Below are 55,250 nucleotides of genomic sequence, written 5' to 3'. Positions count from 1 at the left end.
TGTAGCGCCACTTCGCCGTGACCGACGTCGCCAGGATGCGGTCGGTGGTCTCCGGAAGCGTCGTGTACCTGTCCTTCGGGTAGCCGACGAAGCCGCTCTCGGTGGACTTCAGGACCTTGAGGTCCTGCAGTCCCGCGATGATCGTGGTGTCGTCGCCGTCGATCTGCACGACGGCGGTGCGGGTCTCCGTGCCGCCGGCCACGAAGGAGTGGTCGTGCGGGCCGCCCTCGGCCTCGATCCGCTGCCAGGTGTACTGCTCGGCCGCCCAACGCCCGCCGGTCACCCAGTCGAACTCGCCCGTGAAGTGCCGGCCGAGACGCAGCAGGTACTCTTCCGGGCTGCCGACACCGTCCTTCGCGAACGCGAAGACCGTGTTCTTCTGCGTGTCTGTCGCGACGACGTGCTCGTTGTTGCCGTCGAAGTGGGCGCTGTCGAAGTCGCCGCGCAGCTGCGAGGTGACGTTCAGGTCCTCGATCTCGTGGCGGTCGGTGTCGCGCGTGATGCGGACGACGCGCACCTCGGCCTTGCCGTACTGGTTCTTGCCCAGGATGATGTTGGTCATTCGGGATCCCTCTTAGCTTCCTCGGTAGGTGGAATACGCGAACGGACTGAGCAGCAGCGGCACGTGATAGTGCTCCTGCGCGGCGTCGACCAGGAAGGTCAGCACCACCTCCGGGAAGAAGGCGTCCGTGTCGATGCCGGCGAAGTAGGCCGCGGTGTCGAACCGGAGGCGGTAGGCACCGCTCTCCAGCCGCTCCGGGCCGAGCGCTTTCACCCGCCCGTCAGCATCGGTGAGGCCCGTACCGATCCCCGACCATCCGTCGCCGACTCGGGCCTCGAGTACGACGGCGACGCCGGGCGCGGGGCGCCCGATCGATGTGTCCAGGATGTGGGTGGTCACGTGGGAGACGCTCATGCGTGTGCTCCTTCAATCTCGATGGCCGCTTTCAGGCGGAGCGCTGCGATCTCGCGCAGCTGCTGGTCGACGACGGCGAGCTCCTGCTCGAGGGTGTGCCCGAGCCGCTCGTGCAGCAGGGCCAGGATCTCGTCGGCGCTGCGGCCGGCGGCGCGGACGAGGTAGACGCGGTCGAAGCGCTCCTCGTAGGCCCGGTTGCCGGCGGCGAGGGCGGCGGCCGCGACCTCGTCGACGCTCGGCTGCTCGCGGCGCGAGTGCGCGGCCTCGGCGCTGGTGCCGTCGACCTTCGCGCCGATCCGCGGGTGGTGCGCGAGCGCCGCGTCGAGCTCGGCCTCGGTCAGCGGCGCGGCGGCGGTGAGCGCGGCGGCGGAGAGCGCGGCGAGCGAGGCGTAGGGACGGCCGTCGAGGATCGCGTCGATCCAGCGGGGGATGTCCAGCGCGGGCTTCACGACGGACGCGGCAGCACCGCGACCTGCGGAGTTGAACTCCTCGAGCAACATCTTCGATCCTCAAGCCATGCTGGCATCCGGCGTGTAAGCGATACGGCGGATCCTACCGAAGGGATCCTCTTTCCGTATTCCGGAACTGTTATTTCAGCATGTGTAACCAGTCTGCGGAACGGATCCCCCGTTGTCAACCCCCACAAGCGAGTCGTCCCCGTCAGCGCACCCTGGGGGCTCCGCTGACGGGGACGACGCGAGGTGGCGGGGAGATCCGCCGGCGCTCAGACGCCGAGTTCGGCGCGCAGGCGGGCGACGTGGCCCGTGGCCTCGACGCCGTACTCCGCGCGCTGCACGACGCCGTCGCCGTCCAGCACGAAGGTGGAGCGGATGACGCCGTCGAAGGTGCGGTCGCCGACGGTCTTCTCGCCCCAGACGCCCCAGGCGCGTGCCGTGGCGGTGTCGGTGTCGGCGAGCAGCGGGAAGGTCAGCCCCTCCGCGTCGGAGAACGAGCGGATGTCGGCGACCTCGTCGGGCGAGATGCCGATCACCGCGTAGCCCGAGGCGGCCAGCGACGACAGGTTGTCGCGGAAGTCGCAGGCCTCGGTCGTGCACCCGGGCGTGGCCGCCTTCGGATAGAAGTACACCACGACGTTCTTGCCGCGGTAGTCGTCGAGGGTGGTGCGGACGCCGTCCGCATCCTCGAGCGCGAACTCGGGGGCGGTGTCTCCGGGGGCGAGGCGAGTGGTCATGATGTCTCCGTTTCGGATGGGAAGGGAAGTGTCAGCGCGGCGCGGGGAGCACGCCGAACGCCTCGGCGAGCTGCATGATCTTGCGCGCGCGGCCGAGGCGGGGCAGGTCGCTGCCGTCGCGCACGATGCGTCCGCGCGCATCGAAGTCCTCGAGGAACTCGTAGGCCCACTCGACGTCGGTGCGGGTGGGGCTGATGACCTCGTTCACGACGGGGGTCTGGTCGGCCTGCAGGCAGAGCTTGCCGGTCATGCCCATCGAGACCGTGATCGCGGACTGCTCCCGCAGGATCGGGTGACTGGATCCGACCGTCGGGCCGTCGATTGGACCCGGCAGGCCGCCCGCGCGGCTGGAGATCACCAGGCGCGCCCGCGGATAGGCCATGGCCTCGCGATCGGCGGACATGCCGGTGTCGCGGCGGAAGTCGCCGCTGCCGAAGGCGAGACGGAACGCCCCCTTGGCGCGGGCGATCTCGGTCGCGTTCTCGATGCCCACGGCGGACTCGACGAGCGCCACCACCGGCACCCTGGCGCCCAGGCGGTTGAACGTGTCCATGACCTGCCCGCCCCACTCGGTCTTCGCGAGCATCACGCCCTGCAGGCCGGGCGCATCGCGCAGCCCGTCGAGATCCGGGGACCAGTGCTCGCTCGTGGCGTCGTTGATGCGCACCCAGGCGCGGTGGGGCTCACCGTCCGGGCCGGCGCCGTGCAGCCAGCGCACGACGTCCTCGCGCGCGGAGTCCTTGTGGCTCGCGTCGACCGCATCCTCCACATCGAGCACCACGGCGTCGGCGTGCGAGCGCGCGGCCTCGTCGAACGTCTCCGGCCGCGTGGCCGCGACCAGCAGCCAGGAGCGCGCCAGCTCCGGCGCGATCTCGCGCGAGCCGGTGGTGGGCAGAGGAGCGTTCATTGTCTTCCATTCCGTGGAACTTGATTATTGCAATATGAAAAGTGTACTCCGCGCGGGTCGATGCCGTCCCGTCGGCGAGAGAGGGATCAGGGGCGCAGGCCCGCGACGGCGTCCCACACCGCGGCGGCGACGGCGCGCTTCGTACCGGAGACCGCGGCGAGCACCTCGCCGTCACGCCCGATCACCTCCACCGCGTTGTCGTGCTTCTCGAAGCCGTGCGCGGCGTCGGCCAGGTTCACCGCGAGCAGGTCGACGCCCTTGCGCTCGCGCTTGCGGCGGGCGCGCTCGCGCCGGCCCTCGACGGACGTCTCGGTCTCCGCCGCGAACCCGACCAGGACCTGCCCCTCCGGCGCGCGCCCCGCCGCACGGGCGGCGGCGAGCGCCGCCAGCACGTCCTCGTTCTCCACGAGCTCGATGCGCTCCAGGATCCCCTCCTCCTTGGTGAGCTTGTGCGCGGCGGCCTGCGCGGGCCGGTAGTCGGCGACGGCGGCGGCCATCACCACGACCTCGGCGGTGGCGGCGGACTCCTTCATCGCGGTGGCGAGCTCGGCGGCGGTCTCGACGGGACGGATCCGGATCCGCGGATGCCGCGCCTCCGCGCGCACCTCGCGGGAGACGTTGGCGACGACGAGGTCGACCTCGGCGCCACGCTCGGCGGCCTCGCGCGCGAGCGCCGCGCCCTGTCGCCCGCTGGAGCGGTTGCCGAGGTAGCGCACCGGATCGATCGGCTCGCGCGTGCCGCCGGCCGACACGGCGACGCGGATGCCGGCGAGGTCCTGGGGCGCGAGCAGACGCAGGGCCGCCTCGGCGATCGCCTCGGGTTCGCTCATCCGACCCGGGCCGCTGTCGCCGCCGGCGAGTTCGCCGTCGTCGGGGCCGATCAGATGCACGCGCCGCTCGGCGAGCGTGCGGATGTTCGCCTGGGTGGCCGGGTGCGCCCACATCTCCGCGTGCATGGCGGGGGCGATGAGCACCGGTGCGGTGGTGGCCAGCAGCGTGGTGCCGAGCAGGTTGTCGGCGATCCCCGCAGCCATCCGCGCGATCGTGTTCGCGGTGGCGGGCGCGACCACCACGAGATCCGCCCCCTGCCCGAGCGCGACGTGCCGCACGCGCGCCACGTCGTCGTGCACGCTCGTGGTGACCGGGTTGCGGCTGATCGCCTCCCAGGTCGGCGTCCCGACGAAGCGCAGCGCGTCGTCGGTGGGGACGACCGTGACGTCGTGTCCCGCCTTGATCAGGAGCCGCACCAGCTGCACCGACTTGTACGCCGCGATGCCGCCCGAGACCCCCACCACGATGTCCATCCCTCGATTCTGCCATTGGCAGCTCGACCGCAGCCCGCCCCGAGGCCGATGTGCAGGGACCCCGCGCCGTTCTGCAGGGCTGATGCCCGCGGTTGGCCCTGTTTCGGGCCCGAGACCGGCGCTGCGCGGTGGCGCGCCCTGCACAACGGCCGAGCCTCCCTGCACAACGGCGCGAACACGGACCCGCCACCATCCGGCGCGCTCCTAGACTGACCCTGTGTGCACGGTCGTGATCGAGGTGGGCGAGGCGGAGACACGGCTGCTCGCGGTCCGGGATGAGGATCCGCTGCGCGAGTGGGACGCGCTGGGCGAGTGGTGGCCGGATCGCCCGGGTGTCTCCGGGATCCGCGACCGTCGCGCGGGCGGGGCGTGGCTCGCAGCCGATCCGTCCTCACGGCGCCTGGCGGTGCTGCTCAACCGCGCCGACGTGCTCGACCTGCCCGAACAGAGCGTCGTCTCGCGCGGGTCGCTCGCGCTGGAGTCCGTGGCCGGGAGGCCGCCGTCCGCGCCGCTGCCCATGCACGGCTTCAATCTGCTGGAGGTGTCCCCCGGCCGCGCCCGCGTGCTCTCCTGGGACGGCGACGAGCTGCGCGAGCTGGATGTGCCGCCCGGCGTGCACATGATCGCGCACACCGATCTCGACGATCCCGGCACCGCACGTATCGCGCGCTGGCTGCCCGAGTTCCGCGCGCACCCGATGCAGGATGAGGACTGGCCGCAGTCCTGGATCCGGCTGCTCGCGACGACCGCGGAACTGGATCCGGCCGACGACCGCGCGATCATCCGCGACAACCGCCCGCACGGCTACCCGACGCAGTCGCTGCTCTACTGCACGGCCTCGGTCGGCGCGGAGGGCATCGACGTGCGCTACCACGGGCTCCCCTCACCCGCGCACTGGGCGTGACGAGAGTGACGATCCCGGCGGCTTCCTCCGATCGCCTCGTCCCGCTCCCCGGGGACGTGATCCGGCAGGCATCCCCCGGCGCGGACGACCTCGAGCGATCGGTCGCGCTGCTGCGTCAGGTCGCGTCCGGAGCGGGCCCTCAGCGGCTGCTTCGCCTGTACACGCCGGCGCCGACGCTCGCTCTGACCCGGCGGGAGAGCCTGATGCCGGGCTACGACGTCGCCGTGGCGACAGCGGAGCGCCTCGGGTTCACGCCCGCGACCCGCCCGACCGGCGGCCGCGCCGCCGCCTACGACGAGACCTGCCTCGTCTTCGACCTCGTCGAGCGCGAAGAGGCGCATGCCGACCCCACCGCCCTGTTCGCGCAGGCCGGCAGGACGATCGTCGACGCCCTGCGCGGGCTCGGCGTCGATGCGCGGCTGGGCGAGGTGCCGGGCGAGTACTGCCCCGGCGAGTACAGCATCAACGCCCGCGGCGCCGTGAAGCTCGTCGGCACCTCGCAGCGCGGTGTGCGCGGCGCGCGCCTGCTCAGCGGGATGGTCGCGTTCGGTCCCGTCGACCGTCTCGTCGCGGTGCTCACGGGAGCCAACGCCGCGCTGGGGCTGGAGTGGGATCCGCGGACGTTCGGATCCATGCGTACCGAGGCTCCGGCGGTCTCCCGCGGAGACGTCGAAGACGCGCTGGCGGCGGCGCTCATCGTCTGATTGACACGGGCAGCACGGCCCATGTCGATGCCCGCCGCGGGAACGGTCTACATCGCCTCGAGTCCCTCCAGGGCCCACGCGCCGCGCGGACGGACCCGCGTTCGCCCCGGCTCAGCCGGTGAGCGCCCGCTCGTAAACCTCGAGCATCGCCGCGGTGCGCGAGGACTGCCGGAAGTCGGCGGCGACCTGCGGATCCGGCTCGGGGGCACTCCCGGCCGCGATGTCGGCGGCGGCGATCCGCAGGGTCTCGGCGAGCGCCGCGATCCGGGTCTCGTCATCGGGCGCGGACGGCACCGCCCACAGCCCGCCGCGCAGCTCCGCGGCGATATCCGGGTCGCTCACGATCGTCGGCGTGCCGAGCGTGGCGGCCTCGAACGGCGTCATCCCCTGCGTCTCGAACCCGATCGAGGTCTGCACCACCGCGTCTGCGGCAGCGATCCTGGCCAGCACGTCAGCGTATCCGATCCGCCCGACGAAGTGGATGCCGGGCCGTCCCGCGCGCGCGGCGATGCGCTCGGCCGCGCGCTGCTCGGCCCCGCCGCCGACGATCTCCACGTCGGCGTCGACGTCGCTCGCCACGAGCGCCTCCAGGAACGGCAGCAGCCGCTTCTCCGGGCTCATCCGGCCCAGCCAGATGAAGCGCGGCCGGCCGGGCGGACGCGAGTCCGGGGCCGCCGCGAGCACCTCTGCGCGCACCTCGTCGTCGATGCCGTTCCAGATCACGTCGACGGATCCGAAGACGCCGTGCTCCTCGAGCCGGCGTGCGAAATGCCCCGACGGCGCGGTCACGGCGCGGGATTCCGCGGCGATGCCGGCCAGATATGCCCAGCCGTCGGCGCCGCGCGGCTGCTCCCCGACCTCGCGCAGCGCCGCACGCCGCCACAGGTTCAGCGCGCCGAGCACCGGGCGGTGCAACGGCGTGACCGCGGCGATCCCGACATCGACCCGATTGTGCATGGTGTGCACCGCGGGGATCCCGTGCCGGTGCGCGAAGCGGTGCCCGATGAAGGCGCCCCAGAAGTCGGCCTGCACATGCACCAGATCGACCGGCGGACGCCGGGTGAGCGCGCGGTCGAGGAAGCGGTCGGTGCGCCGGCCCGGCCAGGTCATCGAATATTCGCGATCGGCGGTGATCGGGATCGAGGGCAGGTCGAGGTAGCCGGGATCCGACGCGATCGAGTCAGCGGCATGGCCGCGATCCGAGTGCATCCGCGGCGCCACGATCGTGACCGTGTGCCCCGCCCGCTCCAGGTACTTGCGCTGCAGGCGCATCGAGACCTGCGCGCCGCCCAGCGATCCGGGGTGCTGATCGGCGAAGAAGACGATGTGCATCCGGGCTACTCGGGCAGGGGTTCGTCGCGGTACAGCGCCTCGAAGGTGTCGAGCGTGCGGTTGATGTCGTGCACGGCGACGCCGTCGAGCGAGGCGCGCTGCATCCGCTCGTATTCGGCAGGATCCGCCGTCAGCACGTCGGTGAGGCGCGCCGCGAGCTCGTTGACGTTGCCCGGCTCGAACAGGTAGCCGTTCTCGCCGTCGTGCACCAGGTGCGGCAGCGCCACGGCATCGGCGGCGACGATCGGCAGCGCCGAGGCCATCGCCTCCATCGTGGCGATGGACTGCAGCTCGGCGATCGACGCGATCACGAACAGCGACGCGCGGCTGAGGATCGCCCGAAGCTGCACGTCGGTCACCCGCCCGTGGAAGGTGACGCGATCCTGCAGCCCGAGCTCGTGCGAGAGGTTCTCCAGCTGCTTGCGCTGATCTCCGCCGCCGACGATGTCGAAGCTCACGTCGAGGGCGGGATCGAGCTTCGTCATCGCCCTGAGGATGACCTCGACCTGCTTCTCTGCCGTGAGCCGGCCCACGAACACGATGCGGTTGCGCTCGCGGGGCGCGATGACGGGCGTGTACTGGGTGCGGTCGATGCCGCAGCTGATCGGGATCACGTCCTCGACGTCGATGGTCCGTTCCAGGAAGTCGGCCGCACGCCGGGTCGGCGTCGTCACCGCCCGGGTGAGCGCGAGGGTGCGGCTCGCGTCGGCCCAGGCGAACTTCAGGACGATGTCGTCGATGAACTTCGGCATCGTGGTGTGATCGAGGATGTTCTCGGCCATCACGTGGTTCGTGGCGATCACCGGGATGCCGCGATCGTGGGCGATGCGGGCGAGGCCACGCCCGATGATGATGTGCGACTGGATGTGCACGACGTCGGGCTTCACCGCGTCGAGCACCTCGCGTGCGTAGTGCTTGGAGCGCCACGGCCACACGAACCGCAGCCAGTCGTGCGGGGCCCAGCGCACCGACGGCAGCCGGTGCAGCGTCATGGCCTCGCCCTCGATCACCTCGGTGCGCGGCTTCGCCCTGCGGTAGGCCTGGTTCGGGGCGACGACGTGCACGTCGTGCCCGCGCTGCACGAGCCCGGCGGCGAGCCGCTCGGTGAAGCGCGCGGCGCCGTTCACGTCGGGAGAGAAGGTGTCGGCGCCGATCACGATCGTGAGCGGGCGATGCGCAGGCGAGGTGCCAGAGATGTCCGAGGGGCGATGATCGCCGGGGGATGTCACGTGATTGCTGCCTTTTGCTGGGCCGCGACGCTCCGAGCGCCGCAATGGCCGCTCGAACGCCACGGTGGGGGCCTGGATCGGGCGCACGCCACTCTACCCGAGGCCCCTGGACATCCCGGGGAGGCGGATCCGGAGGCTCCCGTCCCTCCGTCTGTTCTCGGACGGAGGGACGGGGCTGTGGCGACGAGGATCAGACGCCGAGCACAGCCCTCTTGGCGTGCCCGTGCCCGTCGAGGTCGAACTCGAGCGTGAGCGGCGAGGTCGCGACGACCCGCACACCGTCGTCCGCCTCGACCACCGTCGACCCGGGGAACCCGGCGAGCACGACCTGGGCGGTCTTCTGGGTGCGGCTCGGGTCGGACAGCGCGACCGTCGTGCGCCCGGAGTCGGTCCGCACGGCGAGCGAGCACGGCCCGCTCACCGTCACGCCGCACGCCGGCGCCGCGTCGGTCGGCGTCGCCTGGAAGAAGTTCGCGAGCGTGAGCCCCTGGCCGGCGATGCGGATCACCTGAGCCTGCGCGTTGTTCGCGACGACCTCGACCGTGGGCGCGTCCGATTCGGTGAAGGTCACCGAATGCGCGACGTTCGGCAGCACCATGTATGCGTAGCCCCCGCCGGAGGGATCCGTCCCGTGATGGTGCGTGATCGTGACGTAGTCGCGACTCTTCACGTCGGTCGTGCCGCCCGTGTCGGATCCGGAGTTGATCGTGCGCCAGTCGCCGGAGCGTGGCACGACCTGCACGTCGATCGCACCGGAGACGTTCTCGCCCTGGAGGAAGACGTATCCGCCGTGCCCCATGATGTGCACGTTGCGGGCGACCGTGATGGCGCCGTCCGCGGCGGAGAGCGCCCGGTTGCGGTTGTCGGTGCGCACGTTCGGCACGGTTCCCGGCGCGAACGAGCGGTTGTCGACCGTGGTGAAGACATCGAAACCGGATGCGGACGAGATCGCCGCGCCCAGGCACACCACCTTGTCGTCGAGGAAGAACCACGACTTGCGCGCACCGAGGCTCTTGTCGAAGTTGAGGTGATCCATGCCCTGGATCCCCCAGCGGTCGTCGAGCGCGAGTCCGCCGCCGAACGCCTGGAACGCGCGCGGGATGCCGGTGCCGTCCGCGGCGCCGTTCGCCCGTGGGGCGGCGGTGACGGTGGTGCCCGGCAGCCGGTACGGGTCGACGGTGGGCCAGAAGTCGGCGCTGTACTGTGCCGGATCCGCCGGGTTGTAGAAGAAGGTCAGCCCGTCGCCCTGGTACCAGCCGACGTTGTTCTCGCGGTTTCCCCATTCGTAGCGGCCGATCCGCTTCGAGGAGAGGTTCACCACGGCGCTGAAGCCTGGCCTGTGGTGCACCAGACGGTCCTGGTCGCCGAACGCCTTCGTGACAACGGGAGCGGGGGCGGGCACCACCGAGTCGTCGCCGAGGATCGATGTCACCAGCAGCGACTTCGCCACGGTCTGCGTGGGCAGTCCGTACAGCTTCTCGTCGGTGCAGCGGGTGAGCCACCCCTTCACGAGTGACAGGTAGCGGCTGCGATACGGCTCACCCGCCCCCAGAGCGACCAGCAGGATCGCGGTGATCGCGGACGCGCCGTCGACGTAGTCCGGTTCGGCCTGGCGGGAGACGGCCCTGCCGCGCACTGCGTCCATCATCCGGCCGTTCCAGATGAACGGCGCGTAGGCGGCCTCGACCGCGTCCAGGATCACCGACTTCTTCGGATCCGTCACGTCCCAGGTGCTGCCGCCGAGCAGCCCGAGGATCTCGGCGATGCCACCCAGCGTGACCACGCCATAGGTGCCCACGTACGGCAGGTAGGTGTGCTGCACGAAGGATCCGTCGGCGTAGAAGCCGTCGCCGCTCGTGACGTAGCCGAACACGCTGTTCCGGCCGGCCCCGACCGTGTCGCTGAGCGCGTCGCGGGCCAGGGCGATCTCGTCGGGGCGCGCGTCGAGGATCCCGCGCAGCGCGCAGGAGAGGGCCTTGTCGGTGCGATTCGCACCGGTCTCGGCGAAGCTCGTGCCGCGGCCACGCCAGTTCGGATCGGGAGTGAAGTAACGCGCGGCGGCCATGAGCGCTGCGCGCAGATCGGCCGGAATGACGTCTTGCAGCAGGATGCCGATGTCGGCGGCCTTGCGCGGCACGCCGATCTCCCAGAACCACCAGTTGCCGACCGGGGACTTGCCCGCCTTGTAGACGTTGGCGCTGAGATACCCGAGCGCGTCGACGAGGTCGGCAGCGAGTGAGGCGTCACCGTACTGCGTGCAGCCGACCGTCGCGTGGGCGAGGGCGAGGTCGAAGATGCGGTTGAAGGTGACGCCCATGTTCCCGGACAGGACTGTGCCGCTGACTCCGGCGAGGGGCAGATCGCTCCAGATGCCGGGAGAGCCGGCCGGGCGCACCATCGCGTTCCAGGACGCCGCCGCGGTGGCGCTCATGGCGCTCAGCACGCCCGCGAGCTCGGGGACGGATACGGCGCTGCCGTCACCGGCGAGCATGATGCGGCGCCGCTCGACGAGCGCGGCGAGCGGGTCGTCGGTCGCGGTCGCGCGACTGCCGGGCAGGGTGCGAGCGCTCGCGGATCCACCGGCGACGGTGACGAGAGCACCCGCCCCCAGTAGTCCGAGCAGCGCGCGACGATTCATTTCAAGGGGGGACATCATCGGCCTCCGGGTCGATCGGGAAGGATTCGACACCCACGGTATACGCTTTCCCACGCAAATAGTAGAGCGGGTGTACATAATTCTCCGCCGGGTGCACGCACGGCTCGCGCCCACCTTCTGGCTCTACCATCGGAGCATGCGCCTGCTCGCCGACGCCGATCCCGCCCGCTGGATCGCCGTGACCGGATCCCTCGGCCTGCGCGGCCGCCGGCACCGCAAGGCGGCGATCCGGATGCTCCTCGGCCAGGCCGGCGCGGCGGTCGGAGCCCCTTCGACAGGCTCAGGGACCCGGCCGGGATCCGGCTTCGGCGCCTGGGCGCTCAGCCAGGCCGCGCCGTTCCTGATGCGCAAGGCCGACGGGCGGGTGCTGGTGTGGACCTGGAAGGCCGAGCCCGAGCTCATCGTGGCGATGGCGAGCGCGCAGGAGCTCACCCCGCAGGTGCGCACCGCGCGGGCGATGATGCCGATGGAGTACGACGACACCGAGGAGTTCCGCAACCCCTATCTGGGATCCGGCGAGAAGCTCGTGGTGCCGCTGCCGCAGCCGGGCGGCCCTGGCCAGGCGTCGCCGCCGCCGTTCGCGACCTACACGTGGGACACGGGCACGCACCTCATCACCCTGCAGGCGGTGTGCGCCGACCGGGAGCGGTTCGGCACGGTGATGTCGGCGGTCGACGAGATCGCGCGCACGCTGCGGACCGTGGACGAGGTCTCGCTCGGCGAGTCGGGGCCTGTGCTGAGGCTGCCGCCGGCCTGAGGCCGGGGGAGGTCAGTCCGTCGCGCCGAACAGGGGCGTGACGGTGTCGCGTGCCGCAACGATGAGGCGCTTGTCCCGGGTCCACAGCCGCGCCCCCGTTGTGACACGCACCGCGCCGAGCAGATGCACGTCCACCGCGCTCAGACCCCGTCCCCACAAAAGGTGGTGTTCGACGAGGGTCCCGATGTCGTCATGGCGCAGGGCCGGAAGCCGCTGAAGATTGCCGAGAAGACCCAGTACCGCGTCCCGCCGCGCGAGGGAGCCGAGGGCGAGTTCTTCGATCACGAGATCGTGGACGGCGGCATCATCGTTCTCGAGCAGGCCCACGAGAGCCGGATCGGATCGGTGCAGGTGGTCGATCCAGACCGACGTGTCGACAAGGATCATGCCGCGTGGTCACGCCGGCGGGGAGCCGCTGCGGCGGCGGGATCCGAACCGCCGAGAGCCGCGAGCCGTCGCCCTGCTTCCACCCGGATCAGGGATTCCAGACCGGATCGCAGCAACGCGGTGCGCTCGGTGATGCCCGTCAGCTCCGTCGCCCGCTCCACCAGCGCGTCGTCAAGGGTGACCGTCGTTCGCATGGTGTGCCTCATCTCAAATCGCACCAGATGATGCTATTTCTGATGCTACTCCGCAGGGACCCGTTCAGTCGAGCCCGCGCTCGTCCAGCCAGGTCCGGGCGACCGTCTTGGGCGCACGCAGCAGCCAGGCGTCGGTGATGACCTCGCCGAGATGGTCCGGCGAGATCACGTCGAGGCGCAGCAGGACGGCGGGGTAGCCCGCGAAGTGCGGGATGGTGAAGAACACATCCGGATCCGCCGCGATCAGCTCCTCGGCGAGGGCCGTCGTCTCCGTGCGAACAGCGAGTACCGGCCCCTCCGGCCAGCTGCGGCCGAGCTCGGCGAGCTGAGCCAGATCCGTCTTCCGCGGTCCGCGCATCCACGCGACCTGGCCGCCGTTGCAGCGCCAGGCCGGCTCCCCGGTGTGCCCGCCGATCCGCTCCTCGACGCCGGGGAGCGCGAGGGCGAGGGCACGGGCGTCGTCGATCATCGCCATGCATCCGATCCTCCCCTGCCCGCGCCTCTTCCTCAAGGGCGGTGTCGGATGCAGGGACCCGCGCCGGATGCAGGAGCCCAGCGCCGGATCCGTCCTGCATCCATCCCGCGATCGTGCATCCCCGTCCTGCCGGGAGCGGACGTCAGGTGTTCCCGTGCGAGGTCAGGCTGTCGGGATGATGATGATCGGCTCGCTCGTGGGCTTTCCGGTCGGAGATCCCCCCGCGGGCTCGACCGTCACCGCGATCGCGTCACCGGCGCGCATGACACCGTTCAGCTGCGCCGTCGTGGTGCCCTTCGCCGCCTCGAACAGTCCCGCCGACACCGGAGTGGCACCCCGGACGAACCACAGCTCGTAGGTCCGGGCCGCATCCAGCGGACCGAGTCCGTCCGCCACCAGCACCGCGGCGCCCATCGATGCGGACCAGTGCGCCGTCGCGCGGCCGCCCTCGGGCAGGGTCACAGTCTTCTCCGCCGCGTCCGGCGCATTCTCGATCCGATCGAGCGCGACCACGGCCGCCGGGCGGAGCAGCTGCGGAATGACGACGGATGCGCCCGCGCCGAGCCCGAGGATCAGCACGAGGCCCGCGGCGAGTCCGAACATCCACCGTCGCGGCCTGCGATTCGACCCCTTCCCGGGCGCGCCGCCGACCGAAGCGTCCTCCGTGGTCGCGGCACCGGCGATGTCCGGGTCCTGAGCCGTCGTCGCGATGCGGGCCAGGAGTGTGTCGCGGATCCCTGCGGGAGGCGTGACATCGGGCACGCTCTCGGCGAGGAGCGCGGCCGTGTCGGCGTCGTCGTCGACGATCCCCGTCCAGTCCGGGCGCTGTGCGAGAGCTGCGCGGAAGCGCTGCTCGTCCGCGGCAGACAGCGCGCCGAGGCTGTGCCCGGCCGCGAGTTCGGCGAATTCCGACTCGTTCATGCGTTCACCCCCCAATGCGCCCGCAGGCGCGTGAGTCCGTCTCTCATCCGGGTCTTCACCGTCCCCAGTGGCGATCCCGTGAGCGTGGCTATCTCGCTCTGCGAGTAGCCACCGTAGTACGCGAGCACCAGCGCCTCGCGTTGCGCGTTCGGAAGGGCGGACAGTGCGTCGACCACCCGGTCGGCTTCGATCGACAGTTCCGCCTGCTCGGCCACGCTGTCATGGGCGACGTCGAGGTCGCGCGCTCCGACGCGCGCGTCGCGATCGGCGCTGGACTGCGAGGCCCGCACCCGGTCCACCGCCCGCCGGTGCGCGATCGTCAGGATCCAGGTCCTCCCCCGCCCCCGGTCGGAGTCAAAGCGGGAGGCCGTCTGCCAGATCTCCAGGAACACCTCCTGAAGCACCTCCTCGCTCTGCGCGCGGTTCACCAGCACACGCAGCACGAGACCGAAGACGCGCGATGAGAGCATGTCGTAGAGCTCGGCGAACGCCCTCTGATCGCCTCCTGCGATGCGCTCGAGAAGGCCGGACGCGAGGTCGTCGCCGCCGTCCCGCTCGGAGTGCTCCCGGTCGTCAATCACCATGGCTTCCAGCATGCCTCACCTCCTCGCCCGGTTCCCGCAATGCGTCGCGGACGCGCGCTGTCGCGCACTCCCGAGATCGTCGCGGTTGTCGCCGTTCCGTCGACCGGCCGGGCCGCATTCTCAGACAAGTCAGTGCCTGTGATCATGCGGTCCGGCCGGGCGAGGAGGTCGCTGGCGCCTACTGGGCCGGCGGCATCAGGACGGAGTCGATGAGGTACACGGTCGCGTTGGCGGTGTGGACACCACCGCAGATCACGTTCGCGTCGTTCACCTTGAGGCTGTTCCCCGAACCGGTGACGGTCACATCGCCGCCCTCGACGGTCTTGTGCGTGCCGACGATGTCCTTCGGCGAGATCTGACCGGCGACGACGTGATAGGTCAGGATCTTGCTGAGGGTGTCCGCGCCCGCGTCCGTCTTGAGCGTGTCGATCGTGGCGGGATCGATCTTCTTGAACGCGTCATCGACCGGAGCGAACACGGTGAACTGGCTCCCGTTGAGCGTGTCGACCAGGTTGACCTTCGGGTTGAGCTTGCCCGCGACTGCTGCGACCAGCGTGGTCAGCAGCGGGTTGTTGCTCGCAGCCGTCGCGACCGGGTCCTGAGCCATCCCCGCGACAGAGCCGGCGCCCGAGGGAACCTGGCTCGCGTACGCCGAGCACCCCGGCCCGACCAGATCGGCCGCGGGATTCATCGCCTCCGAGGGGGATGCGGCCGGTGCGCTGGCCGCCGGCTTCGACGTCGAGTCCGACGACGTCGAACCGGACGTCGAGGAGCATGCCGTGAGGGCGAGGGCCGAGGCGGCCAGCAGGCCGACGGCGACGAGTGTGGCCTTGGTGTGCAGGCGAGCGGTGGATCGCATGATCTTCTCCTTTGAATGGTGCATCTGTGACGGTGCATAGCGGCCGTTCCTCGGCCGACACCATGGGTTCGGAGCCGCGTCGGCACCGGATTGGATCCGGGTCGGTTCGCCATCCGTTTCGCGCCCCACGACGAACCACGGATATGGGAAACGAAAGAGGGCATCTCCGCGGGCTAACCCCGGCGGCAATCGCAGGTGCGGTGGGCGGTGCGGTGTTCATCGCCGCCGCCGAGATCACGGCCTTCCTGGCGGCGCGGGACGCGAGCCCCCTGCTCGCGGCGGGATCGGTGGTCATCGACATCGTGCCGCAATGGGCCAAAGAGCTGGCGATCGAGCTGTTCGGCGCGAACGACAAGCTCTTCCTCCTCGTGACGCTCGGCGTCGGAGTGCTCGTGGTCGACGCGGCGGCAGGCGTTCTCGAGCGACGCCGCCGCTGGGCGGGGGTCGCCGTGTTCGCCGTCGCCGGGGTCGCCGGACTGATCGCGACCACGACGCGCGCGGGAGCGACACCGCTTTCCGCCCTGCCGCCGCTCATCGGCGCTCTCGCGGGCAGCGCCTTCCTGAACGCGTCCATCGGAGCACTGCGCCGATGGCACGCCGCCGAGGTCGCCGATTCAGGCGCTTCCCGAACGGATCGGAGACGGTTCCTCCTCTTGACCGCGGTGGGAGCGGTGACCGCGATCGTCGCGGGAACGGGCGCCCGCATCGGAACCATGGCGACGTCCTCGGTCGCCGCCGTGCGCAGGGCGTTGAGACTCCCGGAGCCGCTATCGAAGGTGACGGTGCCCGCGGGCGCCGAGCTGGACATCCCGGGACTCTCACCGCTGTTCACCCCGAACGCCGACTTCTACCGCGTCGACACCGCGCTGTCTGTGCCGTCGATCGCCCCCGCGGACTGGCGGTTGACGGTCGATGGCATGGTCGGGAGGCGAGTCGAGCTGGGGTTCGACGAATTGCTGCACATGGGTCTGCGGGAGTACGCGGTGACCTTGACCTGCGTGTCCAATCAGGTCGGCGGAAACCTGGTCGGCACCGCACGGTGGCTCGGCGTCCCCGTGCGCGAGATCCTCGACCTTGCCCGGCCCGCGGAAGCAGCGGACATGGTGCTCTCCCGGAGCATCGATGGGTTCACGGCGAGCACGCCGCTGGACGCGCTCACGGATCCGACTCGGGACGCGATCCTCGCCGTGGCGATGAACGGCGAGCCCCTCCCGCTGGAACACGGATTCCCGGTGCGGATGGTCGTGCCCGGACTGTACGGATATGTCTCAGCGACGAAGTGGCTGACGCAGATGACGGTCACGACGTTCGAGAAGGATCAGGCGTACTGGACGCCCCGGGGGTACAGCGCCCAAGCGCCGATCAAGCTGTCGAGCCGTATCGACACCCCGCGCATCGACAAGGCGATCGTCCCGGGCCCCGCCCGGATCGCCGGAGTCGCCTGGGCGCAGACGGTGGGGATCGAGCGCGTCGAAGTCCAGATCGATGGAGGCCCCTGGCGGAGCGCGGCACTGTCCGCGCCCGTCAGCAAAGACACGTGGGTGCAGTGGTTCCTGGATTGGAACGCGACGAGCGGCACGCATACGCTCGTTGTCCGGGCGACCGATCGAAACGGCCGCATGCAGGATCAGGAACGCACCCCGATCGCGCCGAACGGATCCACCGGGTGGCAGTCGACCGTCGTCCGGGTCGGCGCGGCCGGCTGAACACCGCGGTCGGCGACGCGTCAGCGCCGGCTGTCGTCCGGATCTGTGGCGACGTCGTCGGTGTACTCCGGGCCGCTCAGCCAGGGGCGCCACAGCACCACTTCGGTGGGGCGGCGGATCCGGCGCCCGGACGGGACGGCCATGACGGATCCGGTCGTTCCGGCGGCGAACACGCGCACGCCGGGTCGGGTCGCACGTTCCTCGCGCAGTTCGTGCTCGAGGTCGGACACCCGCCGGCGCAGGGCACGGTTCTCGTCCTCGAGGTCGAGCAGGCGCGCGATAGCGGGCAGGCTCATCCCCTCACCGGACAGCTGAGCGACCTCGCGCAGCTGCTCGATGTTGCGCAGCGAGTAGCGGCGGGATCCGCCCCGGGTGCGGCCAGGGACGACCAACCCGATCCGGTCGTACTGCCGAAGCGTCTGCGGATGCATCCCCGCGAGCTCGGCGGCCGCGGCGATCGCGAAGACCGGCGTGTCGGCGTCCATGCGCTCATCGGCCATGGTGCGCCCCCGTCCTCAACGCCGGACTGGCCACCATCCGGTCCCGAGAACAGGAGAGTGCACCGAGATCAGGAGGATCCACGGGAATCGTCCTGATCTCGGTCATTCCTCCTGATCTCGGGACGGATCCGGCGCGGAGGGTCACGACCGCGCCTTCGCCAGCAGCTCGGCGCGCGGGTTCTCGTCGGGCTCTGCCGCGCGGAAGCGCTCGAGCGCCTCGCGGGCGGCGTCGTCCAGGTGCGACGGCACGGCCACCTGCACCTCGGCGAGCAGGTCGCCGGCGCCCTTCGCTGTGGTGACGCCACGGCCCTTGACCCGCAGCACCCGTCCGGAAGGCGTGCCCGGCGCGACTTTGAGCTTCACCGGATCCCCACCCAGTGTCGGCACCTCGATGGTCGCGCCGAGCGCGGCCTCGGTGAAGGTGACCGGCACGACGACACGCAGATTCAGCCCGTCGCGGGTGAACACGGGGTGCGGCTTGACCGTCACCTGCACCACGATGTCTCCGGATTCCCCGCCGTCCGGCGAGGGCCGCCCGCGGCCGCGCAGCCGGATCTTCTGCCCGTCCTTCACGCCCGCGGGGATCTTCACCTTGAGCGGCTTGCCGTCCTCGCCCTGCAGCGTGACGGTCTCGCCCTGCACCGCGGTCGAGAACGACAGTGTGGTGCGGGCCGTGACATCGGCGCCCTTCTGCGGGCCGCCGAAGCCCCGGAATCCGCCGCTGGGCTGGCCGAACCGGCCGGATCCGAAGGACCCGCCGCCGCCCTGGTTGAACATCGCGAAGATGTCGTCGAAGTCGGCGCTCTGGCCGCCCCGGCCCCGGTTGAACGCGCTGAACACGTCGTCGAAGCCGCCATTGCCGGCGCTGCCGGGGGCGGTGAACCGCGCGCCCCCGGCGCCCATGGCGCGGATCTGGTCGTACTCGGCGCGCTGTTCGGTGTCGGAGAGCACCGAGTAGGCCTCGCTGATCTCCTTGAACTTCGCCTCCGCCGCGGCGTCGCCGGGGTTGGAGTCGGGGTGGTGCTTGCGCGCGAGCTTGCGGTAGGTCTTCTTCAGGTCGGCGTCGGACACGTCCTTGCCGACCCCGAGCGTCTTGTAGAAGTCCTTGTCGAACCAGTCCTGGCTAGCCATCGACCACCCCTACTCTGCGGGGACGGCGACGACGACCTTGGCCGGACGAAGCTCGACATCGCCCAGGCGGTACCCCACTTCGACGACCTCGAGAATCGTGGCCTTCTCGACGCCGGGAGTGGGCTGCTGGAAGATCGCCTCGTGCTGCTGCGGGTCGAACTCCTCGCCCTTCTCGCCGTACGAGACGACGCCGAGGCGCTCCGCGACGGCGCGCACCTTCTCGGCGATCGCGGTGAACGGGGATCCGTCCACCAGATCGCCGTGCGCGGCGGCGCGGTCGAGGTCGTCCAGCACGGGGAGAAGGCCCTTGGCGGCCTCGCCCTTCGCGCGCTGGATCTCGACGCCGCGCTGCTCCTCGGTCCGGCGGCGATAGTTCGCGTACTCGGCCTGCAGCCGCTTGAGGTCGACCAGCAGGGCCTGTTCGGCGTCGGCGAGGGCCGCGTCCTCCGCGGCATCCCCGGCGAGCGCGTCGTCGCTCTGCGCGATGTTCAGGATGTCATCGACGGTCAGCTCGTCCGAGTCGTCCGCGGCGGATTCCGCGGCAGGCTCAGGACCCCCCGCGGGGCCGGACGCCTGAGCGTCCGACCCCTCGGCCCCTTCGACGGGCTCAGGGACCGCATCGTTCTCGAAGTCCCGGGGATCCGTCATTACTTCTTCTCTTCTTCGTCGTCCACGACCTCGGCGTCCACGACGTCCTCCTCGGAGGCGCCCGCGTCACCGGCGGGAGCGCCCTCGCCCTGCGGGGCGGAGGCCGCGTCGGCCTGGGACTGCGCGTAGATCGCCTCGCCGAGCTTCGACTGCGACTGGTTCAGCTTGTCGAACGCGGTCTTCACGGCCTCGTCGTCCTCACCGGCCAGCGCGGTCTTGAGCGCGTCGACGTCGGCCTTGACCTCGGTCTTGACGTCCTCGGGGAGCTTGTCGTCGTTCTCCGAGATGAGCTTCTCGATCGAGTAGGACAGCGTCTCGGCCTGGTTGCGGACCTCGGCCGACTCGCGGCGCTTCTTGTCCTCGGCGGCGTGCTCCTCGGCCTCGCGCACCATGCGCTCGATGTCGTCCTTGCTCAGCGAGGATCCGCCGGTGATCGTCATCGACTGCTCCTTGCCGGTGCCCTTGTCCTTCGCGGACACGTGCACGATGCCGTTCGCGTCGATGTCGAACGTGACCTCGATCTGCGGGATGCCCCGGGGAGCCGGTGCGATGCCCTGCAGCTCGAAGGTGCCGAGCGGCTTGTTGTCGCGGGTGAACTCGCGCTCGCCCTGGAAGACCTGGATCGCGACCGACGGCTGGTTGTCGTCGGCGGTCGTGAAGGTCTCGCTGCGCTTGGTCGGGATCGCGGTGTTGCGGTCGATGAGCTTGGTCATCATCCCGCCCTTGGTCTCGATGCCGAGGCTCAGCGGGGTGACGTCGATGAGCAGGACGTCCTTGCGCTCGCCCTTCAGCACGCCGGCCTGCAGCGCGGCGCCGACGGCGACGACCTCATCCGGGTTCACGCCCTTGTTGGCCTCCTTGCCGGCCTCGCGCTTGACGAGCTCGGCGACGGCGGGCATGCGGGTGGATCCGCCCACGAGCACGACGTGCGCGATGTCGCCGACCTTGATGCCGGCCTCGCGGATGACGTCCTCGAAGGGCTTCTTGGTGCGGTCCAGCAGGTCCTTGGTGAGGTCCTCGAACTTCGCGCGGGTGATGGTCTCCGAAAGCGACACCGGGCCGTTCGCGGTGAGCGAGAGGTACGGCAGGTTGATGCTGGTCGACGTGGAGGAGCTGAGCTCCTTCTTCGCCTGCTCGGCGGCCTCCTTGAGGCGCTGCAGGGCGATCTTGTCGCCGGAGACGTCGACGCCGGTCTCGTTCTTGAACTGCGTGATCAGGTAGTCGACGAGACGCTGGTCCCAGTCGTCGCCGCCGAGGCGGTTGTCACCGGCGGTCGAGCGCACCTGGATCGTGGAGAAGTCGTCGTCCTTGCCCACCTCGAGCAGGGACACGTCGAATGTGCCGCCGCCGAGGTCGAAGACGAGGATGAGCTCGTCCTCCTTGCCCTTGTCGAGGCCGTAGGCGAGCGCGGCCGCGGTGGGCTCGTTGATGATGCGCAGCACGTTCAGGCCCGCGATCTCGCCGGCCTCCTTCGTGGCCTGGCGCTCGGCGTCGTTGAAGTACGCCGGAACGGTGATGACCGCGTCGGTCACGGTGTCGCCCAGGTAGGCCTCGGCGTCGCGCTTCAGCTTCATGAGGATGCGCGAGGAGATCTCTTGCGGCGTCCACTTCTTGCCGTCGACGTCGAACGACCAGTTCGTGCCCATGTGGCGCTTGACCGAGGCGATCGTGCGGTCGACGTTGGTGACGGCCTGGCGCTTCGCGGTCTCGCCGACGAGCACCTCCCCGTCCTTGGTGTAGGCGACCACCGAGGGGGTGGTCCGGAAGCCTTCAGCGTTCGCGATGACCTTGGGCTCGCCGCCCTCGAGGACGCTGACGACGGAGTTCGTCGTACCGAGGTCGATACCGACAGCACGTGCCATTTGTTTTCTCCTTCAGTCGGAAGTTCTGGGAAGTCTGCGCGATCCCAGGATCCTGTCGGGAAACCTGAGCCGCGATGACTCAAGGGTACGCCCGTCGTCAAGAGTTGTCAACAAACTTGATACGCCTGCACTCAACTTTCAGCCCGACCTCACTCCTCGGCGGCCGCCGGCGCGAGCCCCGCCGCCACATACCTCTCGACCATCGGCCCCCAGGGCAGTGCACCGACGCGCGCCGCCCAGTCCTCCCACATCGCGGCGAGCGCGTCGCGGCGATCCGGATGCCGATCGGCGAGATCCTCGAGCTCCGAGCGATCGGCGACCATGTCGTACAGCTCCCACGGCTCCGGGTACGCGCGCACCAGCTTCCACTGCCCGACGCGGATCGCCGCATTCCCGGTGTGCTCCCAGTACAGCGGCGCCTCGGCGACGGCCGTGCCGCCGAGCGCGGCCAGCAGCGACCGGCCCTCCGCGCCCTCCGCCGGCACACCGGTGGCGTCGAGGATGGTCGGCAGGATGTCGACGAGTTGAGCGGGCAGGTCGATGACCCCGCCGGCGGCGAGCCGCCCCTGCGGCCAGTGCACGATGAGGGGCGTCGAGATGCCGCCCTCGTGCACCCACCGCTTGTAGCGCCGGAACGGCGTGTTCGACAGGTTCGCCCAGGGGATGCCGTAGCTGGCGTAGGTGCTCTCGGGGCCCGGGGTGATCTCGGGGTAGTTGCCGAATCGCACCGGGCTGCCGTCGCGCGTGCCCTCGCGGAGCGCACGGTCCTTCAGCACGAACGTCTCGTCGGTGCCGATCGGCAGCTCTTCCGCGGACGCGCCGTTGTCCGACAGGAACAGGACGAGGGTGTCGTCGAGTTCGCCCTGCGCGCGAAGCCGGTCGAGGATCCGACCGATGGCGCGATCCAGCGCGATCACCTGCGCGGCGTAGACCTCCATCCGCTCCAGATTCCAGTCCGGATCCGCCACGTCGTCCCAGGCGGGCTGACTGGGATCGCGGTCGGAGAGCCGAGTGCCCTCGGAGAGGATGCCCTCCGTCCGGAGGCGCTCCAGGCGAGCCTCGCGCAGGCGGTCCCAGCCGTCGTCGAAGAGCCCGCGTGCGGCGCGGATGTCCTCGGGCTTGGCGTGCAGAGGCCAGTGTGGGGCGGTGAACGCGGCGTAGAGGAAGAAGGGCCGGGAATCGTCGCCGCGCTGCGAGAGCCAGCGGTCGGCCTCGGCGGCGATCGCGTCGGTGTAGTAGAAGTCGGGGTCGTCGGCGGCATCCGTCGCCGGGCTCTCCCCGCGCGTCAGCGTCTGCGGGTCGAAATAGCTCGAGCAGCCGGCGAGCGTGCCGAAGAACTCGTCGAAGCCCTTGCGGGTCGGCCAGGATGTGCTCGGTGCATCCGTCTGCGCCGAGAGGTGCCACTTGCCGAACAGCGCGGTGTCCCACCCGGCGTCGCGGAGAGTCTCGGCGACCGTCGGCGTCGACGGATCCAGATCCCCCCGGTATCCGTGCGGCAGGTCGGGGCGCGTCAGCACGCCGATCCCGGTCTGGTGCGGATGCAGACCGGTCAGCAGTGAGGCGCGGGACGGGCTGCACCGTGCCGTGTTGTAGAACTGAGAGAACCTGACGCCGGAACGCGCCAGCTCATCAAGGTTCGGCGTCGGGATCTCGCCGCCGTAGCAGCCCAGATCGGAGAAGCCCATGTCGTCGGCGACGATGAGCAGGACATTCGGTCCCATCACTCCCCCTCTATTAGTTGATGCGTGTAACTATATGAGAAGACCCGCACATCTGCCTAGGGGGATCGCATGAACGCCCGCCACTCCGGCTTCCGGTCCGGCGACCGGCCGGCCCTGGCCGTGTCCGACGATCTGCGTCGCGGGAACATCGCGTCGGTCGCGCGCACCTTGCTGGTGGAGGGGCCGCTCGCTCGCGCCGAACTCGCCGAGAGACTGTCGCTGACGCGCGCCACCGTCACGCGCGTCGTCGCACAGCTTCTGGAGGTCGGCCTGCTCACCGAGGGCGAGGCGCGCCGGGTCACCGCAGGCCGGCCCATGATCCCGCTGCGCCTCGACCCCTCGGCGCGCGCCGTCATCAGCATCCACCTCGGCGCCTTCGAGGTGCGCGTCGGCCTCGTCGACATCAGCGGTCACGTGCTCCGCGAGGAGCGCTTCAGCTATGACGGATCCCGCCCGGAGGATGTCTCCGCCCTCCTCGCCCACGGCGTCGAGCAGGTGCGCTCGCATGCGGTGCCCGGCGTCCGTGTGCTCGGGATGAGCGCATCGATCGGCGGCTGGGTCGACCCCACCAGCAGCACTGTCGTCCGCTACGACCCCCTGGGCTGGCAGGATGTGCCCCTTCGAGAAGTCTTACCCGATCTGGGCATTCCCCGACGTTTCGACCAGCTGGTGCGCGGTGTCGCCCTTGCGGAGCGGATGTTCGGCGTCGCACGCGGTCGCGAGGACTTCGTCGTGCTCTGGTCCGGCAACATCCTCGGCGCCGCCTCGGTGGCGCGCGGGGTCGTGCAGCATGGCCTGCGCGGCGGCGCCGGCGGGATCGAGCATCTGCCGACCGGGCTCCCCGACGACAGCTGCGCATGCGGTCGCACCGGATGCCTGGGCGTCGTCGCCACCGACGAGGCGATCCGGCGCGAGGCGGAGGCGCGCGGGATCCTGCGACCCGGCGGCTCCCTGAGCACGCTCCTGGGGATCGTCGCAGACGGCGACCCCGCCGCCAGGCAGCTCCTCGAGGAGCGGGCCGAGGCCTTCGGGAGCGCCACCGGCGTACTCGCGGACTTCCGCGCACCCGAGCTCATCGTCGTCGCCGGCCTGGTCACGACCGCACCGGAATACCTCGCCGCCTTCACCGCGAGACTGCACGCCGTGAGCGCACTGGGCGCGGTCGTCGACGTGCGCAGGTCGGAGTTCGGCGATCTCGCGCCGACGATCGCGAGCGCCGCATTCCTCATCGATGAGTACTTCCGCGATCCGATCTCCTTCGAATAGTTTTCGCGCACCGATTGCATTAATTGTCGGCAGTAACTATCCTGATCCTGTTGCGGCCAGTGGGGCCGTGTCGCACAGACGAAGGAGTCTCCGTTGATTCGCACACAGCATCGCATCGCGGCGATCGCCGCGGGCACCGTTCTCGCCGTGGCCCTCGCCGGATGCACGTCCGCGGTCCAGCAGGCCGGCGCCGGTTCCGCAACCGGCAAGCCGGTGAACGGGGGCACCCTGCAGATCGTGCAGGCGGCTGACATTCAGCCCGCATCGTTCTTCTCCCAGAACAACCCGAACTTCAGCGTGCTGCGCACGGTGTTCAACTCGCTCGTGAGCTACGACCACAAGGACATCAAGCCGCAGCCCGAGCTCGCCAAGTCCTGGAAGGTGTCACCGGACGGACGGCAGATCACGTTCTCGCTGCGCGACGACGTGACCTTCCACGACGGTCGGGCGATGACCGCCGACGACGTGATCGCGAGCATCAACACGGTCAAGCGGCCCGAGGTCGGCTCGCAGACGAAGCACATCGCCAACGCGATCACCGACATGACCGCTCCCGACCCCCACACCGTCGTGATCACCTTCGACAAGGCGATGAGCAACATGATGGATCTGTTCCTGATGATGCCGATCATCGACGGCACGGATGTCGCCGGACTGCTCTCGGGCAAGAACATGAACGGCACCGGGCCTTTCACGGTGAAGTCCTACTCCCCCGGTCAGGGGATCGATCTGGTCAAGTACGAAAAGTACTGGAAGAAGGATCTGCCCCACCTCGACGGCGTGAAGATCACCGTCGTGCGCGACTCGCAGTCGATGCTCTCGTCGCTCAAGGCCGGCCAGAGCCAGCTGGCGATGGATCTCGCCCCGCTCGACGCCTCCACGCTCAAGGGCCAGGCGGGCTACGACCTGATCGAGTCCGATGCGCACGACTCCGTGCAGTACATCGCGTCCAACGTGACCGTGCCCCTGCTCTCCGACAAGCGCGTGCGTCAGGCCATGTCGTACGCGATCGACCGCGAACGCATCCTGAAGCAGGTCGACGGCGGCATCGGCTCGGTGACCTCGCTGCCCTGGGCCAAGAGCTCCCCGGCGTACGACAGCACCAAGGTCGACCACTTCGCCCGGGACATCGCCAAGGCGAAGGATCTGCTGAACCAGGCCGGCGCGACCGGCAAGTCGGTGAAGATCTTCTACGACGCCGGTTTCCAGCCCAACGTCGGCATCGCCTCGATCGTGCAGTTCGACCTCACCGAGGCCGGCCTCAAGCCCGAGCTGGTCCCGCTGCAGGCCAGCGACTTCCTCGACCGGCTCCGCAACGGCGGCTTCGACGGCATGTTCCTCAGCGGGCACGGATTCGGCCAGCTGAACCCGGCGACGCTGATCAAGGGATCCTTCCCGTTCAACGCCGACAAGAACGCGTCCTCGTTCGTCAGCGACGACTACAAGGCACTCGCGAACGAGGTGTGGCTCAGCAGCGGCGCCCTGTCGAAGTCGACGCTCGACAAGGTCAACGACTACCTGCTCGACCAGCAGTTCGTCAGCGACCTGGTGCTGTCCACGCACACCTTCGCGATCAGCAGCAAGCTGAAGGGCGTCGACGAGACGATGCTCGACTACATCGACCTCGACCAGGCCTATCTCACCAAGTGATCCCGAGCCGGGACGGCATCTCGACATGCCGTCCCGGCTTCCGTCAGGGAGAGGGAAATGCTCCGCTACGTTCTTCGACGCCTGCCCACCGCGATCCTGGTGCTGCTGGTCGCATCGGTCGTGATCTTCTTCATCCTCCGTCTCGCGCCCGGCGACCCGGCGGCGTCGCTGGCAGGACCGGACGCCGATGCGGCGACGATCGCGAAGATCCGCGAGCAGCTGGGTCTGGACCGGTCGCTGATCGTGCAGTACGGCTCCTGGCTCGGCGGCATCCTCACCGGCCACCTCGGCGACTCCTATCTGCTGCACGCGCCGATCGCCGAGCTGATCGGCAACAGCCTGGGCAACACCGTCATGCTGGCGCTCGCGGCCACGATCCTCGCCGTCATCGGCGGCGGGATCACCGGTTTCTTCCTGGGGACGACGCGTTCGAACGGCGTCCGCGGGGCGCTGTCGGGCGTGACTTCGCTCGGCGTCGCCGTGCCGACCTACGTCACGGGTGTCCTGCTCATCCTCCTGTTCGCGGTGTCCTGGCGCGTGCTGCCTCCCGGCGGGATGGGACCGGGCCTGCAGGACTTCTCGCTGGGCTGGCAGTACCTGCTGATGCCGGCGATCGTGCTCAGCCTCCCGACCGGCGCGACCCTGGCCCGCTTCCTCGCCTCGTCTCTGCGGCAGACGCTGGATCAGGACTTCGTGCAGACCGGTATCGCGAAGGGTCTTCGCAGCCGCCGACTCATGCTCGCGCACGTGGTCCCGAACTCTCTGCCTCCCGTCCTCACCGTGCTGGGACTGCAGATCGGTCAGCTCCTCGGCGGCGCCATCATCGTCGAGACGATCTTCGCGTGGCCGGGGGTGGGCCAGCTGCTGCTGCAGAGCGTCAACGGACGCGACTACCTCCTCACTCAAGCGCTGCTGCTCATCGCCGTCGCGGTGTTCATCGTCGTCCAGGTCGTCAACGACGTCGTCGACGCGGCCATGGATCCGCGCGTCCGATTGGAGATGTCATGACCGCCGCCACGGACACCGTCGCCCTGGCCACCCGGCCGACCGCCCGCGCCCGCGGGCGCTCGCTCCTGCGCGGGCTGCGCACGCCCGAGGCGATGACCGGGCTGGTGATCATCGCGGTGACGATCCTGCTCGGCATCCTGGCGCCGGTGCTGGCGCAGCACTCCCCCTACGAGCAGACGCCGGACGCGTTCCTGCCGCCCTCGGGCGCCCACCTGCTCGGCACGGACGAGTACGGGCGCGACCTGTTCGCGCGAGTGCTGTTCGGCATCCGTCAGGACCTGATCGTGGGTGCGGTCGCCGTGCCGATCGGCGCGATCGTCGGCACGGTGCTGGGCGCCCTCAGCACGACGAGCAGGATCGTCGACACGATCATCCAGCGCGCGTTCGACGTGTCGCTGGCCTTCACCGGGCTGGTCATGGGCGTGACCGTGGCGGCCATCATCGGCCCCGGGATGCCCGCCATCCTCATCACGGTCGCCCTCGTCAACATCCCGCTCTTCGGGCGGCTCTCGCGCAACGCGATCCGCGCTCTGCAGACCCGGGAGTACGTGGTGGCGGCGCAGATCGTCGGCGCGCGTCCGCTGCGCGTGCTGTTCCGGCACATCCTGCCCAACGCCCTGGACTCGCTGATCGTGCAGGCGGCGCTCAGCCTCTCGATGGCGGTGTTCATCGAGGGCGCGATGAGCTTCGTCGGCATCGGCATCCGCCCGCCCGACGCGTCGCTCGGTGCGCTCCTGCGCACGAGCATCACCTTCCTCGATCGCTCACCGCTGTATGCGATCGCCCCGATGATCGTCGTGACCGCCATGGTGCTCGCGTTCAACCTGATCGGGGACGGACTCAACAAGGGACTCCTCAAGCGATGAACACCATCCAGACCGCGGAGCCGGTCCTGCGCGTCCGCGACCTGATCACCACCTTCCACACCGAGGAGGGGGCGGTGAACGCCGTCCGCGGCGTGAGCTTCGACGTCGCCCCCGGCGAGGTGCTCGCGCTGGTCGGCGAGTCCGGTTCCGGCAAATCGGTCACGGCCATGTCGATCCTGAACATGGTGCGCAGGCCCGGCCGGGTCGAGGGCGGCAGCGTCGAGTTCGACGGCCGCGATCTGCTCTCGCTGTCCGAGTCCGAGCAGCGGTCGATCCGCGGATCCGGCATCGGCATGATCTTCCAGGATCCGGTCGGATCGCTCAACCCGCTCATGCGCGTGCGGGACCAGCTCGTGGAGGCGATCCAGGCGCACGAACCCGTGGACCGCAAGGAGGCCGAACGGCGCAGCGTGCAGCTGCTCGCCGACGTCGGCATTCCGGATCCCGAGGCCCGCATGGCCGACTACCCGCTGGCGTTCTCCGGCGGCATGTCCCAGCGTGTGATGATCGCCATGGCCCTGGCCAACAAGCCCAAGCTCATCATCGCCGACGAGCCCACCACGGCGCTGGATGTCACGATCCAGGCGCAGATCCTGGAACTGCTGGCGACGCTCGGGCGGGACCACGGGACCGCCGTCCTGCTCATCACGCACAACCTCGGTGTCGTCGCGCGCGCGTGCGATCGCATCGCCGTGATGTACGCCGGCAAGATCGTCGAGACCGGCCCGGTCGGCGAGGTCTTCGCCACGCCCGGTCACCCCTACACGCGCGATCTGCTGGGCGCGACGCCGTCGCTGGACCGCCCCCGGGCGCTCCCGCTGGTGGCGATCGACGGACGTCCGCCCTCTCTGCGCACCCCGCCGCGGGGCTGCGCCTACGCCGCCCGCGATCCGCGGGCGTTCGACCGCTGCTTCGTCGAGGACCCCGCCCTCGTCGCGGATCAGGAGGGACGGCAGCGGGCGTGCTGGCTGCCGCTCGAGGCGGGCACGGTCGCGCCGCGCGAGAGCACCGAAGCGGATGCCTCGCCCGCGGAGCAGGAGCGCACCGAGCCAATCCTGGAGGTGCGGGACGTCAAGCGGTCGTACCCCGCCGGGAAGAAGACGCTCCTCGGCCGGCGCCGGCGGGTGCTGCGTGCAGTGGACGGCGTCAGCTTCTCGATCCACGACGGCGAGACCGTCGGGCTGATCGGCGAGTCGGGGTGCGGCAAGTCGACGCTCGGCCGGCTGATCCTGGGGATCGAGAGCCCCTCGTCCGGGGACATCCTCTTCCGCGGTCGCTCGATCGTCGGCCGCAGTCCTGGTGAGCGCCGCACCTACAACCAGGACGTCCAGCTGGTGTTCCAGAACCCGATGTCTTCGCTGAACCCGCGCATGACGATCGGGCAGTCGATCGGCGAGGCCCTTCGCGCCGCTCCGCTCAAGGACGCCGCCCGAAGGTCGCGCGTGCACGAGCTTCTCGAACTGGTCGGGATGGAGGCCTCGGCCGAGGACCGCTTCCCGCACGAGTTCTCCGGGGGTCAACGCCAGCGCGTCGTCATCGCGCGAGCGCTGGCCGTGAACCCCCAGCTCGTCGTGCTGGACGAGGCGGTCGCGGCCCTGGACGTCTCGCTGCAGGCTCAGGTCATCAACCTGCTGCGCGACCTGCAGCGACGGATCGGCCTGTCGTATCTGTTCATCGGCCACGATCTCGCGACCGTGCGCCACATCTCCGACCGCATCATCGTGATGTACCTCGGCGAGATCGTCGAGATGGGCGATGCGGAGCAGATCACCGCAGCCCCCCTGCATCCGTACACGGCCAGCCTGATCTCGGCCGTGCCGGAGCCGGACCCGGCTCGCGAGCGCACCGCGGAGCGGATCGTGCTCACCGGCGAGGTGCCCACCCCGATCGACCCGCCGGCCGGATGCCGGTTCCACACGCGCTGCCCGATCGGTCCGATGCACCGCGACGACCGCGGGATCTGCGGAACGCACCGGCCGGCCCTGCAGGACCTCGGGGACGGCCGGAAGGCCGCATGCCACTTCCCGGGAGAGCTCAGCGCTGTCGGGGCGGAAGCGGCGCCTGCCGCGCTGCCGGCGAGCGGACTCGGTCCGGTGCGGCGCACCGGCGGCGCGGGACCAGCGGATACCGCCGTCTGACCGGAGTCACGAACGCCGGCGACGCGGGGTGCCTCAGTGGCTGCTGCCGCCGGGCGGGCCGATCAGCAGCAGCACAGCGAACAGCGCGGCGACGGCGACGACGATGAGCAACGCGAGCACCCACGGACGGTGCAGGAACCAGCGCATCGTGCGGTCGTACCAGGTCGCGTCACGCGGGTCGTCGGTCTGCGTCAGACGCCAGTCGCCGACGAGGCGGCCCGAGCGGTGCAGCCAGATCTCGGCGGGGATCGTCGCGTAGGGGACGATCGCGCTCGCGATCGCCAGGATCGCGACTCCGACACCCCAGCGCTGATGGAACGCGAGCAGCACCGCGGTGGCGCCGTAGGAGAGGAAGACGAAGCCGTGGATGGATCCCGCGACGGTGACGAGCACCGGAGGCAGGCCCACGGCGCGGCCGATCAGCGCGCCGATCAGCAGCGTCCAGGTGATGGCCTCGGCGATCGCGAGCACGCGGAACAGGCGGGCGGGGGTGGTGAACACTTCTCTCCTCGGTTCGGGTCCTCCCAGCCTAGGGAAGTCGCCCCCGCGGCCGCCGCCCGCACGCCTCCACCTTTCGATGGGTCTTCCGCGGCGGCCGCGCCTGTCTCGGGGCGAGAAACCACTTCCTGCACGAGACACCATCGCTGCGGTGGTGTCTCATGCCGAATCTGGTTTCTCGCGGCGGGCGCGACGCGCCTACACTCGCGACATGCCCCGCCCCGCCCTGCTCGCCGTGTCGCACGGCACCTCGGATGCCGACGGCGCCGCCGCGATCGCCCTCCTGGTGCGGCGGATCGCGGAGCGGATCCCCGATGCCGCCGTGCACGCGGGCTTCGTCGACGTGCAGCAGCCCGACGCCCCGTCCGCCCTCGCCGCGATCGAGGGCCCCGCGGTCGTCGTGCCGCTGCTGCTGTCCCAGGGCTTCCACGTGCGGGTGGATCTGGGGCGCACGGCCGCCGCCCGGGATGACGCGGTCGTGACGGATCCGCTCGGTCCCGATCCGCGGCTGGCCGACGTGCTGGCGATGCGACTCGCGGAGACCGACGCGGAGACCGACGCCCCGGTCGTGCTCGCGGTCGCAGGATCCCGGGATCCGCGGTCGCTTCCGGATGCCGAGGGGATGGCCGCGCTGCTGGCCACCCGCCTCGGACGCGACGTGGTGCCCGCGTATCTCGCCGCCCGCGAGCCGAGCATCGCCGAGGCGCTGCGTGCGCACCCGGGAGCCGTCGTCGCGACGTATCTGCTCGCGCACGGCTATTTCTTCGATGTGACCCGACGCGAGGCCGGATCCCACTCGCTGACGGAGCCGCTGCTCGACGGCGGCGAGCCCCCGTCCGCGCTCGTCGAGCTGGTGATCGATCGCTATCTGGCCGGCGAGGCCGAGCTGGCGGCGCTTCGGGGGCGCTGAGCGCTCCGCGGACGGGCGGACGGATCGGCGACGCGTTCGCCCATCGTTCATCCGGCGTCAACGTGAACTGCATGCTCCCTCGCCAGGGTGGACAGAGCGCCGCACGATTCGCGGCGCCCGCAGACCCAAGGAGCCCGCATGCGCATCACCCGTCCGCCTCTCTCCACCGCGCTGGTCGTAGCAGCGATCGCCGGCGCGTCGCCCGCCGTCGCCGCCGAGGCCCCCGGCCAGGACAAGGCCGGCCACTACTCGTTCGCCGTCATCGGCGACGTCCCCTACGGCACGGCGCAGCAGGCACTGTTCCCGCAGTGGATCCAGGAGATCAACGCAGCCCAGCCCGAGATGACCTTCCACGTCGGGGACATCAAGAACGGATCCAGCACGTGCGATGACGCCCTGTACCAGCAGATCAAGGGCGACTTCGACACGTTCCGCAATCCGCTCATCTACATGCCCGGCGACAACGAGTGGACCGACTGCCACCGCACGAACAACGGCGCGTACAACCCGCTCGAACGCCTCGCCTACGACCGCTCCGTCTTCTTCGCGACGCCGAACCTCTCGCTCGGCCAGAACCCGGTGAAGCTCGATTCGCAGGTCGCCGCCGGCTTCCCCGAGAACGTGACGCTGCGCCGCGACGGCGTCGACTTCGCCGCGATCCACGTCGTCGGCAGCAACGACGGCACGCAGCCCTGGGCCGGCCTCGGCGACACGGTGCCGCGCCCGGAGCAGCTTGCGGCGGAGCAGTCGCGCATGGTGAACGCCATCGCGGTCGTGCGCAACACCTTCGCGACCGCGAAGCAGAAGCGCGACCGCGCGGTGACCGTGCTGCTCCAGGCCGACATGTTCGACCCGACCTACACCCCGGCGTGGTCCGACATCTCGGCGTTCCAGGGCCTGGTGCAGACGCTGGTGACCGAGTCCGCGGCGTTCGACGGCGAGGTCTATCTCGTGAACGGCGACAGCCACGTGTACAACTCCGACAAGCCGCTGAGCGCGGGATCCCCGTGGCTCGGCACCTACGGCGTGACCGGCTCGGCCGACAACCTCACCCGGGTGACCGTCGACGGATCCTCGAACAACAATGACTGGCTGCGCGTCACGATCAACCGCCCGGGCGCCGACCACGTCCTCAGCTGGGAGCGCGTGCCGTACGTCGCGCACTGATCGGCTCGCACCACGACACCGCGGCACGCCATTAAACCTCAGGCAGCCGTGACGAAACTGGACCATGTCGAACAATGACGCCCCGTGTCGCGGGCCATGACACAGACGAGCACTCGCACGGGGTCCGCACGTAACTTGTCGGCATGTCTCCGGATCCGATCGTGGCGCCGTCCGCCGCTCCCGTGCGCGGTGCGCGCACCCGCACCGCCCGCGTGCCCACCAAGCCGCACGGCCAGTGGGCCGTCGACGGCACGGCTCCGCTGAATGGCAACGAGGAGTGGAAGCTCGCCGACAACGGGCTCAACGTGCGCGAGCGGATCGAGCAGGTCTACGCCCAGGGCGGTTTCGCCTCGATCGACCCCACCGATCTGCACGGCCGGTTCCGCTGGTGGGGCCTGTACACGCAGCGCAAGCCCGGGATCGACGGCGGCCGCACCGCGCAGCTCGAGCCGCACGAGCTCGAGGACGAGTACTTCATGCTGCGCGTCCGCGTCGACGGCGGCCAGCTCACGACCGAGCAGCTGCGCGTGATCGGCGGGATCTCGACGGACTTCGCGCGGGACACCGCCGACCTCACCGACCGGCAGAACATCCAGCTGCACTGGGTGGGCATCGAGGACGTGCCGGAGATCTGGCGCCGCCTGGAGAGCGTCGGCCTCAGCACGACCGAGGCGTGCGGCGACGTGCCGCGCGTGATCCTGGGATCCCCGGTCGCCGGGATCGCGGCGGACGAGATCATCGATCCGACCCCCCAGATCCGCGAGATCTCCGAGCGCTACATCGGCGACGAGACGCTCGCGAACCTCCCCCGCAAGTACAAGACGGCGATCACCGGGCACCCCAGCCAGGACGTCGTGCACGAGATCAACGACTGCGCGTTCGTCGCGGTCACCCACCCCGAGCTCGGCATCGGCTACGACCTGTGGGTCGGCGGCGCGCTTTCGACCGTGCCCCGCCTCGGCGAGCGTCTCGGCGTGTTCGTGAGCCCGGATCGCGTGACCGAGGTGTGGCTCGGCGTCACGAAGATCTTCCGCGACTACGGCTACCGGCGCCTGCGCAACAAGGCCCGGCTGAAGTTCCTGCTCGCCGACTGGGGCACGGAGCGCTTCCGCGCCGTGCTCGAGGGCGAGTACCTGGACGCTCCGCTGCCTGACGGTCCCCCGGCTCCGAAGCCGGTCGGAAACGGCGACCACGTGGGCGTGCACCGCCAGAAGGACGGCCTGTTCTACGTCGGTGCCGCGGCGGCCGTCGGACGCGTGTCCGGCACGACGCTGACCGCGCTCGCCGACCTCGCCGAGGCGCACGGATCCTCCCGGATCCGCACCACGCCGTACCAGAAGCTGCTCGTGCTGGATGTCGCGGAGGACCGCGTCGAGCCGCTCATCACCGGCCTCTCGACGCTCGGCCTCGAGGCGCGCCCGAGCCTGTTCCGCCGCGGCACGATCGCCTGCACGGGCATCGAGTTCTGCAAGCTCGCGATCGTGGAGACCAAGGTCAACGCGGCCATCGCGATCGAGCAGCTCGAGCAGCGCCTGGGTGCGCTCGAGCCCGAGATCGGCCGTCCGATCTCGCTGCACGTGAACGGCTGCCCGAACTCGTGCGCCCGCATCCAGACCGCCGACATCGGCCTGAAGGGCCAGCTCGTCATGATCGACGGCGAGCAGGTGCCCGGCTATCAGGTGCACCTCGGCGGAGGGCTGGCGAACTCCGACCGCGCCGAGGCCGGCCTCGGCCGCACCGTGCGCGGCCTGAAGGTGCCGGCCGACGGGATCGCGGACTACGCCGAGCGTGTGATCCGCCGCTACCTCGCCGACCGGATCCACCCGGACGAGACGTTCGCGACTTGGGCGCACCGTGCCGATGAGGAGGCGCTGGTATGAGCATCGCCCTGGACCTGCGTCCCGCCCGCCGCTCGCTCGACGAGCTGCGGGCCCTGGCCGAGCGGGGAGCTGCCGAGCTGCGCAGCGGATCCGCCGACGAGGCCTCCCCCGCCGAGGTCGCCGCGTGGGTCGCCGCGAACGTCTCGCCGCGTCTCGCCGCTGTCGCGTGCTCGATGGCCGACGCCGCGCTGCCGCACCTCGTGGCCGAGGCGATCCCCGGCGTCGATGTGCTGTTCCTCGACACCGGCTACCACTTCCTGGAGACGACGTTCACCCGCGACGAGGTCGCCCGGACGCTGGACGTGCGGATCGTCGACGTGAAGCCGGCGCAGACGGTGCGGGAGCAGGACGCCGCATTCGGCAAGGATCTGTTCGCCCGGGATCCTGCCCTCTGCTGCGAGATGCGCAAGGTCGCCCCGCTGCAGCAGGCGCTCGGCGGCTACGAGGTCTGGTTCACCGGCGTGCGTCGGGACGAGGCCCCCACCCGTGCGAACACCCCGCTGATCGCGTTCGACGAGCGCAACGGGCTCATCAAGGTGAACCCCGTCGCGAGCTGGTCGTTCGACGACCTCATCGACTACGCCACCGCGCACGAGGTCGTGGTGAACCCGCTGGTCGCGAACGGGTATCCCTCGATCGGCTGCGCTCCCTGCACCAAGCCCGTCGCCGCGGGCGAAGACCCCCGCTCCGGCCGCTGGGCCGGACTCGCCAAGACCGAATGCGGACTCCACGTATGAGCATCATCGACACCCTGCCCGCGCCCGCGCCGGCCGACGCCGGCTCCCTCACGGGCCTCGACCTGCTCGAGGCCGAGGCGATCCACATCATCCGCGAGGTCGTCGCCGAGTTCGAGCGCCCCGTGCTGCTGTTCTCCGGCGGCAAGGACTCCGTGCTCGTGCTGCACCTCGCCGCGCGCGCGTTCGCCCCGGGACGGATCCCGTTCCCCGTGCTGCACGTCGACACCGGACACAACTTCGCCGAGGTGATCCGGTTCCGCGACGAGACCGTGGCGCGCCTCGGCCTCACGCTCGAGGTCGCGAAGGTGCAGGACTACCTCGACGACGGCCGCCTGGCCGAGCGTCCGGACGGCACCCGCAACGTGCTGCAGACCCAGCCGCTGCTCGACGCGATCGCCGCGGGCAAGCACGACGCCGTGTTCGGCGGCGCCCGCCGCGACGAGGACAAGGCCCGCGCGAAGGAGCGCATCATCTCGCTGCGCGACGAGTTCGGGCAGTGGGATCCGCGCAACCAGCGCCCCGAGCTGTGGAGCCTGTACAACGGCCGGCACACCCCGGGCAAGCACGTGCGCGCGTTCCCGATCTCGAACTGGACCGAGCTGGATGTGTGGCGCTACATCGCTCGCGAGCGGATCGCGCTGCCGCCGCTGTACCTGGCGCACGAGCGCGAGGTGTTCCGCCGCGACGGGATGTGGTGGGCCGTGAACGAGCATGCCCAGCCCCGCGAGGGCGAGCAGGTCGAGCGCCGTGTGGTCCGCTACCGCACGGTCGGCGACGCCAGCTGCACCGGCGCCGTCGAGTCGGGTGCCGCGACGGTGGACCAGGTGGTCGCCGAGGTCGCCCGCTCCACCGTGACCGAGCGCGGCGCCACCCGCGCCGACGACCGGATCAGCGAGGCCGCCATGGAAGACCGCAAGAAGAACGGATACTTCTGATGAGCACGATCGAGACCGCCCCGGCGCTGCTCTCCGACACGACGCTGTTCCGGTTCGCGACGGCCGGATCCGTCGACGACGGCAAGTCGACGCTGGTCGGGCGGCTGCTGCACGACGCGAAGGCGATCCTCGCCGATCAGCTCGAGCAGGTCGCGCGCACCTCCGCCGACCGCGGCTTCGCGCACGGCGAGTTCGACTTCGCGCTGCTCACCGACGGCCTGCGCGCCGAGCGCGAGCAGGGCATCACGATCGACGTCGCCTACCGCTACTTCGCCACCGACGCGCGCAGTTTCATCCTCGCCGACTGCCCCGGACACGTGCAGTACACCCGCAACATGGTCACTGGATCCGCGACCGCCGACGCCGTGGTCGTGCTCATCGACGCACGCAAGGGCGTCGTCGAGCAGACCCGCCGCCACCTCGCCGTCGTGTCGCTGCTGCGGGTGCCGCACGTGATCATCGCGGTGAACAAGATCGACCTCACCGGCTTCGACGAGCAGCGTTACCGGGCCGTCGAGGACCAGGCGCTCGCCGTCGCCGCCGAGCTCGGCCTCGCCAGCGTCCACGTCATCCCGGTGTCGGCGCTCGAGGGCGACAACATCGTGGATCGCTCCGACCGCACGGCCTGGTTCGACGGCCCGACTCTCCGCGAACTGCTCGAGACGCTGCCCGCCCGGGTGGCCGAGGAGGGCGCCGCGTTCCGACTTCCGGTGCAGACCGTGATCCGTCCGCAGGGCGGCGTCTCCGCGCTCATCGACGAGGCCGAGGCCGCCGAGCTGCGCGACTACCGCGGCTTCGCCGGGCGCGTGTCGAGCGGATCCCTGCGGGTCGGCGACCGTGTGCAAGTGTTCCCCGGCGGGCACGAGACGACCGTCACCGGGATCCGCGTCGCGGGCCGGATCGCGCAGGCCGCACACACCGCGCAGTCGATCGCGGTCACGCTCGCCGACGAGGTGGATGCGGCCCGCGGGTCGCTCATCGCCGCCGCCGGCACCGTTCCGGAAGGACACCAGGAGGCCGAGGTCGAGATCTTCCAGCTCGACGTCCGCCCGATCTCACCCGGCGCCCGCGTGCTCGCCAAGCACGGCACCGCGACCGTGCAGGCCATCGTCACCGACGTGCTCTCCCGTCGCGACCTGGACACCCTCGCCCTCGAAGACGCCGCCGAGCTGGCGGTGAACGAGATCGGACGCGTGCGGATCCGCTTCGCCGCCGCGCTCCCGCTGGAGCCGTACGCCGACGACCGAGAGGGCGGCGCCCTGCTGCTCATCCACCCGGTCGACGGCGCGACCCTCGCCGCCGCCACCGTCGTCACCCCCGCCTGACCCCCGATCCCTGAGCTCCAGATCCGACCCCTGAGCCCCACCCCGGTCCCTGAGCCTGTCGAAGGGACCCGCCCCGCACCCACCCAAGAACGCCTAAGGAGGCGACAGTGAACAGCAAGACCCGCATCAGCACGGCCCTCACCTCTCTCGGACTCGCGATGGCGATGCTCGCCGGCTGCGCCTCCGCATCCGCGGCGACGACCGAGAAGGTCGCCACCCTGCACCTCGGCTATTTCGCCACCGTCACGCACGCGCCTGCCCTGGTCGGCATCGAGAAAGGCCTGATCCAGAAGGATCTCGGCACGACGAAGCTGCAGACCGAGGTGTTCAACGCCGGTCCCGCCGCGGTCGAGGCGCTCTCCGCCGGCGCCATCGACGCCGCGTACATCGGCCCGAATCCGGCGATCAACACGTTCATCAAGTCGGGAGGCGCCTCGGTCCGCGTGATCGCCGGTGCCACCTCGGGCGGCGCGGCGCTGGTCGTGCGCGACGGCATCACCTCCGCGTCCGACCTCAAGGGCAAGACGCTCGCCTCCCCGCAGCTCGGCAACACGCAGGACGTGGCGCTGCGCACCTGGCTGACCTCGAAGGGCCTGAAGACGAACGTCTCGGGCGGCGGTGACGTGAAGATCACGCCGACGGACAACGCGCAGACGCTCACGCTCTTCAAGAACGGGCAGCTCGACGGCGCCTGGGTCCCCGAGCCGTGGGCGTCGCGCCTGGTCGTCGAGGCCGGCGCGCACGTCCTCGTAGACGAGCGCGACCTGTGGCCCGGCGGGAAGTTCCCGACCACCGTGCTGCTCGTGCGCACGGACTTCGCCGATCAGCATCCCGACGCCGTGAAGGCGCTGCTCGCCGGCCACCTCGACTCCCTCGACTGGATCAAGAGCCACCAGAGCGAGCTCCCCGGCGTCGTCAACGCCGCGCTGAAGTCGGCGACAGGCAAGGCCCTGGCCGACGACGTGCTGACGCGGTCGCTGAGCACCGTGTCGTTCTCGGCCGATCCAAACGCCGCGGCCTTCCAGACCCTCGTGAAGAACGGCGTCACCGCCGGCACGCAGACGAAGGGCTCGATCGCCGGCCTGTTCGACCTCGCCGCGGTGAACGCCGCGCTGAAGGAGCGGGGCGAGAAGGCCGCCGACGACGGCGGGCTGGGAACGAAGAAATGACCATCCCGCTCGCGCCGAGCTTCGACGGGCTCGCGCCGATCCTGCCCGCGCCGGATCCGGTCGATCCCGTCGTGCGTCTCGCGCACGTCTCGAAGCGGTACGGATCCGGTCCGGTGGTGCTCGACGACGTGTCGCTCGACATCGTGCCCGGCGAGTTCGTCTGCCTGCTCGGCGCGAGCGGATGCGGCAAGTCCACCCTGCTGAACCTGATCGCGGGGCTCGAACCCCTCACGGCCGGCACGATCACGACTCCGCCGGAGGGCGCCGCCGTGATGTTCCAGGATGCCGCGCTCATGCCATGGCTGAGCGCGCGGCGCAACGTCGAGCTCGCCCTGCGTCTGCGCGGAGTGCCGCGGGCCGAACGCCGCGCCGAGGCGCTGCGCCTGCTCGGGATCGTGAACCTCGCCGACGCCGCGGACAAGCGCCCGCACGAGCTCTCCGGGGGCATGCGGCAGCGCGTCGCCCTGGCCCGCGCGCTGGCGCAGGACCGGCCGGTGCTGCTGATGGACGAGCCGTTCGCCGCGCTCGACGCGATCACCCGCGACCTGCTGCACGAGGTGCTGGAGAACGTGTGGCGCGAGACCGGCCGCACGATCGTGTTCGTCACGCACAACGTGCGCGAGGCCGCCCGCCTCGGCCAGCGCGTGGTGCTGCTGTCCAGCCGCCCCGGCCGGATCGCGCGCGAGTGGCGCGTCGCACGCACCCGCGGACGCCGGATCGAGTCCCCCGAAGTGTCTGCCCTGGCGACCGAGATCACCGTCGAGCTGCGAAAGGAGATCCGCCGCAATGCCGATTGAATCCGACGCCCGCTCCCCCGCACTCCCGGGGTCGTTGAGCGAGGACGCCGCAGGCGACCGAGACGAAACGCCGCACCCTCGAGAGAACGCTTCGTCTCGCCTCCTCCCGACTCGCCAGGACGACGAGCTCGCCCGCCTCGAGGCCGGACTCGATCGCCTGCAGACCGAGGATCTCGGATCCGGATCCCGCACCCGCGAGCGCCTGCGCGCGATCCTGCCCCCGATCGCGCTGCTGATCCTGCTGATCGCCGCGTGGCAGCTCTACATCGTGATCGCGCATCCGCGGCCGGACATCATCCCCGGCCCGGTGCAGGTCGTCGCGTCGCTCGGTGACGCCTGGCAGTCCGGCCGACTGCAGGAGGCGGTGCTGACCAGCCTCGAACGCGGGCTGATCGGCTTCGCGATCGCCGTGGTCGTGGGCACTCCGATCGGACTTCTGCTGGCCGAGTGGCGCCCGCTCCGCCGGGCCGCCGGCCCACTGATCGCCGGTCTGCAGGTGCTGCCGAGCGTGGCGTGGGTGCCGGCGGCGATCATCTGGTTCGGCCTGTCCGACGCGACCGCCTACTTCGTGATCCTGATGGGCGCGATCCCGTCGATCGTGAACGGGCTGCTCGCCGGCGTGGATCAGGTGCCCCCGCAGCTGCGCCGGGTCGGCACCGTGCTGGGCGCGAACCGCTGGCAGTCCGCCACCGCGATCGTGCTGCCCGCCGCCCTGCCCGGCTACCTCGCGGGGATCAAGCAGGGCTGGGCGTTCTCGTGGCGGTCGCTCATGGCCGCGGAGATCATCACCACCGGCGGCACCATCGGCTTCGGACTCGGAACGCTGCTGGACCAGTCCCGGCAGCTGGCGGACCTGCCCGGAGTGCTCGCCACGATCATCCTGATCCTGGCGATCGGGATCCTGATCGAACTGGCCCTGTTCGGCCCGCTCGAGCGACTCGTGCTGCGCCGTCGCGGGCTTCTGCTCGGAGGAGGATCCTGATGACCACCGCGTACGGAACCGTCACCCTCGTCGGCGCGGGCCCGGGAGATGCCGGCCTGCTCACTCTGCGGGGCCTCCGCACCCTCGAGGCCGCCGACGTGATCGTCGCGGACCGGCTCGGCGCCCGCGCCGTGCTCGACCAGCTCGCCGCAGATGGCGTGGAACTGCACGCCGAGGTGATCGACGTCGGCAAGCTGCCCGGCCACCACCCGGTGCCGCAGGACGAGATCAACGCCCTGCTGGTGCGGCACGCGCGCGCGGGCCGCGCCGTGGTGCGCCTGAAGGGCGGGGATCCGTTCGTGCTCGGCCGGGGCCGCGAGGAGTCGCTGTACTGCGAGGCCGAGGGCATCGCAGTACGCGTCGTGCCCGGCATCACCAGCGCGATCTCCGTGCCGGCCGTCGCGGGAATCCCGCTCACCCATCGCGGCGTCGCGACCGCGTTCACCGTCGCGAGCGCGCACGATCCGATCGAGCAGCTGCCCGGCGGATCCGACCACACCGTCGTCCTGCTCATGGGCATCGGCACGCTAGGCCATACCGCGGGGATCCTCGCCCGCGGAGCCCGTGGAGCCGACTGCCCCGTCGCGATCATCGAGGACGGATACGGATCCGGCGAGCGCGTCACGATCGGCACCCTCGGCACGATCGCCGCCCTCGCCGCGACCCGCCAGGTGCGCAACCCGGCGGTCGTCGTGGTCGGCGACGTGGTGCGCCTCAGCCCGCATGCGTCCCCGACCCGCGCCGCCTCCCAGATCCGCGAGACCCAGATCCGCGCCTCCGAGATCCGCGAGACTTCAACTCCGCGGCGAGACAGCAGCAATGTGCTGCAGTCTCGCCGCCCAGATGAAGTCTCGCGGTCAGACGTGGCCGCAGCGGGGCGTCCCGTGCTCACCGCCGTCCGACCCGACCGAACCCGATCCGACCGAACCCGATCCGACCGAAAGACCCTGCAGCCGTGACCGATTCCTCCTCCCCCGCCCGGATCCTGACCCCGACGGTCCGCGTCGCCATCGTCGGCGCCGGGCCCGCGGGCATCTACGCCGGCAACATCCTGTCGAACGCCATCGCCGCGCGCGACGGAGTCACGGCTGTCGAGATCGACCTGTTCGAGTCACTTCCCGCGCCCTACGGACTGATCCGCTACGGCGTCGCCCCCGACCACCCCCGCATCAAGGGCATCGTGAACTCGCTGCACGAGATGCTCGACGCGCCCTCCGACGCTCAGGGCCTCGACGCCGAGCGCCGCGTGATCCGCTTCCTCGGCAACATCGAGATCGGCCGCGACGTGTCGATCGACGAGCTGCACGCCCGCTACCACGCCGTGATCCTCGCGACCGGGGCGATCCGCGACGCCGCCCTCGACATCCCCGGCGTCGACCTGCCCGGATCCCACGGCGCCGCCGACTTCGTCTCCTGGTTCGACGGGCACCCCGACGTGCCGCGCACCTGGCCCCTCCACGACGAGCGGGTCGCGGTGATCGGCAACGGCAACGTCGCCCTCGACGTGGCGCGGATCCTCGCCAAGCTGCCCGAGAACCTGCGCAGCACCGAGGTGCCCGACAACGTGCTCGCCGGGCTCGAGGCCTCCGCCGTCACCGACGTGCACGTGTTCGGCCGTCGCGGCCCCGCCGACATCAAGTTCACCCCGATCGAGCTGCGTGAGTTGGGCGAGGTCCCCGGAGTCGACATCATCCTCGACGACGCCGACTTCGAGGGCGTGGATCCGGCCACCGCCCCGAACAACCAGCTGAAGATCATGCTGCGCACGCTGAACGCCTGGCGCGACCGCCCCGAGAACCGCGGCGAGAGCACCGGCGCGCGCCGTCGGCTGCACCTGCACTTCTGGCACGCTCCCGTCGAGATCACGGGCACGGATCGCGTCGAGTCGCTCCGTTTCGAGCGCACGGCGCCGAACCCGGACGGATCCGTCTCCGGCACCGGCGAATTCCGCGAGTACCCGGTCTCGGCCGTCTACCGCGCGGTCGGGTACTTCGGCTCGCCGATCGTCGACGTGCCGTTCGACGCCCGGCGCGGCGTCGTGCCGAACGAGGGCGGCCGCGTCGACGGCCGGCCCGGCCTCTACGCCACCGGCTGGATCAAGCGCGGCCCGGTGGGCCTGATCGGGCACACCAAGTCCGACGCGACCGAGACGATCGCGCACCTCGTGGCCGACCTCGACGCGGGTCTGCTCGCCGAGCCTGTGGAGACCGCCGACATCCTCGACCTCCTCGCCGAGCGCGAGGTCGAGGTGACCACGTGGGACGGCTGGCTCGCGCTCGATGCGCACGAACGCGGCCTGGGCGCCGCGCACGCGCACACCCGCGAGCGGGTCAAGGTCGTGCCGCGCGAGGAACAGGTCGAGATCTCGCGCAGCGCGATCCTCGCCGACAGCGGAGCGTCCGCCCGATGACCTATGTGATCGCTCTTCCCTGTGTCGATGTGAAGGATCGTGCCTGCATCGACGAGTGCCCGGTGGACTGCATCTACGAGGGCGAGCGCTCGTTGTACATCCACCCGGACGAGTGCGTGGACTGCGGGGCGTGCGAACCGGTGTGCCCGGTCGAGGCGATCTACTACGAGGACGACCTGCCCGAGGAATGGGCCGACTATTACAAAGCGAACGTGGAGTTCTTCGACGAGATCGGATCCCCCGGCGGGGCCGCCAAGGTCGGCGTCTACCCGTTCGACCACCCGATCATCGCCGCTCTCCCGCCCCAGGGCGACGGACATGACTGAGGCCGCTGAGCCTGTCGACGGACCGTACGACGTGCTCATCATCGGCGGCGGGCCGGCCGGGCTCTCCGCCGCGCTGAACCTCGCCCGCTCGCTCGCGCGCGTGCTCATCGTCGACGCCGACCGTCCGCGCAACGCCGCGACCCTCGTCTCGCACGGCTTCCTCACCCGCGACGGGATCCCCCCGAACGAGCTGCGACGGATCGCCCGGGGCGAGCTCGCCGCGTATCCGAACGTCACCATCCGCACCCGGGAGCGCGTGTTCTCCCTCGAGTCCGACGGATCCGGCTTCGTCGCCGGCATCGGCCGCCGCGCGCCCGAGACGCGGATCACGGCACATCGGGTGCTACTCGCCACCGGGCTGCGCGAGACGCTCCCGGACGTGCCGAACCTGCGCGGCTTCTATGGGGTCAGCCTGTTCAGCTGCGCGGCCTGCGACGCCTGGGAACTGCAGGGCCGCCCGCTCGCACTCATCGGAGAGACGCCGGATCTGGCCGCCCGCGCCCGGCTCATCTCCCGCTGGACGCGAGAGCTCACGGTCTTCACGCACGGCGCCGACGTCATCGACGCAGCGGAAGAGGCGGAGCTCGCCGCCGCCGGCGTGGCCGTCGAGCGCAGCCCGATCCGCGAGCTGCACGGCGAACGCGGTGCGCTCACCGGCATCCGCCTCGCCGACGGATCCGAGCACGCGCTCGACGGCGGCTTCGTGCGCCCGCGGTGGGAGACCGACCTCTCGTTCCTGCCCGCGCTCTCACCCGACCTCGACGCGCACGGCCACCTCGCCGCCGACCGGTCCGGACGCACCAGCGTCGCCGGCCTCTACGCCGCCGGCGACGTCGCCTCGCCCGGTCCGCAGCAGCTCATCGTGGCCGCAGGCGCGGGGGCCAGGGTGGCCGCCGTGATGATCCATGACACGATCGGCGTCGCGACCGCGCACTGACCCCGGGACCGGCCCCTCGGATCCCGTTCTCGTGGTTCGGGTCGCATCCGCGAGACTGCATCCGGGCGGCGAGACTGCAGCACATTGCCGCTGTCTCGCGGCCCAGTTGAAGTCTCGCGGGAAAGAACAGCCCTACCGGGGGGAGGGATCCGGACCGCGCACCCGGGCTCGCGTACCGGCGCGCCGCTACCCGTCGTTCACCCGCACCCGCGAGACTTCCTGCATGAGCAACGGCGATCATCCCGAACCGCAGGCGACCGCGAACAGCGGAGCCGTAGCGGTGGTGGGCCTGGGGTTGCGCGGTGACGAGCCGGCGCCGAAGAAGCAGATCTACTCCTGGGCGCTGTGGGACTGGGCGACGCAGCCGTTCCACTCCGTCATCCTGACCTTCATCTTCACCGCGCTTTACCTCACGACCCCCGCGTTCCTGTCGCCGGAACTGGCGAACCTGGCCGCGACCGATCCGGCGCGGGTCGCCGGAATCGCCGAGCTGACGAGCGGCCTCGGACTCGGTGGCACGATCGCCGGCCTCGCGATCCTGCTCCTCGCGCCCGTCCTCGGCCAGCGTGCGGACGCCGCCGGGCGCCAGAAGCTGTGGCTCGGGATCGGGACCGGCGCGCTGATCCTGTGCATGCTCGGGCTGTGGTTCGTCACGCCGACGCCCGCGCTGTTCTGGCTGGGGGTCGCCCTGATCTCCGCCGGCGTCGTGTTCAGCGAGATCGCCTCGGTGAACTCGAACGCGATGCTCATCTCGATCGCGAGTCCGAAGACGGTCGGACGGATCTCGGGACTCGGCTGGGGCTTCGGCTATCTGGGCGGCATCGTCGCCCTGGTCCTGGTGATCGTGTTCAATCAGGCGCACTGGTTCGGGCTCTCGGAGGACGGCGGACTGCCGTTCCGCATCATCGCGATCGGCTGCGCACTGTGGGCGGTCGTGTTCTCGATCCCGATCTTCCTGAACGTGCCGGAGCCGTCGTTGGGCCGGGCGGATCGGAAGGTGGGCTTCTTCGCCTCGTACGTCCTGCTCGTGAAGGACGTCATCGGCCTGTATCGGAACCCCAGCACTCGCACCACGTTCTGGTTCCTCGTCGCGAGCGCCGTATTCCGCGACGGCCTGGGCGCCGTCTTCACGTTCGGCGCCGTCATCGCCAGCACGGTCTTCGGCTTCACGTTCATCGAGCTCGTGATCTTCGGCGTCGCGGCGAACCTCATCGCCGGGGTGTCCACGATCTTCGCCGGGCGTCTCGACGACCGCTGGGGCCCGAAACGGCTGATCATCATCTCGCTCGCCTGCATGTGCGTCGCGGGCACCGCGGTGTTCGCCCTGGTCGACACCGGGCGGATCGCCTACTGGATCGGCGGCCTGATCCTGTGCGCGTTCGTCGGACCGGCGCAGTCCGCGGGACGGTCGTTCCTGGCCCGGGTCACGCCCGCCGGCCGAGAGGGCGAGATCTTCGGCCTCTACGCCACGACCGGGCGTGCGGCGAGCTGGATCGCCCAGGGCGCCTGGACAGTGCTCATCATCCTGACCGGCAACACGAAGTTCGGGATCCTGGGGATCGTCGTGGTGCTGCTGGCGGGGCTGCTGCTGCTCCTGCCGGTGAAGGAGGCGCGACGGGGCGGGCACCCCGCGCGCTGATCCTCAGCCGTCCTCATGCGTCGAGCGCGGTCAGCCGATCCGGAGCGGCGCCCGCCGCACGAAGCCGCTCACGCATCGCCCGTGCCGCGAGGTCGTACGGCCGTTCGTCCTGCAGCAGCAGGGATCGCGAGTTGGCCTCCTCGTTCAGCGCCGCCAGCTCGAACGCCAGCTGCTCCGGATCCGTGACCGCAGCGAGTTCTCCGTTCGCGACCGCATGCCGGACCTGGGCCTCGATGTAGCCGTACCAGTCCACGAGCGCGGTGCGGACGGCGTCGCGCACGGGGCCGGGTTTGGAATCGACGTCGGCCGCGGTCGCCGCGAAGAAGCACCCGCCCGTGAAGACGCGGTCGCGGGAGTAGTCCAGGGCGTTGCGCAGCAGCGACGCCAGCCTCCGCACGCCGCGCGGCTCGGTGCGCGCACGCTCGACGATCAGAGCGGTGAAGACGTCCCTCGCGGCGGCGACCGTCGCCAGCTGGAGCCCCTCCTTGCTCTGGAACAGCGTGGCGATGCTGCTCTTGCCCCGGCCGGACGCCGTGGCCAGCCGGCCGATCGTGAGCCCGTCCAGACCGTCGACCGAGGCCAGGTCGGTCGCGCTCTGCAGGACAGTGCGCCGGGAGGCGTCTCCACGCACACGACGGCCGTCCGCGGCCTGACGCTGTGCAGGATCGGACGCGATGGCATCCACGGCGACCTTCGACATGCCCCTAGTATACGAACGATCGTTCGCGTAATCTACGTATGACCGTTCGTACACTTTCTTCGAGGGGAGCCCGCAATGCCCATCTCCACCCGCCTCCTCACCGCCGGCCTCCGCGCGGGCGGCGCCGTGTCGCCACCCCTGGCCGGCCGGCTCGCACTGCGCCTGTTCTTCACGACGACGCCGCGCATGACCGTACGCGAGGTGGATCGCGCGACGCATGAGGCGGCGCAGCGCGAGCGGATCCGGATCCGCGGATCCGAGGTCGTCGCCTACCGCTGGGGGCACGCCGAACGCGCCGTCCTGCTGATGCACGGGTGGCAGGGACGTGCGTCCCAGTTCGCGCCCCTCGTGCGGGAGCTCGTGTCCGCGGGATTCCGCGTCGTCGCGTTCGACGCGCCCGCCCACGGCGGGTCCGGCGGCCGACGCACGGACGTGCGGGACTGGGTCGAGGCCGCGGCACGACTGCAGCGCACCGATGGTCCGTTCCACGCGCTCGTCGGACACTCCTTCGGCGGCTTCGCCGCGCTGACCGCCGCGCGCACCGTCGTGCCGTCGCCCCGCGTCGCGGTGGTCGCCGGCGGCGCATCGCCGGCCGCGTTCCTGGCGGAGTTCTCCCGTGCACTGCACCTCGAGCCCGCCGTCGCGGCGAGCCTCGAGCAGCGGTTCGCCGCGCGATTCGGACTCGATCCGGATGGGATCGCCGCCGCCTACGACGCGATCCGGGATCCGCTGCCCTCCGGGACAGAACTGCTCGTGGTGCACGACCGCGATGACCGCCGTATGCCCGACGCGGACGCCGTGCGTGTGCATGCCGCGCATGCCGGACGCTCGCAGCTGCTGCGCACGGACGGCCTGGGGCACAACCGCGTGCTGGCGGCTGATCCGGTGCTGGACGCGATCGTCGCGTTCGCCGATGGCGGGATCGCCGAAGTCGACGCACGCCGATCCGACGCGAGCGACATCGATGGGAGCCGCGTGCGGGCCGGCGACTCCGCGGACTCGCCCGCGAGCGCCGTCCCCTGAGCCACCCGTATCAGGGTCAGCGCCAGTTTGCGGCGACCTTGGCCAGCAGGCGTGCGAACTCCGCCTGTTCCTCCGGCGTCAGCGCCGACATCGCGCCGCGCAGAGCCTCACGACGGTCGCCGCGGACACCACGCCCCATCCGCCGCCCCTCGTCGGTGAGCACGATGCGGGTGCGTCGGGCGTCATCCGGATCCGCCTCGCGGCGCAGCCAGCCCCGGTCCACACCCTGCTGCACGAGGCGCGAGGCGCGCGGCTGATCCACCCCGATCGCCTCGCCCATCGCGCTGACGCTGAGCGGACCCGCGGCGAGCGCCTCGAGCATGCGCAGCCGGGCCGGCGCCTCGCCGCGCGGCCCGCCCCAGCGCTCAGCACCCCGCGCGCGCGGATCCCCGTGCGGGCCGCCGTGATCGCCGTGCGGACCGGCGTGCGGCCCACCCCGTCCGCGAAACCCTTCGCCGTGCCGCGGGTCCGCATCATGCAGGCCGTGATGGTGCTCATGGGACAGTCGCGGCCCCCGGCCGCGCAGCATGCCGAGCGCGGCGACGATCGCGTCGAGGGGATCCGGGGTCTCGGCATCGTGGGGCATGCTCCTGATTTTACATGCGACTTGACATGCACCTCAATTGCATGTCACACTGCATGTACATGGCAGATGACATGGACCCGGGATCAGCCCGGGACGCGGGCCGCCGAGAGCGACGGGACCGTCCGTCATCGCCCAGATACCTGAAGGACTTCGTATGAACAACGCAGAAAACGACAACTCCGAGAACAACTCAGAGCACACGCCCTCCGACGGGAGCCGCCCGTTCGGCTTCTGGATCACCGCCGTCGACCGCCTCTCCGCGGCCGCTTTCGCCACCGCCTTCGAAGACGAGGGGATCACCCGCCGCGACTGGCGGATCCTGAACCTCATCGACGGCACCGTCCCCGCCGACCGCGAGCTGCACGGCCCGAAGCTGCGCCGCCTCGCCGCACTCGGCTGGATCCGGCGCACCGATGAGGGCTGGACCCTGACCGGCGAGGGCACTGCCGCCAAGGCGCGCCTGAGCACGGCCGTCGACGAGATCCGCGCCCAGGTCGCCGCTCCGCTCTCCCCGGAGGACTTCGCCGCCATGGCCGCCTCGCTCGAGAAGGTCGCCCGCGGCCTCGGCTGGGCCGAGGGCATGCGCCTTCCCCGTCCCGCTCGCACCCGCGACGGGCGCCGGGGACAGCACGGCCACGCCGAGCACCACGGTCGCCCCGGTCACGGGTTCGCCCACGGCGAACATGGCTTCGGTCCCCGCGAGCACGGATTCGGTCCCCGCGACGGCGAACGCCACGGCCACGGATTCGGTCCCGACCACGACGAGCACCACGGCCACGGCGAACGCCACGACCACCGCGAGCACTGCGACGGTCGCGCCGCCTTCGGCCACGTGCACCGCCGTCACGGCCACGGCCCGTTCCCGCGCGGCGCGTATGGCGCCCCGGCGCACCACGTCCACATCCACCTGCACGACTGATCGCGCCGGCACCCATCGGGCCTCTGACCGCACTCGCGGCAGGGGCCCGATCCTCGTCCCCTCGTCAGGATGAATGCCCCAGATCCGGCGGTTCTGGCGCAGATCGTCCTGATCTGGGGCGACTCGCCTGCTCCCGGGACGGAATACCCGCCGGCCGCACCGGGTTGCGACGATCATGACTCTCCTCGCCGACAGCCGGCCATCGCACGACGTGGCCGTGCCGGGCGCCGTGCGCGAGGACCATGGCCCCATCGAGTCCCTGCTCGCGGCCGTCGACGTGCGGCTGCGCCGTCAGGTGCGGATCGCCCCGGCGCCCGGCGAGATCATCGCGCTCGACCGCGACGCGCTGTCCCTCGTCTACGTCATCGAGGGCTCGGTGCACACGCAGTGCGGCGCCACGCCGGTGTCGCTCGTCGAGGGCGATGCGATCCTCACCCCGGGCCGCCGCACGACCTCCCTGCGCACGGATCCCGGCACGCGGATCCTGATCTCCACCCTCACGCTGGCCGCAAGCGCCCGGCATGTGGCCGAGGCGCTGCCCGACGTCGCGCTGGTCCGCGACTTCGCGCGGCACGAGCCCGCCGCAGCCATGCTCGCCGCGCAGCTCGGGCTCGATCTCACGGACTCTCGGCCCGATGCCGTGGCAACCACGCAGACGAACAGCGCCTTCCGCGACGGCGACGCGGTCGTCTGCCGAATGATGGCGAACACCGTGCTCGTCTCGGTCATCCGCGCCTGGGCCGCGCACGGCTGCGCACCGGCCGGCTGGCCCGCGCGCACGAGCGATCCGTTCCTGGACCGGGTGATCGAGGCGATCCACGCCGCCCCCGGCAACGACTGGAGCGTCGAGGGTCTGGCGAGCGTCGGCGCCATGTCGCGCACGGTGTTCGCCGAGCGCTTCCGCGCCGCGTTCGGCACGTCGCCGGCGAGCTATGTGACGGAGGTCAGGATCCGCGCCGCACAGGACCGGCTCGTGCTCGGCTGCCTGGTCAGCGAGATCTCGCGCGACCTCGGCTACAGCTCGGACGAGGGCTTCAGCCGCGCGTTCCGCCGCCGCACGGGCCAGACCCCGACGGCCTGGCGCCTCGCCCGCACCGCCTGAGCCGCACGCCCCTGCGGGGTCGTTGAGCGAGCAGCGACGAAGGAGCAGCGAGACGAAACGCCGCTTCCCGCGGATGCACGTATGGCAGCCCGCCGCCTCAGGAGTTCAGGCCTGGGCCCGGGCCGCGCTCCGGCTCGAGACGCCGAACAAGACCGCTCCGACGACGAGGATCACGGCGCCGATCGTGTAGACCTGGGCGATGCCGATGCCGTCGACCAGCACGCCCCCGATGCCCGCCGCCGCCATGATCGCGGCCTGGAAGCCCATTACGACCAGGCTGCCGCCCGCCTCGAGCCGATCCGGCATGCGGTGCCCGATCCAGGTGTTCACGATCAGCAGCCACGAGGCGAAGAAGAACCCCCACACGAACGCGACCACGCCGATCGCCCACAAGGATCCCGCCATCGCGTTCATCAGCAGCACGGCGCCGGCGATGACGAGCGGGGTGAGCACGGCGAGCACGCGGTAGCGGCGGTCGACGATGACGCCGATCGCGATGTTCCCGATGAAGCCGCCGACACCGAACAGGGCGAGCAGCAGGATGATCGTGCCCTCGGTGATCGCGGCGCCGCCGTCGTGCACGCGCTCGAGCGCGACGCGGATGTAGGTGTAGGCGAGGAAGTGTCCGAGCACGACCAGCACGTGCCCTGCGATGCCGAGACCGACCCCGCGGCGGCGGAGCGTCTCGAACAGGGTGGACAGCCGCGCCGCCCCCTCGGCGGGGACGCTCGGCAGCAGGATCCGCAGGGCGACGGCGAGCACGGCGCTGGCCGCGGCGGCGATCCCGAACACTCCGCGCCAGTCCACGACCTGGCTGAGCAGCACCCCGACCGGCACGCCCGCGACCGTCGCGAGCGAGACCCCAGCGGACGTGAACATCATCGCGCGTCCGAGCCGCGCGGGCCCCGCGATCCCCGCTGCGACCGTGACCGACATCGACCAGAAGCCGCTCAATGCGCCGCCCAGCAGCACGCGGGCGACGAGCAGCAGGGCCAGGCTCGGAGCGACCGCGACGATCAGGTTCGAGACGGCCGCGCCGATCGCCATCCACACCAGCAGCGAGCGCCGGTCCATCCGCGGCAGCATGAGGCCGATCGTCGGCGCGACGATGAGGCCCGCGAGCGCCGTCACGGTGACCATCTGTCCCGCTTGCCCCGCCGTCACCCCGATCTCGGCGGCGATGTCGGTGAGCAGTCCGCCGGGCAGGAACTCGGCCGTGACGAGCAGGAACGCCGTCGCCATCATGACGAGCAGGGCGCCGTAGTTCAGCCGGCGCGGAGCGGCGGCCGCGATCGTGGGCACGGGGGCGGTGGTGGTCATGGCTCCAGCCTTGCGGATCAGAGTCGTCGGCGCCCGACCGTGCGTCCGGCCGATCCGACCGTTCGTCCGGATCCGACCCTGCCGAGCGTCCGGATCGGACATCGGATTCCCGCGGTCAGGCGACAGCCGCGGGAAGAACAGCAAGCACCGCGGCCGCCGAGAACGGCCAAGCGTGACTGCCCACGAGCACCGCGATCAGCACGATCGCGCCCACCAGCAGAACGGCGAGGATCAGGAAGATCACGACGATCAGGCCGAAGTATCCCCCGGATCCGCCTTCGGGCGCGAGCGGTGCGGGTGGCGCGAGCGGCGCGGGCGCGGGGCCGGGCCTCTCGGGAGCCAGCGGAACCAGGGGCGGAGGCGTCGACGGGGACGGATCCTCAGCGGAGGGAGACTCGACCGACGAGGGGGGTTCCGCCAGCTCCTCCGGCGTGGCGAGCAGCTCGGCCAGACGCGCGTCGTCCTCGGCCGGTGCGATCTGCGGGTCGGCGAGGAGGTCGGCGAGGCCTTCGCTCTGCACGGGCACGGGCACGGGTGCGAGCTCGAGGTCGTCGGGCGACAGCACAGGATCTGCACCCACGGACTCCGCAGGACTCGGCGTCTCGACGTCGGCCGCCTGTGGGGGCGCGGACCGCTTGTCCTCAGAGGGATCGTTCTGGTCCGCGCTCATGTCAGCCTCCGGTGGATCCCGCGTCGGTCACGCCGACGTCGGTGAGATGGAAGTTCTGGAAGGATCGCGAGGCGGTCGGCCCGCGCTGGCCCTGATAGCGGTTGCCGTAGGGGCCGGATCCGTACGGGTTCTCAGCCGGCGAGCTCAGCTGGAAGAAGCACAGCTGGCCGATCTTCATGCCGGGCCAGAGCTTGATCGGCAGGGTCGCCACGTTCGCCAGCTCGAGGGTCACGTGCCCGGTGAAGCCGGGGTCGATGAAGCCGGCTGTGGAGTGCGTGATCAGGCCGAGGCGACCGAGCGAGGACTTGCCCTCGAGGCGTGCGGCGACGTCGTCCGCGAGCGACACCTGCTCGAAGGTCGCACCCAGGGCGAACTCTCCCGGGTGCAGGATGAACGGCTCCTCCGGGGCGACCTCGATCATCCGGGTCAACTCCGGCTGATCCGCCGAGGGATCGATGAACGGGTACTTGTGGTTGTCGAACAGCCGGAAGTAGCGGTCCAGCCGCACGTCGATGCTCGACGGCTGGATCATCGACGGTTCGAGCGGTTCCAGCCCGATCCGTCCCGTGTCGAGCCCCGCCCGGATGTCCCTGTCGCTCAGCAGCACAGGTTCAGCCTAGTTGCTGAGGATCGGGCGGGCCCGCGAGTCGATGATCAAGCGCGCTCCGGTGCATCGTCGTCCATCGCAAGAAGATAACGGCGATTCTTGCTTGTCGGTGATGCGGTCGCGATGATCCACCCGTCACTGACGAGTCCTCGCAGGACCTTGCGAAGTGCGCCGACCGCGCGTCCCGATGCCTCCGCGATTTCGTGAATGGTCCTAGGGTCAGTCTTGGAGAGCACCCGGAAGATCTCGAAGTCCCGGGAAGCCGGCAACGGCGCACCCTCGGCGAGGACGAACGTCTCATCATGCGTCATCCGAAGCACTCCTTCCCGTCGCAATGCCCGCAGAGTTTCCCGCGCCTCGTCTGAATCGATCCTCAGCGCATCCCGAAGCCCAGCGACCGATACCTCCCCTTCGCGTCGAGCCAGGAGAAGCGCTGTGTCCTCTCGCGCATCCAGATCCCGATCGACCAAGCCCCGAAGCCATTCGCGGTGCTCGGGGATCTCAGCGCCATGGCGCCAGAGGGTGACTCGTACCTGATCGGGGGTTGCGACGTAATGCGGCCGTTGCAGAGCATGTGCTTCCATCTCGGAGTTCATCATGCGGACCCCTCCGCCTTGCCCCTCGACAGTGAATCGCCCGGCGCCCCGAACAGCAATCTGCTGCATCAGCGGCATGAGCGTGAGATTTCGGCAACGAGAGGTCCCGTCATCGAGGTTCTCCAGCGTCTTGCCTCCCCACAGGCCTCCCGGATTCGTGATCTCGATTCGGTCACTGAAGACATCCACCGTGACCGGTTGCCCCGTGAAGACAGCCGCATACTCCCTATGCAGCACCGCGTTGGCAATAGCTTCCCTGAGTACCTCAGTGGGAATCTCGGGCACCTCACTCCGACCCGCTCCCTCAACGATCGAGTAGGTGCGCAGATTGCGAAGAACGACATTGATCGCTTCATCGATCGAATCGGCGACCGGTCCCACGCACTCGCGGCGGTCTATGAATCGCGTCGCCACGCCCGGTAGCGACTTCTCCCTTCCCAGATGCACGGCGACATCGATCAGAAGACGTGGCAGAAATTGCTGTGGATAGACGCCCGCGGTCAACAACCCGGCGAGCCTGATCCTGCCTTGTTTGTCGACGATATTGAGGCGGCTGAGTTTCTCCCTTCGCGTGGATGTTCCATAAAGGGCTTTGGAGGACGCCATCCGCGTGAGCAGAGCTTCGATGATCTCCGGATCGAGGTCCGACTCATCTGCGTCAGGAACCGGTTCGCCGTCGGCTTTGGACGGTGTCAACGCGTGCTGCATCTCGAAGACCTCTGCCGGGCTGAGCCTGATGTTCTTGTCATCGACCCTGCGAAAAGCGCCACTGGGCAATCCTTTGGCAGTCACAAAGCAGGGCTTCAGTCCGACGGGATTCTCCGTGATCACGATGACCAGCACTTCCCCGTCATCGATGATGTCCCGACGAAGGGCATACGACGGCGGATTCGTGAGGCGCACGCCGCTCCCTCCTCCGTCTCCGATTCCTTCCACGAACTGATCGCGCACGCGATCGAGAGCGAATTGTTCTACGGGGAGGAAGCCCGCTTCCTCCGAGAGCCCGAGGATGATCGTTCCTCCCGCCGTGTTTGCGAAGGCGCTGACCGTATCCCAGATATCCGTCGTGAGGCTCTTCGCGCTCGACTTCACTTCAACGAGTGCGTCGTCAGTGCCCTGGCGACGCAGTCGGGCCACGGTCACTTGCAGTAGATCATCCGCCACCGTCACTCCTCCTTCACTGACCGTCACTATCCGTCAGTGACTCGACATTACCGTCACTGACGGCCAAGCCGCTCCACTGACGGCCATGCCGCTCCACTGATGGTCAGAGCTGAGGATCGGGCGGGCCCGCGAGTCCGAGACGATGGGCGAGGATCACGGCGTGCACCCGGTCGCGGGCGTCGAGCTTGGCGAGCACCCGCCCCACATGCGTCTTCACCGTCGATTCGCTGAGGAAGAAGCGCTCCGCGATCTCGCCGTTCGTCAGCCCCGCGGCGATCGCGAGGAAGACGTCGCGCTCGCGGTCGGTGAGCGCGGCGGTCGGGTCGTCCCCGCCGGGCGCTCCGGAGGTCGCCGACTCGCGCAGCAGCTGGGGCGCGACCCGGTCGAGCAGCGCCCGGGTGATCCGGGGCGCGAGGGCGCCGTCTCCCCGATGCACCGCGCGCACGGCGGCGATCAGCTCTTCGCGTTGCGCGTCCTTGAGCAGGAATCCGCTCGCGCCGGCCCGGATCGCGCCGAACGCGTACTCGTCGAGGTCGAACGTCGTCAGCACGAGCACCCGGGTGCCGGGGTGGGCGCGCACGATCGCCTCCGTCGCAGCGATCCCGTCCACGCCGGGCATCCGCACGTCCATGAGCACCACGTCCGGACGCAGCGTCGCCGCCCGCTCGATCGCCGCGGCGCCGTCGCCGGCCTCCCCCACCACGACGAGATCGGGCTCGGCCTCGAGCACGAGCCGGAAGCCGACGCGGATCAGCTCCTGATCGTCGACGAGCAGCACGCGGATCGGTTCCGTCATCGCAGGGCCTCCTCGATCCGGGCGAGGGAATCCGTTCCGGCTGCGGTCGCGGCGGCGCCCGCGGTCGCCCCCTCCGGGGCCGACGGAGCCGGCGCGGCGCCGGCGCGCGGCAGCTCGGCCCGCAGCATCCATCGCCCGCGTCCGGCCGGCGCCGACACGACCATGCCGCCGAGCAGCGTCGCCCGCTCGACCAGCCCGCGCAGGCCGAAGCCGCCCGAGGACGCGGCCCCGGATGCGG

The 55,250-nt window shown here is 70.5% G+C and carries 55 protein-coding genes (2 of these 55 only partly in view); 26 read left to right on the top strand and 29 right to left on the bottom strand.

The features are described from left to right. From pucL to coaBC, 6 genes are all read right to left on the bottom strand, one after another. Positions 1-562, bottom strand: the 5' portion of a protein-coding gene (pucL, locus tag ABD882_RS03165; protein WP_345184272.1) for a factor-independent urate hydroxylase. 332 nt of this gene lie to the left of the window's left edge; 562 of the gene's 894 nt are visible here — the first part of the coding sequence; it begins with the start codon at positions 560-562; its stop codon lies off the left edge, out of view. Between the two features lie 12 nt (positions 563-574). After that, positions 575-916, bottom strand: a complete 342-nt coding sequence (gene uraH / locus ABD882_RS03160; RefSeq protein WP_345184270.1) for a hydroxyisourate hydrolase — start codon at positions 914-916, stop codon at positions 575-577. Further along, a complete protein-coding gene (gene uraD, locus ABD882_RS03155; RefSeq protein ID WP_345184268.1) occupies positions 913-1,416 on the bottom strand; it encodes a 2-oxo-4-hydroxy-4-carboxy-5-ureidoimidazoline decarboxylase in 504 nt (167 codons plus the stop codon). Before uraD ends, uraH begins: the two co-directional genes overlap by 4 nt. Positions 1,417-1,640: 224 nt before the next feature. Then, positions 1,641-2,108 (bottom strand): thioredoxin-dependent thiol peroxidase, encoded by a 468-nt coding sequence (gene bcp, locus ABD882_RS03150; protein ID WP_345184266.1) that lies wholly within the window; start codon positions 2,106-2,108, stop codon positions 1,641-1,643. Between the two features lie 31 nt (positions 2,109-2,139). Continuing rightward, complete coding sequence (locus ABD882_RS03145) at positions 2,140-3,015, bottom strand: HpcH/HpaI aldolase/citrate lyase family protein (protein ID WP_345184265.1); 876 nt, start codon at positions 3,013-3,015, stop codon at positions 2,140-2,142. An 86-nt stretch (positions 3,016-3,101) separates the two neighbouring features. Beyond that, entirely contained in the window at positions 3,102-4,319 is a 1,218-nt protein-coding gene (coaBC, locus tag ABD882_RS03140) for a bifunctional phosphopantothenoylcysteine decarboxylase/phosphopantothenate--cysteine ligase CoaBC (RefSeq protein WP_345184263.1), read from the bottom strand. 217 nt (positions 4,320-4,536) lie between these two features. Between coaBC and ABD882_RS03135 the strand changes: the two genes are divergently transcribed. Both ABD882_RS03135 and ABD882_RS03130 read left to right on the top strand, forming a co-directional pair. Continuing rightward, complete coding sequence (locus tag ABD882_RS03135) at positions 4,537-5,223, top strand: NRDE family protein (RefSeq protein WP_345184261.1); 687 nt, start codon at positions 4,537-4,539, stop codon at positions 5,221-5,223. 5 nt (positions 5,224-5,228) lie between these two features. Further along, complete coding sequence (locus ABD882_RS03130) at positions 5,229-5,927, top strand: lipoate--protein ligase family protein (protein ID WP_345184259.1); 699 nt, start codon at positions 5,229-5,231, stop codon at positions 5,925-5,927. 111 nt (positions 5,928-6,038) lie between these two features. Here ABD882_RS03130 and ABD882_RS03125 read toward each other — a convergent pair whose 3' ends face one another. The 3 genes from ABD882_RS03125 to ABD882_RS03115 all read right to left on the bottom strand — a co-directional run bounded on the left by ABD882_RS03125 (position 6,039) and on the right by ABD882_RS03115 (position 11,126). Next, positions 6,039-7,259: a glycosyltransferase family 4 protein gene (locus ABD882_RS03125; protein WP_345184257.1), complete on the bottom strand. Its 1,221-nt coding sequence runs from the start codon at positions 7,257-7,259 to the stop codon at positions 6,039-6,041. 5 nt (positions 7,260-7,264) lie between these two features. Then, complete coding sequence (locus ABD882_RS03120; protein WP_345184253.1) at positions 7,265-8,488, bottom strand: glycosyltransferase; 1,224 nt, start codon at positions 8,486-8,488, stop codon at positions 7,265-7,267. 190 nt (positions 8,489-8,678) lie between these two features. Further along, entirely contained in the window at positions 8,679-11,126 is a 2,448-nt protein-coding gene (locus ABD882_RS03115) for a polysaccharide lyase 8 family protein (protein ID WP_345184251.1), read from the bottom strand. Between the two features lie 154 nt (positions 11,127-11,280). Here ABD882_RS03115 and ABD882_RS03110 point away from each other — a divergent pair, with 154 nt between their 5' ends. After that, positions 11,281-11,901, top strand: coding sequence for a hypothetical protein (locus ABD882_RS03110; protein WP_345184249.1), 621 nt, complete (start codon positions 11,281-11,283; stop codon positions 11,899-11,901). A 12-nt stretch (positions 11,902-11,913) separates the two neighbouring features. On the opposite strand, the gene ABD882_RS03105 is transcribed toward ABD882_RS03110, so the two are convergent. From ABD882_RS03105 to ABD882_RS03080, 6 genes are all read right to left on the bottom strand, one after another. Continuing rightward, a complete protein-coding gene (locus ABD882_RS03105; RefSeq protein WP_345184247.1) occupies positions 11,914-12,288 on the bottom strand; it encodes a type II toxin-antitoxin system VapC family toxin in 375 nt (124 codons plus the stop codon). Next, positions 12,285-12,482, bottom strand: a complete 198-nt coding sequence (locus tag ABD882_RS03100; protein ID WP_345184244.1) for a type II toxin-antitoxin system VapB family antitoxin — start codon at positions 12,480-12,482, stop codon at positions 12,285-12,287. Before ABD882_RS03100 ends, ABD882_RS03105 begins: the two co-directional genes overlap by 4 nt. 64 nt (positions 12,483-12,546) lie before the next feature. After that, positions 12,547-12,957: an MmcQ/YjbR family DNA-binding protein gene (locus ABD882_RS03095; protein ID WP_345184243.1), complete on the bottom strand. Its 411-nt coding sequence runs from the start codon at positions 12,955-12,957 to the stop codon at positions 12,547-12,549. A 162-nt stretch (positions 12,958-13,119) separates the two neighbouring features. Continuing rightward, a complete protein-coding gene (locus ABD882_RS03090) occupies positions 13,120-13,878 on the bottom strand; it encodes an anti-sigma factor (RefSeq protein WP_345184240.1) in 759 nt (252 codons plus the stop codon). Beyond that, entirely contained in the window at positions 13,875-14,462 is a 588-nt protein-coding gene (sigK, locus tag ABD882_RS03085) for an ECF RNA polymerase sigma factor SigK (protein ID WP_345184238.1), read from the bottom strand. The genes ABD882_RS03090 and sigK overlap by 4 nt, the downstream gene beginning before the upstream one ends. A gap of 178 nt (positions 14,463-14,640) precedes the next feature. Next, positions 14,641-15,321, bottom strand: a complete 681-nt coding sequence (locus ABD882_RS03080; RefSeq protein ID WP_345184236.1) for a fasciclin domain-containing protein — start codon at positions 15,319-15,321, stop codon at positions 14,641-14,643. A gap of 143 nt (positions 15,322-15,464) precedes the next feature. Here ABD882_RS03080 and ABD882_RS03075 point away from each other — a divergent pair, with 143 nt between their 5' ends. Then, positions 15,465-17,027 (top strand): molybdopterin-dependent oxidoreductase, encoded by a 1,563-nt coding sequence (locus ABD882_RS03075; protein ID WP_345184234.1) that lies wholly within the window; start codon positions 15,465-15,467, stop codon positions 17,025-17,027. 20 nt (positions 17,028-17,047) lie between these two features. Here the strand turns inward: ABD882_RS03075 and ABD882_RS03070 are convergent, their stop codons facing one another. The 5 genes from ABD882_RS03070 to ABD882_RS03050 all read right to left on the bottom strand — a co-directional run bounded on the left by ABD882_RS03070 (position 17,048) and on the right by ABD882_RS03050 (position 22,889). Continuing rightward, complete coding sequence (locus ABD882_RS03070; RefSeq protein ID WP_345184232.1) at positions 17,048-17,527, bottom strand: heat shock protein transcriptional repressor HspR; 480 nt, start codon at positions 17,525-17,527, stop codon at positions 17,048-17,050. Between the two features lie 141 nt (positions 17,528-17,668). Continuing rightward, a complete protein-coding gene (locus ABD882_RS03065; RefSeq protein WP_345184230.1) occupies positions 17,669-18,658 on the bottom strand; it encodes a DnaJ C-terminal domain-containing protein in 990 nt (329 codons plus the stop codon). A gap of 9 nt (positions 18,659-18,667) precedes the next feature. Next, positions 18,668-19,306: a nucleotide exchange factor GrpE gene (locus tag ABD882_RS03060; protein WP_345184228.1), complete on the bottom strand. Its 639-nt coding sequence runs from the start codon at positions 19,304-19,306 to the stop codon at positions 18,668-18,670. Continuing rightward, positions 19,306-21,168 carry a molecular chaperone DnaK gene (gene dnaK / locus ABD882_RS03055; RefSeq protein WP_345184226.1) on the bottom strand — a complete coding sequence of 621 codons (1,863 nt, stop codon included), beginning with the start codon at positions 21,166-21,168 and terminating at the stop codon, positions 19,306-19,308. Before dnaK ends, ABD882_RS03060 begins: the two co-directional genes overlap by 1 nt. Before the next feature lie 149 nt (positions 21,169-21,317). Next, complete coding sequence (locus ABD882_RS03050; protein ID WP_345184224.1) at positions 21,318-22,889, bottom strand: arylsulfatase; 1,572 nt, start codon at positions 22,887-22,889, stop codon at positions 21,318-21,320. A gap of 69 nt (positions 22,890-22,958) precedes the next feature. Between ABD882_RS03050 and ABD882_RS03045 the strand changes: the two genes are divergently transcribed. The 5 genes from ABD882_RS03045 (at position 22,959) to ABD882_RS03025 (ending at position 29,817) form a co-directional block, all read left to right on the top strand. Continuing rightward, complete coding sequence (locus ABD882_RS03045) at positions 22,959-24,155, top strand: ROK family transcriptional regulator (protein ID WP_345184222.1); 1,197 nt, start codon at positions 22,959-22,961, stop codon at positions 24,153-24,155. Positions 24,156-24,248: 93 nt separating this feature from the next. Next, positions 24,249-25,805, top strand: a complete 1,557-nt coding sequence (locus ABD882_RS03040) for an ABC transporter substrate-binding protein (RefSeq protein WP_345184220.1) — start codon at positions 24,249-24,251, stop codon at positions 25,803-25,805. Between the two features lie 57 nt (positions 25,806-25,862). After that, on the top strand, positions 25,863-26,813 hold the full coding sequence (locus ABD882_RS03035) for an ABC transporter permease (protein WP_345184218.1): 951 nt from the start codon (positions 25,863-25,865) through the stop codon (positions 26,811-26,813). Continuing rightward, positions 26,810-27,679: an ABC transporter permease gene (locus tag ABD882_RS03030; protein WP_345184215.1), complete on the top strand. Its 870-nt coding sequence runs from the start codon at positions 26,810-26,812 to the stop codon at positions 27,677-27,679. Before ABD882_RS03035 ends, ABD882_RS03030 begins: the two co-directional genes overlap by 4 nt. Beyond that, on the top strand, positions 27,676-29,817 hold the full coding sequence (locus ABD882_RS03025; protein WP_345184214.1) for an ABC transporter ATP-binding protein: 2,142 nt from the start codon (positions 27,676-27,678) through the stop codon (positions 29,815-29,817). The genes ABD882_RS03030 and ABD882_RS03025 overlap by 4 nt, the downstream gene beginning before the upstream one ends. A gap of 33 nt (positions 29,818-29,850) precedes the next feature. Here ABD882_RS03025 and ABD882_RS03020 read toward each other — a convergent pair whose 3' ends face one another. Beyond that, complete coding sequence (locus tag ABD882_RS03020; protein ID WP_345184212.1) at positions 29,851-30,318, bottom strand: DUF3817 domain-containing protein; 468 nt, start codon at positions 30,316-30,318, stop codon at positions 29,851-29,853. Positions 30,319-30,526: 208 nt separating this feature from the next. Between ABD882_RS03020 and ABD882_RS03015 the strand changes: the two genes are divergently transcribed. From ABD882_RS03015 to ABD882_RS02950, 14 genes are all read left to right on the top strand, one after another. After that, positions 30,527-31,225, top strand: a complete 699-nt coding sequence (locus tag ABD882_RS03015) for a sirohydrochlorin chelatase (RefSeq protein ID WP_345184210.1) — start codon at positions 30,527-30,529, stop codon at positions 31,223-31,225. Between the two features lie 138 nt (positions 31,226-31,363). Beyond that, positions 31,364-32,392 (top strand): hypothetical protein, encoded by a 1,029-nt coding sequence (locus ABD882_RS03010; RefSeq protein ID WP_345184208.1) that lies wholly within the window; start codon positions 31,364-31,366, stop codon positions 32,390-32,392. Positions 32,393-32,535: 143 nt separating this feature from the next. Then, positions 32,536-34,272, top strand: coding sequence for a nitrite/sulfite reductase (locus ABD882_RS03005; RefSeq protein WP_345184206.1), 1,737 nt, complete (start codon positions 32,536-32,538; stop codon positions 34,270-34,272). Next, on the top strand, positions 34,269-35,009 hold the full coding sequence (locus ABD882_RS03000) for a phosphoadenylyl-sulfate reductase (protein ID WP_345184204.1): 741 nt from the start codon (positions 34,269-34,271) through the stop codon (positions 35,007-35,009). Before ABD882_RS03005 ends, ABD882_RS03000 begins: the two co-directional genes overlap by 4 nt. Beyond that, positions 35,006-35,944: a sulfate adenylyltransferase subunit CysD gene (gene cysD, locus ABD882_RS02995; protein ID WP_345184202.1), complete on the top strand. Its 939-nt coding sequence runs from the start codon at positions 35,006-35,008 to the stop codon at positions 35,942-35,944. Before ABD882_RS03000 ends, cysD begins: the two co-directional genes overlap by 4 nt. Further along, the gene (locus ABD882_RS02990) at positions 35,944-37,269 is read left to right on the top strand and encodes a sulfate adenylyltransferase subunit 1 (protein WP_345184200.1); all 1,326 of its coding nucleotides are present in this window, start codon (positions 35,944-35,946) and stop codon (positions 37,267-37,269) included. The genes cysD and ABD882_RS02990 overlap by 1 nt, the downstream gene beginning before the upstream one ends. 107 nt (positions 37,270-37,376) lie before the next feature. Further along, positions 37,377-38,438, top strand: a complete 1,062-nt coding sequence (locus ABD882_RS02985) for an ABC transporter substrate-binding protein (protein WP_425563314.1) — start codon at positions 37,377-37,379, stop codon at positions 38,436-38,438. After that, positions 38,435-39,235 carry an ABC transporter ATP-binding protein gene (locus ABD882_RS02980; RefSeq protein ID WP_345184198.1) on the top strand — a complete coding sequence of 267 codons (801 nt, stop codon included), beginning with the start codon at positions 38,435-38,437 and terminating at the stop codon, positions 39,233-39,235. The genes ABD882_RS02985 and ABD882_RS02980 overlap by 4 nt, the downstream gene beginning before the upstream one ends. Continuing rightward, a complete protein-coding gene (locus ABD882_RS02975; RefSeq protein WP_345184196.1) occupies positions 39,225-40,217 on the top strand; it encodes an ABC transporter permease in 993 nt (330 codons plus the stop codon). Before ABD882_RS02980 ends, ABD882_RS02975 begins: the two co-directional genes overlap by 11 nt. Continuing rightward, positions 40,217-41,176 carry a uroporphyrinogen-III C-methyltransferase gene (gene cobA / locus ABD882_RS02970; RefSeq protein WP_345184193.1) on the top strand — a complete coding sequence of 320 codons (960 nt, stop codon included), beginning with the start codon at positions 40,217-40,219 and terminating at the stop codon, positions 41,174-41,176. Before ABD882_RS02975 ends, cobA begins: the two co-directional genes overlap by 1 nt. Next, entirely contained in the window at positions 41,173-42,627 is a 1,455-nt protein-coding gene (locus ABD882_RS02965) for an FAD-dependent oxidoreductase (protein WP_345184191.1), read from the top strand. The genes cobA and ABD882_RS02965 overlap by 4 nt, the downstream gene beginning before the upstream one ends. Next, positions 42,624-42,953: a ferredoxin gene (gene fdxA, locus ABD882_RS02960; protein WP_345184189.1), complete on the top strand. Its 330-nt coding sequence runs from the start codon at positions 42,624-42,626 to the stop codon at positions 42,951-42,953. The genes ABD882_RS02965 and fdxA overlap by 4 nt, the downstream gene beginning before the upstream one ends. Further along, entirely contained in the window at positions 42,946-43,890 is a 945-nt protein-coding gene (locus ABD882_RS02955) for an NAD(P)/FAD-dependent oxidoreductase (protein WP_345184187.1), read from the top strand. Before fdxA ends, ABD882_RS02955 begins: the two co-directional genes overlap by 8 nt. Positions 43,891-44,113: 223 nt before the next feature. Continuing rightward, on the top strand, positions 44,114-45,529 hold the full coding sequence (locus ABD882_RS02950; protein ID WP_345184185.1) for an MFS transporter: 1,416 nt from the start codon (positions 44,114-44,116) through the stop codon (positions 45,527-45,529). 13 nt (positions 45,530-45,542) lie between these two features. Here ABD882_RS02950 and ABD882_RS02945 read toward each other — a convergent pair whose 3' ends face one another. Then, positions 45,543-46,229 carry a TetR/AcrR family transcriptional regulator gene (locus ABD882_RS02945; RefSeq protein WP_345184183.1) on the bottom strand — a complete coding sequence of 229 codons (687 nt, stop codon included), beginning with the start codon at positions 46,227-46,229 and terminating at the stop codon, positions 45,543-45,545. A 75-nt stretch (positions 46,230-46,304) separates the two neighbouring features. Here ABD882_RS02945 and ABD882_RS02940 point away from each other — a divergent pair, with 75 nt between their 5' ends. Next, positions 46,305-47,252, top strand: coding sequence for an alpha/beta hydrolase family protein (locus tag ABD882_RS02940; RefSeq protein ID WP_345184181.1), 948 nt, complete (start codon positions 46,305-46,307; stop codon positions 47,250-47,252). A 16-nt stretch (positions 47,253-47,268) separates the two neighbouring features. On the opposite strand, the gene ABD882_RS02935 is transcribed toward ABD882_RS02940, so the two are convergent. Next, positions 47,269-47,838 (bottom strand): MarR family winged helix-turn-helix transcriptional regulator, encoded by a 570-nt coding sequence (locus tag ABD882_RS02935; RefSeq protein WP_345184179.1) that lies wholly within the window; start codon positions 47,836-47,838, stop codon positions 47,269-47,271. A gap of 154 nt (positions 47,839-47,992) precedes the next feature. Here ABD882_RS02935 and ABD882_RS02930 point away from each other — a divergent pair, with 154 nt between their 5' ends. Together ABD882_RS02930 and ABD882_RS02925 are read left to right on the top strand one after the other, a co-directional pair. After that, entirely contained in the window at positions 47,993-48,757 is a 765-nt protein-coding gene (locus tag ABD882_RS02930; protein WP_345184178.1) for a MarR family winged helix-turn-helix transcriptional regulator, read from the top strand. 175 nt (positions 48,758-48,932) lie between these two features. Continuing rightward, positions 48,933-49,859, top strand: coding sequence for a helix-turn-helix transcriptional regulator (locus ABD882_RS02925; protein ID WP_345184176.1), 927 nt, complete (start codon positions 48,933-48,935; stop codon positions 49,857-49,859). A gap of 105 nt (positions 49,860-49,964) precedes the next feature. Here ABD882_RS02925 and ABD882_RS02920 read toward each other — a convergent pair whose 3' ends face one another. From ABD882_RS02920 to ABD882_RS02895, 6 genes are all read right to left on the bottom strand, one after another. Beyond that, the gene (locus ABD882_RS02920; RefSeq protein ID WP_345184174.1) at positions 49,965-51,179 is read right to left on the bottom strand and encodes an MFS transporter; all 1,215 of its coding nucleotides are present in this window, start codon (positions 51,177-51,179) and stop codon (positions 49,965-49,967) included. Between the two features lie 115 nt (positions 51,180-51,294). Then, positions 51,295-51,849, bottom strand: coding sequence for a hypothetical protein (locus ABD882_RS02915; RefSeq protein WP_345184172.1), 555 nt, complete (start codon positions 51,847-51,849; stop codon positions 51,295-51,297). Position 51,850: 1 nt separating this feature from the next. Beyond that, positions 51,851-52,456 carry a dCTP deaminase gene (gene dcd, locus ABD882_RS02910; protein WP_345184171.1) on the bottom strand — a complete coding sequence of 202 codons (606 nt, stop codon included), beginning with the start codon at positions 52,454-52,456 and terminating at the stop codon, positions 51,851-51,853. Between the two features lie 47 nt (positions 52,457-52,503). Next, the gene (locus ABD882_RS02905) at positions 52,504-54,216 is read right to left on the bottom strand and encodes an ATP-binding protein (RefSeq protein WP_345184169.1); all 1,713 of its coding nucleotides are present in this window, start codon (positions 54,214-54,216) and stop codon (positions 52,504-52,506) included. A gap of 103 nt (positions 54,217-54,319) precedes the next feature. After that, positions 54,320-55,012 carry a response regulator gene (locus ABD882_RS02900; RefSeq protein ID WP_345184167.1) on the bottom strand — a complete coding sequence of 231 codons (693 nt, stop codon included), beginning with the start codon at positions 55,010-55,012 and terminating at the stop codon, positions 54,320-54,322. Next, positions 55,009-55,250, bottom strand: the 3' portion of a protein-coding gene (locus ABD882_RS02895; RefSeq protein ID WP_345184165.1) for a sensor histidine kinase. The gene runs 1,111 nt beyond the window's last position; the window shows 242 of its 1,353 coding nt (coding positions 1,112-1,353); the start codon falls outside the window, past its right edge; its stop codon occupies positions 55,009-55,011. Before ABD882_RS02895 ends, ABD882_RS02900 begins: the two co-directional genes overlap by 4 nt.

This window comes from Microbacterium panaciterrae, assembly GCF_039541635.1.
GTDB lineage: Bacteria > Actinomycetota > Actinomycetes > Actinomycetales > Microbacteriaceae > Microbacterium > Microbacterium panaciterrae.
The sequence above is the reverse complement of the archived record's forward strand: the minus strand, read 5'-3'. Positions and strand labels throughout refer to the sequence as shown.

Excerpts from the sequence above, each read along its gene's own strand:
- uraH (WP_345184270.1), bottom strand. The coding sequence starts at position 916 with ATGAGCGTCTCCCACGTGACCACCCACATCCTGGACACATCGATCGGG.
- uraD (WP_345184268.1), bottom strand. The coding sequence starts at position 1,416 with ATGTTGCTCGAGGAGTTCAACTCCGCAGGTCGCGGTGCTGCCGCGTCC.
- bcp (WP_345184266.1), bottom strand. The coding sequence starts at position 2,108 with ATGACCACTCGCCTCGCCCCCGGAGACACCGCCCCCGAGTTCGCGCTC.
- ABD882_RS03145 (WP_345184265.1), bottom strand. The coding sequence starts at position 3,015 with ATGAACGCTCCTCTGCCCACCACCGGCTCGCGCGAGATCGCGCCGGAG.
- coaBC (WP_345184263.1), bottom strand. The coding sequence starts at position 4,319 with ATGGACATCGTGGTGGGGGTCTCGGGCGGCATCGCGGCGTACAAGTCG.
- ABD882_RS03125 (WP_345184257.1), bottom strand. The coding sequence starts at position 7,259 with ATGCACATCGTCTTCTTCGCCGATCAGCACCCCGGATCGCTGGGCGGC.
- ABD882_RS03115 (WP_345184251.1), bottom strand. The coding sequence starts at position 11,126 with ATGAATCGTCGCGCGCTGCTCGGACTACTGGGGGCGGGTGCTCTCGTC.
- ABD882_RS03110 (WP_345184249.1), top strand. The coding sequence starts at position 11,281 with ATGCGCCTGCTCGCCGACGCCGATCCCGCCCGCTGGATCGCCGTGACC.
- ABD882_RS03105 (WP_345184247.1), bottom strand. The coding sequence starts at position 12,288 with ATGATCCTTGTCGACACGTCGGTCTGGATCGACCACCTGCACCGATCC.
- ABD882_RS03100 (WP_345184244.1), bottom strand. The coding sequence starts at position 12,482 with ATGCGAACGACGGTCACCCTTGACGACGCGCTGGTGGAGCGGGCGACG.
- ABD882_RS03095 (WP_345184243.1), bottom strand. The coding sequence starts at position 12,957 with ATGGCGATGATCGACGACGCCCGTGCCCTCGCCCTCGCGCTCCCCGGC.
- ABD882_RS03090 (WP_345184240.1), bottom strand. The coding sequence starts at position 13,878 with ATGAACGAGTCGGAATTCGCCGAACTCGCGGCCGGGCACAGCCTCGGC.
- sigK (WP_345184238.1), bottom strand. The coding sequence starts at position 14,462 with ATGGTGATTGACGACCGGGAGCACTCCGAGCGGGACGGCGGCGACGAC.
- ABD882_RS03080 (WP_345184236.1), bottom strand. The coding sequence starts at position 15,321 with ATGCGATCCACCGCTCGCCTGCACACCAAGGCCACACTCGTCGCCGTC.
- ABD882_RS03075 (WP_345184234.1), top strand. The coding sequence starts at position 15,465 with ATGGGAAACGAAAGAGGGCATCTCCGCGGGCTAACCCCGGCGGCAATC.
- ABD882_RS03070 (WP_345184232.1), bottom strand. The coding sequence starts at position 17,527 with ATGGCCGATGAGCGCATGGACGCCGACACGCCGGTCTTCGCGATCGCC.
- ABD882_RS03065 (WP_345184230.1), bottom strand. The coding sequence starts at position 18,658 with ATGGCTAGCCAGGACTGGTTCGACAAGGACTTCTACAAGACGCTCGGG.
- ABD882_RS03060 (WP_345184228.1), bottom strand. The coding sequence starts at position 19,306 with ATGACGGATCCCCGGGACTTCGAGAACGATGCGGTCCCTGAGCCCGTC.
- dnaK (WP_345184226.1), bottom strand. The coding sequence starts at position 21,168 with ATGGCACGTGCTGTCGGTATCGACCTCGGTACGACGAACTCCGTCGTC.
- ABD882_RS03050 (WP_345184224.1), bottom strand. The coding sequence starts at position 22,889 with ATGGGACCGAATGTCCTGCTCATCGTCGCCGACGACATGGGCTTCTCC.
- ABD882_RS03045 (WP_345184222.1), top strand. The coding sequence starts at position 22,959 with ATGAACGCCCGCCACTCCGGCTTCCGGTCCGGCGACCGGCCGGCCCTG.
- ABD882_RS03035 (WP_345184218.1), top strand. The coding sequence starts at position 25,863 with ATGCTCCGCTACGTTCTTCGACGCCTGCCCACCGCGATCCTGGTGCTG.
- ABD882_RS03030 (WP_345184215.1), top strand. The coding sequence starts at position 26,810 with ATGACCGCCGCCACGGACACCGTCGCCCTGGCCACCCGGCCGACCGCC.
- ABD882_RS03025 (WP_345184214.1), top strand. The coding sequence starts at position 27,676 with ATGAACACCATCCAGACCGCGGAGCCGGTCCTGCGCGTCCGCGACCTG.
- ABD882_RS03015 (WP_345184210.1), top strand. The coding sequence starts at position 30,527 with ATGCCCCGCCCCGCCCTGCTCGCCGTGTCGCACGGCACCTCGGATGCC.
- ABD882_RS03010 (WP_345184208.1), top strand. The coding sequence starts at position 31,364 with ATGCGCATCACCCGTCCGCCTCTCTCCACCGCGCTGGTCGTAGCAGCG.
- ABD882_RS03005 (WP_345184206.1), top strand. The coding sequence starts at position 32,536 with ATGTCTCCGGATCCGATCGTGGCGCCGTCCGCCGCTCCCGTGCGCGGT.
- ABD882_RS03000 (WP_345184204.1), top strand. The coding sequence starts at position 34,269 with ATGAGCATCGCCCTGGACCTGCGTCCCGCCCGCCGCTCGCTCGACGAG.
- cysD (WP_345184202.1), top strand. The coding sequence starts at position 35,006 with ATGAGCATCATCGACACCCTGCCCGCGCCCGCGCCGGCCGACGCCGGC.
- ABD882_RS02990 (WP_345184200.1), top strand. The coding sequence starts at position 35,944 with ATGAGCACGATCGAGACCGCCCCGGCGCTGCTCTCCGACACGACGCTG.
- ABD882_RS02980 (WP_345184198.1), top strand. The coding sequence starts at position 38,435 with ATGACCATCCCGCTCGCGCCGAGCTTCGACGGGCTCGCGCCGATCCTG.
- ABD882_RS02975 (WP_345184196.1), top strand. The coding sequence starts at position 39,225 with ATGCCGATTGAATCCGACGCCCGCTCCCCCGCACTCCCGGGGTCGTTG.
- cobA (WP_345184193.1), top strand. The coding sequence starts at position 40,217 with ATGACCACCGCGTACGGAACCGTCACCCTCGTCGGCGCGGGCCCGGGA.
- fdxA (WP_345184189.1), top strand. The coding sequence starts at position 42,624 with ATGACCTATGTGATCGCTCTTCCCTGTGTCGATGTGAAGGATCGTGCC.
- ABD882_RS02955 (WP_345184187.1), top strand. The coding sequence starts at position 42,946 with ATGACTGAGGCCGCTGAGCCTGTCGACGGACCGTACGACGTGCTCATC.
- ABD882_RS02950 (WP_345184185.1), top strand. The coding sequence starts at position 44,114 with ATGAGCAACGGCGATCATCCCGAACCGCAGGCGACCGCGAACAGCGGA.
- ABD882_RS02945 (WP_345184183.1), bottom strand. The coding sequence starts at position 46,229 with ATGTCGAAGGTCGCCGTGGATGCCATCGCGTCCGATCCTGCACAGCGT.
- ABD882_RS02940 (WP_345184181.1), top strand. The coding sequence starts at position 46,305 with ATGCCCATCTCCACCCGCCTCCTCACCGCCGGCCTCCGCGCGGGCGGC.
- ABD882_RS02935 (WP_345184179.1), bottom strand. The coding sequence starts at position 47,838 with ATGCCCCACGATGCCGAGACCCCGGATCCCCTCGACGCGATCGTCGCC.
- ABD882_RS02930 (WP_345184178.1), top strand. The coding sequence starts at position 47,993 with ATGAACAACGCAGAAAACGACAACTCCGAGAACAACTCAGAGCACACG.
- ABD882_RS02925 (WP_345184176.1), top strand. The coding sequence starts at position 48,933 with ATGACTCTCCTCGCCGACAGCCGGCCATCGCACGACGTGGCCGTGCCG.
- ABD882_RS02920 (WP_345184174.1), bottom strand. The coding sequence starts at position 51,179 with ATGACCACCACCGCCCCCGTGCCCACGATCGCGGCCGCCGCTCCGCGC.
- ABD882_RS02915 (WP_345184172.1), bottom strand. The coding sequence starts at position 51,849 with ATGAGCGCGGACCAGAACGATCCCTCTGAGGACAAGCGGTCCGCGCCC.
- ABD882_RS02900 (WP_345184167.1), bottom strand. The coding sequence starts at position 55,012 with ATGACGGAACCGATCCGCGTGCTGCTCGTCGACGATCAGGAGCTGATC.